We start from the raw sequence: 57,671 nt of genomic DNA on the forward strand, positions 1-57,671 counted from the left end.
CTGTCGTAGTGATAGATATCGAGCCGGTCGAGGCGCAGGCCGGTCGTGACGAGCCACTTGCGGTCCGGCGAGAAGCCGATCTGATACGGATCTTCGATATTTTCGACCCAGCGCTGCACCTGGCCCGTTTTCGGATCGACGAACATCAGGTTGTTCGACACCGAATTGGCGACGATCAGCGACGAGTTGTCCGGCGTGACCATCAGGTGGTGCGGTTCCTTGCCGGTCGGCACCGTGCCGACGACCTGGCGCGTGGCCTCGTCAATCAGGCTCAGCGTAGCTTCGCCGGAATTGAGCACGATCACGTTGTTGGCGTGGGCAGCCGGAGAAAAAAAGCCTGCGACGGCGACCAGCGCAGCAGTTGCGGCAAACGTGGCGGTCAAACCGGGAAGAAAAAATTTACGCATGAAAACTCACTTCGGGAAACAACCATCATTGTAGAACGTTTGCCGGCGGCTGCGGTTGACGCAGGTCCTGCTTGCGCAACATGAATTTGACGGCGCCGGTGCGCGCCGTAAGCACAGTCGAAATCGAGCCGGTCTAAATAAATCCGAATAATGACGGTGAGTGCTTTAGCGTACCTTGCTTAATCTTAAGACACCACAAGATTAATTCTTATTTTTAGCCAACGCCGCTTCGCGTTAATTCGTTATAAATTAGGAACCGATATTAATTATCGCGTTTTAAGAGTTAGCTTATACCGACGTCCACAGGCTTAATCAGAAAATCGCCCTTCATCGCCAACGCGCTCAATCCAACGGGGTCTGGCGTGTGACGCGGGCGCCTCGGACTTACCAGGAAAGACAATCGGGATCGACCTACCGGAGCCATTCGGTTCGGCCTCCCCTGCTTTGCGCGTTCCATTCGGGCGATAACTTCCTGATCCGCCAGGTCCGCCCGCCACACGCTTTCCCGTGCTCTCGACATACCGCGGAGTAACACAATAAATGAATAAGGTTTTTCGATCGGTTTGGTCTGACGCAACGAAAACGTGGGTCGGCACGCCCGAAACGGCACGAACAAAAGGCAAAATCGCGAGCGGACGTAAAAAGGCCATCGCGATGGCTGTGATCGCCACCGCGACCTTTGCCGGTGAGATATCGGTCGCCAAGGCTACGGTCTATTTCGCCGGCAGCCCGACCGGTGCGCCTATTGACATCGACGCGCTCGCAGCAGGCGCCGGAGCGCTCGCATCCGGTGTCGAGGCCTATGCGTCGGGCAACGGCTCGGTGGCAACGGGCTATCAGGCGAACGCGCTGGGTGGCGACTCGCTCGCCGCCGGCGCGGGCGCCACCGCGATCAGCGCGGGCAGCAGCGCTTTGGGCACCGTATCGAGCGCCAACGGCAGAGGCGCTACAGCAGTGGGCTTTAGCGCCAGCGCCAACGGCGCGGCCGCATTCGCGGGCGGCATGGGTGCTTCGGCGCAGGCCGACTATGCGGCGGCGATCGGCTATCTGGCGGCCGCCAGTGCGGACGGATCGGCCGCGGTCGGTGCATACGCGCGCACGTTCGGCGTCAATTCGGTCGCGCTCGGCTATGCAGCGGTGGCCACGGGCGACAACGCATTCGCCGGCGGCGCGTCGGCGCTGGCGCGCGGCGAAAACGCAGTCGCGCTCGGCGCGTCAGCCATGACCGACGAAGCCGGCTCTGTCGCGCTCGGCTATGCGGCGTCGGCAAGCGCGGCGAACAGCGTCGCGCTCGGCGCAGCCTCGACCACGACCGCCAATCTGTCCGCCGGTGCTTACGTGCCCACGGGCGTCGATCCGGCGGTCATCGCCGCGCCCACGGCCAATGGCGAGGTCTCGGTCGGCTCTGCGGACAACGAACGCCGCATTACCAATGTCGCGGCAGGCGCGGCGCCCACTGACGCCGTCAATGTCAGTCAGCTGAGTGCGGTCGACGGCAAGGTGGACGCCATTGCCGCGAATGGCGCCCTGCACTACTTCAAATCAGACGGCACCGCCGACGGCACCGACGACGCCATCGCCAGCGGCACGCATGCGGTCGCGGCAGGCCTGCTTGCCGGTGCGACAGGCGACTACGCCGCCGTGTTGGGCGCGAATGCCGCCGCGGCCGGCACGGGGGCGGCCGCGTTCGGCGCTTATGCTTCTGCCGTGTCGAGCGGCAGCGTTGCCATTGGGTACGCCGCCGTTGCCAGCGGCACCGATTCGCTTGCCATTGGTCACGACGCCAGCGCGGCGGCGGCCGGCTCGGTCGCGATCGGTCAGGGGTCGGTGGCCACGCGCGCCAATACCGTATCGGTTGGCTCGGTGGGCGGCGAGCGGCAGATCACCAATGTCGCGGCCGGCACCGCCGACACCGACGCGGTCAACTACGCGCAGCTAAAAGCGGTCAGCGACCAGACCTCGGCCAACGCCGCGAAGCTCGACGGCGCGGTGATGTACGACCAGAACGCCGACGGCAGCGTGAACCGGAACAGCGTCACGCTCGGCGGCGACGCGGCAAACGGCGGCACGGTCATTCACAACGTCGCGGAAGGCGTCGAAGCTAACGACGCGGTCAACGTCAGCCAGTTGAACGCGGCGATTTCCGGCGTCGTCAACAACATCGTGGTCAACACCGCCAACCCGTTCTTTAGCGCGGAGGGCGACACCGGCAGCGAAAGCGCAGTCTCGTCCGGCACACACTCGGTCGCTTCGGGTGCGGGCGCTCAGGCGACCGGGCAGAACGCGATTGCGATCGGCGCGAATGCCGCCGCAAGCGGCGTGAACACCGCGGCGCTTGGCTCCGCAGCGGTCGCGACCGGCGCCAACGCCACCGCAGTCGGCGCAGCGGCCACCGCAAGCGCCGATAATGCCGTCGCACTCGGTCAGGGGTCGGTCGCGGACCGAGCTAACTCTGTGTCGGTAGGGGTCGCAGGCGGAGAACGGCAGATCACGAATGTCGCAGCCGGCGTGCAGGGCACCGACGCCGTCAACGTCAACCAGCTACAGCAAAGCGTGAGCGGCGCAGTTAGCCAGGCAAACAGCTATACCAACGACCAGATCCGCTCGGCGCGTCGCGACGCGTATGGCGGCACGGCATCGGCTCTTGCCATGGCGGGGCTGCCGCAAGCGGTGTTGCCGGGTCACGGCATGGTTGCGATGGCTGGGGGCACCTATGCAGGTCAGTCGGCACTCGCGATCGGTGTCTCGCAACTGTCGGATACGGGCAAGTGGGTCTACAAACTGCAGGGCACCACCGATTCGCGCGGGCAGTTCGGCGCTTCGATCGGCGCCGGTATGCATTGGTAAAAGCGCGTCGTGGGCCGGACGATCCTGAAGGCGGTGCAAGCCAGACCACATCGTTCGGTCGCAGCCATGGCAGCGAGCGCGGGTCCTGAACCAGCCCGCGTTTTTGCGCGAAGGCTTTTCCAGAATGGAAGCCGTCGCGCGCTTTTTTTCAGTGCCGCTCGCGCAGCGAGCATGTCCCAGCCTACCGCTGCATCGCCTCCCAAACCTTATACAGGCGCTTCACTGACACCGGCATCGGCGTGCGCAACTCCTGCGCGAACAACGAAATCCGCAGTTCTTCCAGCAGCCAGCGAAACTCCGAGAGACGCGGGTCCAGCACGCCGCCTCGCTGCGCAACCGCGCGCTGATAGTTTTGCGACAGCGGCTGGAACTCGGCGAACTGTCGGGCGTCGCGTGCGGGGTCTGCCCTCAGTTTGTCGATGCGCAGCGCAATGCCCTTCAGGTAGCGCGGAAAATGCGCGAGTTGCTGATACGGTGTATCCACGACAAAGCGCTTGCCGATCAGCGCATCGAGCTGGCCCTGCATGTCGGCATACGCAGCGGCGAACGACTTCGCCTGCACGAGTTTTTTCGTGACGGCCGCGTACTCCGCGAGAATCTGACCCACCAGGCGCGCAATCTCCTGCGCCAGCAACGTCAGCCGGGTGCGCCCCTCGTCGCGGCGCGCGTGAAAACTGGCGTCATCGTCGGGCAACGGTTCCTGCAGACAGGCTCGATCGAGCGCAGTGTCGATCAGTTGGTCACGCAACGCTTCCTGGGTGCCGCGCGGCATGAACTGCATTGCCATTTCGCGCAAACCCGGCAGGTTCTTTTCGAGATATTTGATCGGTTCTTTCAGTTGCAGCGCGAAAAGCCGGCGCAATCCGGCGCGGTGAATGCGCGCGGCTTCGTCGGGCGAATCGAACACCTCGACGTCGCAATGCGTGCCGCGGTCGACCAGCGCGGGATAGCCGAACAGCGTCTGGCCGCCGCGGCGGATTTCAAGCAACTCGGGAAGCTTGCCGAAATTCCAGGTGGTAAGGTTTTCGTACAGCGCGGTGCCATGCCCACCCTTCGGCGGCGCGGTCTGCGGACCACCCGCCGCCACGCCCTTGCCGGCTGCCGCCGAATCACGCGGGCTGCCCGCCGCGCCTCGCGCCTGCGCAGGCGGCGCGATTCCACCGCCGCCTGCGTCGGCCAATGCCGCGCCTGCCGCGCTCGACGCGATCTTCTGGAAATGCTGCTGCGCCTGCCCGCCGAGTTCGGCGCGCAGTTGCGACAGATTGCGCCCCATCGCGAGCTGTCGCCCGTGCTCGTCGACGACCTTGAAGTTCATGAACAGATGCGGCGGCAGCGTTTCGAGCTTGAAGTCCGACTGCTTCAATGCAACCTGCTTCTGCTCGCGCACATCGGCGATCAACGACTCGAGCAAACCACCCGCACCGAAGCGCGGCCCGGCATGCCGGTCGACGAAACCCGCCGCATACTCGGGCAGCGGCACGCAATGCCGCCGCAACTTCTGCGGCAAGGACTTGAGCAACAGTTGCGATTTCTCTTTCAGCATGCCGGGCACGAGCCATTCGCAACGCCGCGCGTCGACCTGGTTCAACGCGTAGAGCGGCACGGCGAGCGTCACGCCGTCGCGCGGCGAGCCCGGCTCGAAGTGGTACGTGAGCGTCATCTCGACGCCCGCCATCGTCATCCGTTTCGGGAACAGGTCGGTTGTTACACCGGCGGCTTCGTGCCGCATCAGATCGTCGCGTGACAGGTACAGCAGGCGCAGCTTGTCTTCCGGCTGGCCGCTCTTCTTCAGTTCGTCGCGATACCACCGCTCGAACGACGCGCCGGTATAAATGCCTTTCGGCAACGCCTCGTCGTAGTACGCATAGATCAGCTCGTCGTCGACCAGCACGTCCTGACGGCGGGACTTGTGTTCGAGTTGCTCGATATCGGCAAGCAGCTTGCGATTGTGCGCGAAGAAAGCGAGCTTCGTCTCGAACTCGCCCTCCACCAGCGCGCCGCGAATGAAGAGCTCGCGCGCCCGCGCCGGATCCTGTTTGCCGAAACTCACGCGCCGCCGGTTGTAGATCGGCAGACCGTACAGCACCGCGCGCTCGTAAGCGGACACCTGCGCGGCGCGTTTTTCCCAATGCGGCTCCGAAAGCGATTTTTTCAGCAGGTGCGCACCGATTTTCTCAATCCACTCTGGCTCGATCCTGGCAATGCAGCGCGCGTACAGGCGGCTCGTCTCGACCAGTTCGGCGGCCATCACCCACTTTCCCGCTTTCTTGACGAGCGCCGAGCCCGGCCACAAATAGAACTTGATGCCGCGCGCGCCGAGGTAGTACGGCTCGTCGTCGGCTTTCAGACCGATGTTGCCGAGCAGGCCCGTGAGCAGCGCGAGATGGATCTGTTCGAAAGTCGCTTGCGCGTCGTTCAGACGCCAGCCGTGCTCGCGCACCACGGTCAGCAGTTGCGAATGCACGTCTCGCCATTCGCGCAGCCGCAATTGCGACAGAAAATTCTTGCGGCATTCCTCGTGCAACTGCTTGTTCGACTTCTTGTGCGCGATCGCCTCTTCGAACCAGTTCCAGATGTTCAGCCACTGCAGGAATTCGGAGCGCTCGTCGGCAAAGCGACGATGCGCCTGGTCCGCCTGTTCCTGCGCTTCGATCGGCCGGTCGCGCGGGTCCTGCACCGACAGCGCGCTCGCGATGATCAGCACTTCCTTTAACGCCTGCTGGTCGCGCGCGGCCAGAATCATGCGGCCGACGCGCGGATCGAGCGGCAGACGCGCGAGTTCGCGGCCAAGCGGCGTGAGCTGGTTGTCATCGTCGACGGCGCCCAGTTCGTTCAGCAATTGATAGCCGTCGGCAATGGCGCGGCCGGGCGGCGGCTCGATGAACGGAAACGTTTCGATCGCCGTCAGATGCAGCGACTTCATGCGCAGAATCACCGAGGCGAGCGACGAACGCAAAATCTCCGGATCGGTGAATCGCACGCGGCTCTGGTAATCGCTTTCTTCGTAAAGGCGGATGCAGATGCCGTCCGCGACGCGGCCGCAGCGCCCTGCCCGCTGGTTCGCGGCAGCCTGCGAAATCGCTTCCAGCTGCAACTGCTCGACCTTGTTGCGGTACGAGTAGCGCTTCACGCGCGCGAGGCCCGTGTCCACCACATAGCGGATGCCCGGCACCGTCAGCGACGTTTCGGCCACGTTGGTCGCGAGCACGATGCGCCGCGCGTTCGACGTGCGGAACACGCGCTCCTGCTCGGCCGCCGAAAGACGCGCGAAGAGCGGCAGGATTTCCGTATGCGGCGGATGGTGTTTGCGCAGCGCCTCGGCAGCGTCGCGAATTTCGCGCTCGCCGGGCAGAAACACGAGCACGTCGCCGGGGCCTTCGCGGCAGAGTTCGTCGACCGCGTCGACGATGGCTTCCATCAGATCGCGGTCGGTCTCGCGCTGGGTCTTCGGCCTGTCGTTGCGAGACGACGCAGCCTGGGTGCCTTCCGCCGCTTTCACCGCGGGGCTGTCTTCCGCGACCGGCCGGTAGCGCACTTCGACCGGGTACAGACGGCCGCTCACCTCGATCACCGGCGCCGGCTTGTCGTCGCTGCCGAAGTGGCGCGCAAAGCGGTCTGCGTCGATCGTCGCCGACGTGACGATCAGCTTCAGATCCGGACGCTTCGCGAGAATTTCCTTCAGATAGCCGAGCAGAAAATCGATGTTGAGGCTGCGTTCGTGCGCCTCGTCGATGATCAGCGTGTCGTACGCCTTCAGCAGCGGATCGGTTTGCGTTTCGGCAAGCAGAATGCCGTCCGTCATCAATTTGACGGACGCACCCGGCGACAGGTTGTCGGTGAAACGCACCTTGTAGCCGACCACTTCGCCGAACGGCGTGCCGAGTTCCTCCGCGATGCGACGGCCCGTCGCCGACGCGGCAATCCGGCGCGGCTGCGTGTGACCGATCAGACCGGAACCGCCCGCACCGAGGCCACGGCCGAGTTCGAGGCAGATTTTCGGAAGCTGGGTGGTCTTGCCCGAGCCGGTCTCGCCCGAGACGATCACCACCTGATGGCCGGCAATCGCCCGCGCGATTTCTTCGCGACGGGCGGAAACCGGTAGGGCTTCGGGAAACGTGATCGGCGGAACCGGATTCGGCTCGACCACACGCGGCATGGGCCGTTCACGTGGAGCGCGCGGCTCACGCGCGGCCGGCGGCGTGTCGCGGTTTGCGCCGCGCGCACGGCGGCGTCGGGCGTTGCCGGCGCCCGGTTGATCGACGGCGGGCGCCGGATTCTCGTTCGCCGGAGCGGGACTTTTGGGTACATTCGACATGGGGGCGCATTATAATCCCCGGCATGAATTCCCAAACCGACCTCGTCCCCGCGCCCGCGAGCGTTCCGGCCCCTGCCGCAGCACCGGAAGATCTCGCCCAGCATGCGCAATTCGTCGACTGGATGCGCTCAGTCGCCCCCTATATCCATGCATTCCGCAACAAGACCTTCGTCGTCGGTTTTGGTGGCGAGGTGGTGCATCAGGGGCTGCTGAATGCACTCGTCTCCGACATCGCGCTGTTGCAGGCCATGGGCATCCAGATCGTGCTGGTGCATGGCTCGCGTCCGCAGGTCGAAGAGCAGATGAGTCTGCACGGTGTCGAGTCCGAGTTTTCGCACGGCATGCGCATTACCGACGCGCGTGCGCTCGAGTCCGCGAAAGAAGCCGCCGGCGAAGTGCGTCTGGATATCGAGGCCGCAATTAGCCAGGGCCTGCCGAACACACCCATGGCACACGCGCACATCAGCGTGGTGTCGGGCAACTTCGTCACTGCGCGGCCGGTCGGCATTCTGGACGGCGTCGACTTCCAGCATACCGGCGTGGTGCGCAAGATCGACGCGGATTCGATCCGCCATTCGCTTGCGAGCCGCAAGCTGGTGCTGCTGTCACCGCTTGGCTTCTCGCCGACCGGTGAAGCATTCAATCTGGCCATGGAAGACGTGGCGTCGGCCGCCGCGATCGCATTGCGCGCCGACAAGATCGTGTTCCTGACCGAAACGCCGGGCCTGATGGAAGCCACTGAAGAAGGTCCCGAGCTGGTCCGCGAACTGTCGCTCGACGACGCGTACAAGTTGCACGAAAGCGGCGAAGTCACCGGCGACGCTGGTTTCTATCTCAAGCATTCAATCCGCGCGTGCCGCGGCGGCGTGGCGCGGGCGCACATCATCCCTTACGCGCTCGACGGCAGCTTGCTGCTCGAACTGTTTCTGCACGATGGCGTGGGCACCATGATCTCGTACGAGAACCTGGAAAGCCTGCGCGAAGCCACGCCGGACGATGTCGGCGGCATTCTCGCGCTGATCGAGCCGCTCGAATCGGATGGCACGCTGGTGCGGCGCGGCCGGCATCAGATCGAGCGCGACATCGACCATTTCTCGGTAATCGAGCACGATGGCGTGCTGTTTGGCTGCGCGGCGCTCTACCCGTACACGCAGGAGCGCATCGGCGAGATGGCGTGCCTGACGGTCGCACCCGAGGCGCAGGGCACCGGCGACGGCGAGCGCCTGCTCAAACGCATCGAGCAGCGCGCCCGCGCGCGCGGCCTGACACGCATTTTCGTCCTCACCACGCGCACCGAGCACTGGTTCCTCAAGCGAGGCTTCGTCAAGGTGACGGTCGACGACCTGCCGGAAGACCGTCGCCGGCTCTACAACTGGCAGCGCAAGTCGCTCGTGCTGATGAAACAGCTCTGAGCGCCCTCATATTAAGCCGACTGGCAAGCCAGTCGGCAATCCGGTATTTTTTATTGGGCCGGAGCAGGCACTCAAGCACCCGCTCCAGTCGACACAGGAGAAGCACAGCATGACTCGTATGGTTCAATGCGCGAAGCTCGGCAAGGAAGCCGAAGGCCTCGATTTTCCGCCGCTGCCCGGCGAACTCGGCAAGCGGATCTACGAAAGCATTTCGAAGGAAGCCTGGCAGGCGTGGCTCAAGCAGCAGACCATGCTCATCAACGAAAACCGGCTGAACATGGCGGATCCGCGAGCCCGCCAGTATCTGATGAAGCAGACGGAAAAGTTTTTCTTCGGCGAAGGCGCCGATACCGCGCAAGGTTACGTGCCGCCCTCGGCCTGAATTGACCTGTCACGCAGTGTGCGCGGAGGTGAACGTCCGCACGAAAAAATCCGCGCCGCGAGCGCGGATTTTTTTCGTCCGTCAGGGTCTGCCCGGCGCAGTCGAAACCGGCCGCAAAAGGCAAACAGAAACTGTGCTGGACCGTCCATCTGCTGCTACTTTTGAGCCCTTGTTTCAGACCGCCGATCGTACGCAATGCCCCGCCCCATAAGGGATTACACAGATTGCCCTGACCGCTGGTCAGACCATGGGTTTGCACGATCCTCAGCTATCGTGCTAACATGTCCACCGTTCCAACAGCAATTCACCTTCATTCTGGTTTCTTTTGAATCGGATTCGCGCAGGTTTTTACAGTGGTTCATGGCGCACCTGATTGAAATAGAACTGTTTTAACAAGAAGGCTCGTCGGTCTATTTTTCGCTTGTTGCTGCGCCGGGAGGCTGCGGCGCGGGCGGCGAATAAAGCACCGGCCTTTTTCGTTTCAAGCCTTCCCGTGGCGCATGCGGGCTGCCCAGCTCCAAGCTGAGCCAACTCCGGCGTCCTCATGCACCTGCCCCCCTTCCACGGCCACGCAGGTGCAACAGTCAGCACAATCTAGACGAGTGTTTTTTCGCGACCTGCATCGCGAGGCACGGGCGTTGTGTTCTGCTTTTCTGCGCCCCACTTTATCGCCGTTGACGGCGAAAGAGACGCCATCGCCCAGCTTGCGAAACTGCACTTCCCAGCAACCGTGGCGGAACGTTCATGCGCACCATGAGTTTCGTCGCAGTCATTGGAGTTTTCACCTTGACCGCTTCCAGCAACGGCTTCTGGCGACACAAAAAAGAACAACAACGCCTTTCTCTCGACGACATCACCGTCGTCGACAAATCACTACTCAAGCGTGCAGTGGGCGCGATGGCGCTCGGCAACGCAATGGAATGGTTCGACTTCGGCGTGTACAGCTATATCGCCGTCACACTCGGCAAAGTCTTTTTCCCATCGGCGAGTCCGGCCGCGCAGCTGATCGCCACCTTCGGCACATTCGCCGCGGCGTTCCTCGTGCGCCCGGTCGGCGGCATGGTGTTCGGGCCGCTCGGCGACCGCATCGGCCGCCAGCGCGTGCTCGCGATGACCATGATCATGATGGCGCTCGGCACTTTCGCGATCGGCCTGATTCCGAGCTACGCGTCGATCGGAATCTTCGCACCGGTGCTGCTGCTCGTCGCCCGGCTCGTGCAGGGGTTCTCGACCGGCGGCGAGTACGGCGGCGCTGCCACCTTCATTGCGGAATTTTCGACGGACAAACGCCGCGGCTTCATGGGCAGCTTCCTCGAATTCGGCACGCTGATCGGCTATGTGCTCGGCGCGGGCACGGTTGCCGTGCTTACCGCTACGCTGTCGCATGACGCGCTGCTCACGTGGGGCTGGCGTGTGCCGTTTCTGATCGCGGGCCCGCTTGGTCTGGTGGGTCTGTATATCCGGATGAAGCTCGAAGAAACACCCGCGTTCAAAAAGCAGGCCGAGGAACGCGAAGCCGAAGACAAGGCGCTGCCGAAGCACTCGTTCCGCGAATTGCTGATGCAACAATGGAAGCCGTTGTTGCTGTGCGTCGGTCTCGTGCTGATCTTCAACGTCACCGACTACATGGCGCTCTCATATCTGCCGAGCTACCTGTCGGCCACGCTGCACTTTAACGAAACGCATGGCCTCTTTCTCGTGCTGGCCGTGATGGTGCTGATGATGCCGATGACGCTCGCCGCCGGCCGCCTGTCCGACACGATCGGCCGCAAGCCGGTGATGCTGTTCGGCTGCGTGGGTCTCTTTGCGCTGTCGATTCCGGCGCTGCTGCTGATCCGTATGGGTACCGTCGTGCCGGTGTTCGCCGGCCTGATGATTCTTGGCGTGCTGCTGTCGTGCTTTACCGGCGTGATGCCGTCGGCGCTGCCGGCGCTGTTTCCGACCCGAATCCGTTACGGCGCGCTGGCCATTGGCTTCAATATTTCGGTATCGCTGTTCGGTGGCACGACCCCGCTGATGACCGCGTGGCTGGTCGATCGCACCGGTAATCTGATGATGCCCGCGTACTACCTGATGGGCGCGTCGCTGATCGGTATCGTGTCGGTGATCGCGTTGCGTGAAACGGCTCGCAAGCCGCTGCTCGGCTCGGGTCCGTGCGTCGCCACGCGCGCCGAAGCGCATGCCGTGCTGCGCGGCGAACGTGAAGCGCAGGAAATGGATGAGCGATATGCGGCCACCGCTACCGCGCGTGCGTGAGAACGGCTGATCGCGGTAAGCGTCCGTCGCAGCCGACGTAACAAAAACATGAGCTCGCTCTAATACGGCTCGAACAACAGGCGTCGATCAGAAGACAAATCGGGCCGGCAAGCAATTGCCGGTCCGATTTTTTATGCAACGAGCGATTCGAAACTCGCACGGGCGTCTGCCCCTTCGACGATCAGCATGCCTGCGGAGATCGGTAATTTGAAGCGCCGGGGGCCGGCGCTGCCGGGATTGACGAACAGCACGCCGTCGCGCTCGCTGATAGCCGGCTTGTGCGAATGGCCGGTGATCACCACGCCAATCCCGTCGCTGCGCAGGTTGGCACCGACATCCGCGATATCGTGCACGACGAGAACCGTCACCTGCTGGACCGTGAGCTTCGCGTGCGTCGGCAGCGCGCGAGCCCAGTCGCCCGTGTCGTTGTTGCCGCGCACCGCGGTGACGGGCGCGATCGCTTTCAGCGCATCGAGCACCGCTTCATGGCAGATGTCGCCCGCGTGGATGATCGCGTCGCAGTCCGCGAGGTAACGAAGCGCTTCTGGACGGACGAGGTTGTGCGTGTCGGAGATCAGGCCGATTTTCGTACGCGTGGGTGTTGAAGTGGATGCGGTCATGCGGGCAGTATCGGGCAAAACGGCGCGACGTGCGCGCCATGAACTGCTACGGCTCAATCGGCCGACCGCTGGCCGGCCAGTTCGCCCGCCACGGCCCGCGCGGCCCGCAACGTGCGCCTGCCGCCGATCATCCGTCTCGTTGCGCCCTGCACGATCACCGACACGGCGCATGCAATCGCGAAACTGATCCACACGCCATAGCGCGGCAGCAGCATCGCAGTCACGGCGAAAAAGGCGGCGAACGAAGCACGGCCGATCACCATGCCGCGCACCAGCAGCGCGACGAAGTCCGCGCCATGCGCGCGCTGCGCCGACACCGCAAGCACGCTGCCGAGCAGCGGAAACACCGACAGTAGCCCGCTCCAGGTTGCGCCCATCGAGGTGGACAAAGTCGTCACGGCAAGCGTCAGCACCGCGCCGGCAAGCATGCGCGCAATCAGATCGCCGAGCCTGAGCCGCGCGGCGGGCAAATGTCCGGACACGCGCGGCAAGCCACCTTGCGACACCGCCACAGCGGCACACGCGACCATCAGCGCCCACCCGAGTCCGTGGGGCAGCCGCGTGAGCAACGCCGCGACACCCGCCCAGCCCGCCATGCCGGCCACGAGCGCCGTCGGCCACGCGACGCGCCGGCAGGTCCACGCATAAACGAAGTTGAACGCTTCCGACGCGGCAATCGCGGCGATCGACGCCGCCGACGCAAGCGCCGCGAACGCCGGACTGCGTTCGAGCGCGAGCAACAGCACGATCGGGCCGGCGACCACCGGCAGCCCGGCGAGCCAACCCGCCACCGACGGCCCCCACACGCGCCCCGCTACGGTCAGCGCGGCGAGAAACGCGGGCACGAGCGCAAGTTTGAACGCGAGCAGCACGCTCATGCTTCCAGCAGGTGTTCGATCCGGCGATCGGGAATCAGCCACCATGCGGCGGCCAGCGCATAGAGCGCGGCCGAGATCCAGGGCGCGGCGAAAGCGAGCACGATACCCGCGAGATAGATCACGACCGACACCTTGCCTTTGAAGTCGTTGCCGACTGCCTTTGCAATCGTCGACTCGCGGCCATGTTCGCGGATCAGCGCACGGGTCAGAATGAAGTACGCGATGGCGGACATGAACAGAATGACGCCATACAGCGCGGTCGGCCACGCCGCCAGATGATTTTCACCGGCCCAATGCGTGACGGCGGGCAGCAGCGACAACCAGAACAGCAGATGCAGGTTCGCCCATAGCACCGCGCCGTTGACCTTCTGCACGGCATGGAACATGTGGTGATGGTTGTTCCAGTAAATACCGACGTAGATAAAGCTCAGCACATACGCGCAAAACACCGGAATCACGGGGCGCAGCGACGCGAGGTCATAGCCTTCCGGCACCTTCAGTTCGAGCACCATGATCGTGATGATAATGGCGATCACGCCATCGCTGAAGGCTTCGACGCGCCCTTTTCCCATCGGTCGGCTTCCTGGTGATGAAATACGGTGAGGCGCACAGCCCGCCCGCGTGCTTGCGGACAACCCGCGCCGCTGCCGATTATCGGCGATGCCCTCACGCTTTGTCGATCACAGGCCCCTGCATTACATCGCGTGAAACGCCGGAGCACCCTTACTTCAAAGGCTTCAGACCATCCAGCAAGGTCGGCACCAGTTCGCTGATGGTCGGATGAATATGCATCGCGTATTGCAGCACCGGATACGGCGCCCCGGCCGTCATCATGTCGATGAACGTGTGGATCGCTTCGTCGCCCTCGATGCCGTGAATCGCCGCGCCGAGAATCTGTTGGGTTTGCGCATCGACGAGCGCCTTCATGAAGCCGTCGGTTTCGCCGCGCTCGCGGGCGCGGCCCACGCGCGTCATCGGCATCGTGGCGATCAGCGCGTCGCGTCCCGACTCGCGCACCTGCGCCTCCGACATGCCGACGCGCGCGAGCGGCGGATCGACGAACACCGCGTACGCCATGATCCGCGTATCGGCGCTGCGCGAGCCGCTGTGCATGCCGCTGTCCTCGTCGCTGCGCGCGCCGCTGTGCATGCCGCTGCGTACGCCGCTGCGCACGCCCCCATCCAGCAGATTCGCCGCGACGATCTGGAAGTCGTCATAGGACGTATGCGTGAAAGCGCCGCGCCCGTTCACGTCGCCGATCGCCCAGACGCCCGGCACGTTGGTGCGCAGCTGACCGTCGACGGGAATGATTCCGTGCCGGTCGGTCTGGATGCCGGCGGCGTCGAGACCGAGGTCGTCGGTATTCGGCTCGCGGCCGGTGGCAAACAGCAGGTGCGACGCTTCGAGCGCCGGAATGTTCTGCTCGAAGCCAATGCACACGTCGTTCTCATGATGCGGATGCGGTTCGACGCGCGAGGGCTGCACGCCGAACATGAACTCGACGCCTTCACGCGCGAGCACGGTGTGCACCGACTCGGCGAAGTCCGCGTCTTCGCGGCTCAGAATGCGCTCGCCGCGCACTAGCACCGTCACACGGCTGCCGAAACGGCGAAAGATCTGCGCGAATTCGAGCGCGATATAACTTGCGCCCACGATCACCAGATGGGCTGGCAACTCGGTCAGCTCAAGCAGACTGGAATTCGTGTAAAAGCGGATGCGCTCGAGACCCGGCAGCGGCGGCACGACCGCGCGCATGCCGGTGTTGATGAAGATTTCGTCTGCGCTCAGCTCGGTGAGCGGCGTGTCGTCCGGCGTGCTGATCGCAAGCGAATGCGGACCGGTAAAGCGCGCGTGGCCCTGAAACACGGTGACGTTATCCGCGCCGCGCAGCCATTTTTCGACGCCGTCGCGCGAACCGCCGATGATTTTGTCCTTGCGCGCCTTGACCGCCGCCAGATCGACGGCAATCGTTCCGCTGATCTGCACGCCGAGGTCCGCCGCGTGACGCGCCACGTGCGCGGCTCGCGCGCTAGCCACATACGATTTTGTCGGTGTGCACCCCACGTTCACACATGTGCCGCCGAAAGCTCCCCGTTCCACCACCGCCGTCTCGCGTCCGCTTTTGCCGAGCCGCACGGCGAGTGGCGCGCCGCCTTGTCCCGTACCGATCACAATGGCGTCGAAATGCTGTGGCATGGCAATTCTCCCGAGGCGTGGACGATGGTCGTAGCATCTTACCCTCGACGCCCTGGATTGCCCCTGGAAGCTGCCGCTTGCGCTTACGCGTGGCAGTACGCGGCGCAGATCAGTTCGCGCGAACGTTGCAATGCGGCCTGCGCGCCGCGCGTGGCCACGACCCAGCCGACCTGGCCGAGGTTGAAGTCCTGCGACACCATCACCTGCATAAGGGCGACCATCGGTAGAACCACCTCCGGCCGGTATAACTGGTTTCTGATCAACGCTGACATGACTGCTCCGTTGCGCAGCACCGCTTCGGCGCCACGCTCAAACTACGTTTCGATGGGAGCATTCTAGGGAGTGAGAGCGCCTGGATAAATACCGCGAACGCGAAGGCAGTTGTCCGTGAAACAGAACAATCGGGCGCACTGGACCGCGCAGACGCAGACGCGTACGCAGATGCGGGACATGCCGGGACCCGCGTGCCACGCGCGGGCGCAGCCCGCCGCGCCGCGCCCGCGATCAGGTCGGCGTGGCTTCCTTCATCCTGGCGTCATGGAGACTGCGCGCATAGGCGCTCGCTCCGACCGGGCGGCTGTAGAAGTAGCCCTGTTGCTTGTCGCAAGCGATCGAGCGCAGAAAATCCGCCTGCGCTGCCGTTTCGACGCCTTCGGCGGTCACGTTCATGCCGAGCGAGTGCGCCATCGCCACCACGGCCTGTGTGATCGCAATCGAATCGCGATGATCCGGCAGTCCGGCGACAAACGAGCGATCGATCTTCAGATTGTGCAGCGGGAAGCGCTTCAGATACGACAGCGACGAGTAGCCGGTGCCGAAGTCGTCGACGGAAATGCGCACGCCCATGTCGGTCAGCGCGCTCAGCATCGGCATCACGGATTCGCTGTCGCTCATCAGCAGCCGTTCGGTGATTTCCAGCTCCAGCGCCGACGGCTCCAGCCCCGTGCGCGCGAGGCAGCGCTGAATGCGCTCCAGCAGGCCGTCATTGAACTGACGCGGCGACAGGTTCACCGCAACGACCAGATCCGGCGCGATCGTGCGGCGCCATTGCGCAATCTGTTCGCACGCGCGCCTGAGCACCCAGTCGCCGATCTCGACGATCAGACCCGCGTCCTCGGCAACCGGCACGAACTCCGCCGGCGACACGTTGCCGAGTTCGCCGTTATGCCAGCGCAGCAGCGCTTCCGCGCCGATCGTGCGGCCGTCCTGACTGTCGACGATCGGCTGGTACACGAGACTCAGCTCGTCGGACGCGAGTGCACGTCGCAGCGACTGCTCGATCGTGAAGCGGCGCTGCAGATGCTGATTCAGCTCCGCGGTGAAGAACTGGAAGTTGTTCCGCCCGCGCTGCTTTGCGTGATACATCGCTGAATCGGCGTTGCGCATCAGCGTGGCGACGTCCTGGCCATCTTCGGGAAAAAGGCTGATGCCAATCGACGCGCCCAGGTAGTAATCGTTGCCCGCTACCGCGAACGGCTCCGCAATCAGATCGAGAATGCGGCGCGCCAGCCCGATCAGATGCCCGGTGTTCCCGTATGCACTCACCACGATCACGAACTCGTCGCCGCCGACCCGCGCGAGCGTATCCATGCGCCCGGTACAGACCGCGAGGCGTTCGGCGACGCTGCACAGCAACGCGTCGCCCGCTTCGTGGCCGGCCGTGTCGTTGACCTTCTTGAAGCCGTCCAGATCGACGAACAGCACCGCCACGCTCGCCATCTGGCTCGTGCCGCCGAGCGTCACCGGCGCAAACAGATCGCGCATGCGTTCGGTGAGATAGGCACGGTTGTAGAGGCCCGTCAGCGAATCGCGGGTGGCGAGGAATTTGAGCTGAAGCTGCGCCTCGCGAACCGGGCCGATGTCGGTGAACGAAATCAGCACCGAACGCGGTTCGGTGTCGCCCGGGCCGATGATCGGCACGACGTTTTCGGTGATCCAGACGACGTTGCCGTCGATCAGTTCGAGGCCCACGGTCACGCCGAGCAGCGGCTTGCCGGTCGCCAGCGCCCGCTGGGTCGGGTGCTCGCTCGTCTCCATGATCGTCCCGTCCTCATGGAGCGCGCGCGTGATCACGGTCCGTATGCTGTGCCCGACGATCTGCGGACCGGCGCGCAGGATGCGCTGCGCGCTCGGATTGCAGGCAAGCACCTGGCCGTCGCATGACTGCACGATAATGCCCTCGATCAGATGATCGACGACCAGCCGGTGATGCTCTTCACTGCGCGCCAGGCGCTGCGCCATGGCGTCCTGATGGACAGCAAGGCCGACGCTGCTGCCGATGTCGCGCAACATCGCCTCTTCGCGCGGGTCCGGGCGGCGCGGCATGCGGTGATAGACCGCGAATGCACCGAGCAGCACGCCGGCATCGTTTTCGAACGGCACCGACCAGCACGCACGCAGGCCGACCGGCAATGCCAGATGCCGGTACTCGGCCCACAGCGGATCGGTCTCGATGTCTTCGACCACGACGAGACGCCGCTCATACAGGGCCGTGCCGCACGAACCCACGCCCGGGCCGATTGCGACGCCGTCGATCGCGGCACTGAAATGCGCGGGCAGCGACGGCGCGCCGCCCACCCGCATGTGCCTGCCGTCGGCATCCAGCAGCAGAATCGAACAGGATGCGCCGCCGCCAATGAGCGCCTCGGCGCGGCGGCAGATTTCGTCGAGCAGTTCGGGCAGCGGCGTGTTGCGCGTGATCAGACGCAGCACGCTGCGCTTTGACGCAAGGACTGCTTCGGCCAGTTCGGGCCGGTCGTGCGCGGCGCCGGGCGCGGCCCCGGCCGAGTCATCTGATGTCGCTTCGAAAGTCATAATGCGCTCCCCCCTCTGAACATCGGCAGGTCAGTGTACGCGGCACACCGGGGTTTACGCCAAGCGAGCGCAGAATGTCAGGCGGCCCAGGCGCATGGCGGTGGCGGTGGCGGCACGGCGCCGAACAACCGCGTATCCGGACGTTCGTGCTAAACACTAACCATATTTCAGACGTTTCGCCCTGGTCCGGCTGCGATGGCCGTGAGCCGGCACTCCTGTCGCGCGGTCTCCGATGCTGTTGCGCTGACGGTTGCTCCATCGGTTCTCCACCTGTTCCATCGCTCGCGGTCAACCTGCGCGACCGGCCTCTCCAGCCAGTCTTCGGCCGCGAGCGTACCACCCTTAGCCGCTGCAACTGTCCGATGCGGCCGCGTCCAGCGTGAATCCGCGGGCCGTACTGTCGGAAGCGATCGAAGCAAGACAAAACTGCCGTAGTTACGTGCATCGCTACACGGAGCGTAACGGCGTAGAGGTTCACGGCTACGAATTTTAGCCGCCCGGCCTGTTGCCGCCGCCCTCACGACCACCGCCTCCGCCTTCGTGGCCGCCGCCCTGTGGTGGACCGCCCTGCGGACGGCCACCCGCATTGCCTTGCGGCGGTCCACCTTGCGGACGGCCACCCGCATTGCCCGGTGGGGATCCACCTTGCGGACGGCCACCCGCATTGCCCGGTGGGGATCCACCTTGCGGACGGCCACCCGCATTACCCGGCGGCGGACCCGGCGGCCTGCTGCCGCCGTTGCCCGGCGGCGGCCCCGGCGGACGTCCGCCTCCATATCCTGGCCCCGATCCCGGCGGCTTGCCGCCCCCATGACCCGGCCCGCCGGGCGGCCGTCCCGCACCGGGACGCGGCGGAGGTGGCGGCGGATGATTCGCCCAGCGCGACTGCTGGTTATACCAGGGGCGGCCGCGATAATAATTGCCCCAATAGGTGCCGATCGAGAACGTCACGATAGGCAGGCCGATCACCGTGCCATAGTTCATCACCGGCACATTGCTACCTTGATACGGATAGATGAGGCTTCCGGCGTACGCCCAGCCGCGCAGATTCGGCGCCGCGATATCGCACCACTGATAGTTGCTCAGACAGCCCATCACAGTCACCGGCACGCCTCGCGGCAACTGGGTCACGACCGGGTAGTCGGAAGCCGGCCCCGCCCGCACATTGACAGGAACGTTCGTATAAGCCTGGGACTGTGCACTGGCGAATGTGGGCAGCGCCAGCAAACCAGCCGCGTAGATGGATCGAAGGAGTTGTTGTTTCATTCTCTCTCCCGTTGCAGTCGGCTTCGCGGTGCGAGCCCGAACGCAGGTGTGTCGATGAAGTGCCCCGGTTTGAAGGTGCGGGTCACGCTGCGCGCGATGCCCGCACCGTCCGCCTTTGCACGGCGCGTGCCTGGCAGCGGGCCGCAGATCGGGTTCTTCTGAACTTCCAGGCCCTTTATGCCGCCTGGATCAAAAGCCCTCGCAAGATTTTGTAATGGCCTGTTGGAAGTCACGTGTTTTCCACCCTCTGCCCCGGCGCGGGCTGGATAATTATCGAGTGCATGAAAAACCACTCACTGCCTGACCACGCCATGACACTCCGCCCACTGCGCACCATCCGCCCCGCGTTGACTCTCATCGCCGCGCTGGCGCTCGTACTGGAACCGGCCCACGCAACCAGCTTCGACTGCAGCAAAGGACGCTCGCTCACCGAGAAGATGATTTGCCATGACCCTGTCCTTTCGAAGCTCGACGACACGCTGGGCCGACTGTACTGGAAGGCGCGCCGCCAGCAGATGCACCCGAGCGAACGGCGAGCTTTTATCGCGGACAGCGACAGCAAGTGGGCGTGGCGCGAAGCACACTGCCTGGACATGTCGTGTGTCGGTGCGTGGTACGCGGCGCGTATCGGCGAGCTGAAACACCAGTTGGACGCTACCGGCACCGAAACGCCCGGAGCGACCCCGAGGACCCCGGGGATGCCGTTGCCCCTCGTGCCCCGCTCACCGCGCGGACCATCCGATCCTCCAACGCGCACCGCGCCGCCGCTGCCCGCATCGACGCAAACGGAGATCGCAACGCTGCAATGCACGGCCGCCGAGCCTGGCATCGTGATGAACCAGCCATGTCCAGCAGTGCTCCGGGAGACCGGCGGCCAGTGGCGGCACGCGACGCGCGACGCCGACTGGTTCTGCGGCGTCGCGACGCTGACGCCGCCGTCGCTATCCGTGGCGGCGCAGCCCGAAGGCGCTCAATAAACGCGAAGACACAGAGGCAAGCTGGACTAGACGTGAACGTACAAGGCACAGCGCCGGACAACGCCCTACCGGCTGCTCCAGAAGCGTCGCTGAACGTCCATGATCTCGCCTTCCACATCGGCCACCGGCCCGATGACTTCGACCGGTTTCTGGCAATGATCGAACACGTAGCGGCAATCCACGCTCATCGTCGGATTTTCGGCGTGATCGCCGGTGGCGGCCAGCAACTGTTTCTCCGTCATGCCGAACACCACACGGCCTATGTTGGCCCAATACATCGTTCCGGCGCACATGCAGCAGGGCTCGACCGACGTGTAGAGCGTGCAACTCCACAGGTAGGCCGGCGTGAAGTTCAGCGCCGCTACGCGCGCCAGCACCGATTCGGCATGATTCACCGTATCGACGTTGCCTTGCTCCATCAACACTGTTTCCTGGTCAGGTCCGACCAGCACCGCGCCGAACGGATGGTGGCCGAGCAGCGTCGCCCGCTCGGCCACGCGGCTCGAATGCCGCAGATGCCGCACGACCTGCTCGTGCGTGGGCGTCAAGCCCTGCGGCGGGTAGTCGGTCAGCGGGGCTGCGTCAGGATGGGTCGGCACGGTCAGGCTCACGGTCGTCTCCATGGATTAGGGATAGGTGACACCTGAGGCGATCTTACTTCGGCAGCGAACCATCCACGCCTTGCACGAACCAGTTCAGGCGCTGCAGTTCCGCATCGCTGAGCGATTTGCCGGCGGCGACCTTCACCGCGCCCGACTGGTCGCTGATCGGTCCCGCAAACGGGTCGAACTTGCCCGAGATGATGTCGTCGCGCTTCTGGCTCAGCGCTTTCTGCGCGGCCGGCGACACAGCGCCCGTGTTGATGTCCGCAAGGTCGATGGCCTTCTCTTTCAGGCCCCACCACACCGGCGTGCTGTTCCACGTATTCGCCATGACCGTGTCGACCAGATGGGTGTAATACACGCCCCAGTAAGTCACGCAGGCTCCGAGCTGCGCGTTCGGGCCAAACTTCTTCATGTCAGAGTCCCAACCGAACGCGTGCACTTTCTTCTGCTCGGCAGTCTGCATGGTTGCGGTCGAATCGGTGTTCTGGATCAGCACGTCGGCGCCCTGGCCAATCAGCGTCTCCGCTGCCTGCTTCTCGCGGCCCGGATCGAACCAGCTGTTGATCCACACCACCTTCACGCGCGCATTCGGGTTGACCGAGCGCGCACCCATCGTGAATGCATTGATGTTGCGAACCACCTCGGGCACCGGCACCGAGCCGACAAAGCCGAGTGTGTTGGATTTGGTCGTATAGCCCGCGACCAGTCCGGCCAGGTACGCGCTCTGATAGCTACGCACGTCATAGGTGCCGAAGTTCGCAGCCTTCTTGTAGCCGGTTGCGTGTTCGAAGACGGTGTCCGGGAAGTCCTTCGCGACCTTCAGTTCGAAGTCCTGGAAGCCGAAGCTCGTTCCCACCACGATCTTGTTGCCTTTGGACGCGAGGTCGCGGAACACCCTTTCCGAGTCCGCCGACTCCGGCACGTTCTCGACGCGAGTCACTTTCACCTTGTCGCCGAATTTTGCTTCGACTTCTTTCACGCCCTGCTCGTGCGCATAGGTCCAGCCGGCATCGCCCGGATTGCCGAGGTAGACGAACGCGATTCCGAGCGGCTGCGTGCCCGCTGCCACGGCGCTGAATGCGAGGGTCGCGCCGAGTGTCGCGGCAAGGACGGTCCGAACGGTTTTGATGCGCAGGCAAGAGCGCAACGCACGCGACAGCTTTGTGTTCATGGGTTCTCCGAATAGGGTTGGAATGGTCTGCCAGGGCGCCGGGCTGACCCTGACCAGGCTCCAGCATAGAGGGCCATATTCGAAAGACAATTTCAGCCGATAAAATTTTTTATTTTTGCGGCGTGGGTCACGACAACCGAATTTTGGCGACGTAAGCAAGCGGCGTGCGCCAAGCGGCGCCACGAGCGCTTCGCGCATGCGCGCGTGGCCCAATCGCCGAAGCCAGGCCGCCTTCTTTGCGGCCTTAGTTGGGTTTCGGCTCAGGGTCCACCGGATCGTCGCCGGCGGAATCGTCGTGCGCCGGATCGTCGCCCGGCAGACCGGCGCCGCCGAACAGTTCCGCGCAAAGCGCTTCGCCGGTTTCGCTCAGGCGCGCGCTGCCCGTGCCCTCCTCGTTAAACGCCGTGTGCACGAGACCGCTGTCCACCAGCGCCGTCAGTTGCCGGCGCAGTCCGCTCATCGGCACGCCAGCCTGCTTCGAGAGTCGGGCGAGCGACCACGCGCGACCTCGCGTGTCCCGATGCGCGCGCCACAGTTGCGTGAGGATCGCGAGCATGACCGGGTCGATTTCATCGTCGTCCATGGCGGGTGTCTCCATCGTGATAAACGGGCGTTGCAGAGAATATGCCGGTTACGCCATCCGCGCGACCAGTTCACCCAGGGTCTTCAGCGCAGCCTCGGTCTGCGCGGTCCACGGATAGCTGTAATTGAGCCGGATGAAGTTCCGGAATGCGTCGCCCGTCGAAAACATCATGCCTGGCCCAACTGTAATGCTGCGTGCGAGTGCGGCCTGATACACGCGCATCGAATCGACGCGTTCGGGCAGTTCCACCCATAGCACATAGCCGCCTTGCGGCGCCGACATGCGCGTGCCGGCCGGAAAGAAGCGCTGGACCATCGCCGTCATGATGCTCGCCTGCTGGTGATAGACCTTGCGCACGTGCCGCAAGTGCCGGTCATAGCCGTCCTGACGCAGATAATCGGCGACCGCCACCTGCGGCACCGAAGGCGTGGTCAGCGTATTCAGGAACTTCAGCTTCTCGACCTGCGCGCGATAACGGCCAGGCATGGCCCAGCCAATCCGGTACGACGCCGTGAGACTCTTTGAAAACGACGCGCAATGCAGCACGAGCCCCTTCGTGTCGAAGTTCTTTAATGTGGACGGCCGCGTATCGCCGTAATACAACTCCTGATATACGTCGTTCTCGATGACCGGAATGTCGTGCGCCGCCAGCAGTTCGACGAGTTGCCGCTTGCGCGCGTCGGGCATCCGGAAACCAAGCGGATTCTGGAAGTTCGGCATGACCATGCACGCGGCGATCTTCTGCCGGCCGATCACTTCGGCAAGCGCGTCGACGTCGATGCCGTCGAGCGGGTGCGTCGCTATCTCGATCGCGCGCATGCCGAGCCGCTCGATCGCATGCAGCATCGCGTAGTACGTGGGCGATTCCACCGCGACCGTGTCGCCGGGTTTCGCGACGGCCTGCAGGCTCAGGTTGATCGCCTCGGTCGCGCCGAGTGTGATGACGATTTCGCCCGGATCGACCGGCACGCCGTTCTCCGCATAGCGACGCGCGATCTGACGGATCAGTTCGGGATTGCCCGGCGGCAGATCATCGATCAGATTCCAGCTCGAATGTCGGCGCGCGATCGCGTTTGCGTACTGGTTGATGCGCCGCCACGGAAATAGCGACGGGTCAGGATAGGGTGAGCCGAACGGCACGGCGTCGTGCGCGCCGATGCTGCGCAGGGTCGATAGCACCAGCCGGCTGACGTCGACCGCAGCCGCCACCGGCGGTATGGGCGGCGCGGCCGGCCGGCTCAGGCGTGGCTCGCCGGCGCCGCCGACGGCCGCTGTTGCGCCGTCGCGCACGAAATAACCCGACTGCGGGCGCGTTTCGACGATGCCGCGGCTCTCGAGCAGTGCATAAGCATGCAGCACCGTCTTGATGCTGACGCCGTGCTGCTGGCTTGCCTGCCGCACCGACGGAATCCGCTCGCCGGCCGCGAACACGCCACGGCGTACGGCCTCGGCAATCTCATCAGCAAGTTTTTCGTACAGTTTCAACGGCTCGACCCGGCAGACGCATCGTTACAGGCTCCCCAGTCTACGACCAAAACGCGGCAACTGTACTCCTCGCCTTTCCGATTTTCTGTATGCTGCACTGCATTTGGAACACAGTAGGCTTGCAGGTGTCGGTTTAATCATCTCCCTCACCGCCGCCCGGCACCATCATGAAAAAACCCGAAGCTCGGATCGAACCGTACACCCACCCCGCCGCGGGCTGGGGCGCGCTCAAATACGTCGCCGTCAACCTGATCAAGGAGAAGGTGACCGGCGGCAACTATCGAACGCTGCTCAAACAGAACCAGCCGGATGGCTTCGACTGTCCGGGCTGCGCGTGGCCGGATCGCGAGCATGCGTCCACGTTCGAGTTCTGCGAGAACGGCGTCAAGGCGGTGGCCGCCGAGGCCACCAGCAAGCGCGTGACGCCCGCATTCTTCGAAGAGCACACCGTTGCACAGTTGATGGCGCAGTCGGACTTCGAGCTCGAACAGCACGGCCGCCTGACCGATCCGCTCGTGTATGACGCGCCGCGCGACCGGTACGTGCCGATCGGCTGGGACGAAGCGTTCGACCTGATCGCCCGCCACCTGAATGCGCTCGACGATCCCGACCGCGCCGCCTTCTACACATCGGGCCGCGCGAGCAACGAAGCGGCCTTTCTGTACCAGTTGTTCGTGCGCATGTACGGCACCAACAACTTTCCCGACTGCTCGAACATGTGCCACGAGGCAACCAGCCGCGGTTTGCCGGACACCGTGGGTATCGGCAAGGGCACAGTGACGCTCGACGATTTCGAACACGCCGACACGCTTCTCATCTTCGGCCAGAATCCGGCGACCAACCATCCGCGCATGCTTGGCGAACTACGCGAATGCGCGAAACGCGGCGCGACCATCGTGTCGATCAATCCGCTCAAAGAGCGCGGGCTCGAACGCTTTGCAAGCCCTCAGCATCCGGTGGAAATGATCACGATGGGCAGCACGAAGATCAGCTCCGTGTTCATCCGTCCAAAGATCGGCGGCGACTTCGCGTTGATCAAGGGCGTCGCCAAGCGCGTGGTCGAACTCGACGACGAAGCGCGCGCGGGCGGCCGCGAGCGCGTGCTCGATACCGCGTTCATCGCCGAGCATACCGTGGGGTTCGACGCGTTCGCGGACGATCTGCGCGCCGAGCGCTGGGACACGATCGTGGCCGAAGCCGGCGTGCCGTTCGAAGAAGTGCTGCAACTCGCCGACATCTACGTGAAGGGCCGTGCGGTCATCTCCACATGGGGCATGGGTCTCACGCAGCACAAGAACTCGGTGCCGACAGTGCAACTGCTGTCGAACCTGATGATGATGCGCGGCAATATCGGCCGGCGCGGCGCGGGACTGTGTCCAGTGCGTGGACACTCGAACGTGCAGGGCGATCGCACGGTCGGCATCGAGGAAAAGCCGACGCAGGCGTTTCTCGACCGCCTCGGCGAGGTCTACCGCTTCGAGCCCCCGCGCGAACATGGACTGGACGTCGTCAACACGATCCAGGCGATGCTCGATGGCAAGGTGAAGGTGTTCATCGGGCTCGGCGGCAATTTTTCGATTGCGACGCCGGACACGCCGCGCACGTGGGATGCCATGCGCTCGTGCGCGCTGACCGTGCATATCACAACCAAACTGAACCGCAGCCATCTGATCCATGGCCGCGACGCGCTGATCCTGCCGACACTCGGCCGCACCGAAATCGATTTGCAGAACGGCGTCGCGCAGGGCGTGAGCGTCGAGGATTCGATGAGCATGGTGCACATCTCGTACGGGATGAACAAGCCGGCGTCGGAGAATCTGCTCTCGGAGATTGCGATCGTCGCGCGGATGGCGCATGCGACGCTTGGCAGCGAAAAGGTGGACTGGCTCGCGCACGCGTTGGACTATTCGCTGATCCGCGACGGCATTGCGAAGGTGATCGACGGCTTCGGCGATTACAACGAGCGCCTGAAATATCCCGGCGGCTTTCATCTTGGCGTGGCCTCGCGCGAGCGGATCTGGAAGACGCCGAGCGGCAACGCGCAATTCCTCGTGCACGCGATTTCGACGGACACGCCGATTCATCGCGCGCGAAAAGAACACGGCGCACGGCTGATGACGCTGATGACGACGCGCTCGCACGATCAGTACAACACGACGATCTACGGGCTCGACGACCGCTATCGCGGTGTGTACGGGCAGCGCCGCGTGCTGTTCGCGAACCGCGACGATCTCGCGATGCTCGGCTTCGCGCCCGGACAGCGGGTGGACGTCACGAGTGTGTGGGACGACGGCGTGAAGCGTCACGCGGACGGCTTCCTGCTCGTGGAATACGACATCCCGCGCGGATGTCTTGGGGCCTATTATCCGGAAACGAACCCGCTCGTGCCGCTGTCTTCCACGGCAGACGGCGCGGGAACACCGACGTCAAAATCGATACCGGTGTTGCTGACCGCGTCCGCACTGCGTGCGCCGCAAAACGCGCAATCGCCGCAAGCCTTGGCGGTCTGACACGTCAGCGCTGTCGTTCAGTGGCCCTGGCTTTCGTCAGGTCCCGATGCGTCAGGTAAAGACGCAGATCGAATTCGATCTGGTGGTAGCCCGGCTGCATGAACTCGCACAGGCGGTAAAAGGCCTTGTTGTGATCGCTCTCCTTCAGGTGGGCGAGTTCATGCACGACGATCATCTTCAGAAATTCCGGCGCGGCCGCTTTGAACAGCGACGCGATGCGGATTTCCTTCTTGGCTTTGAGCTTGCCGCCCTGCACCCGTGAAATGCTGGTGTGCAAACCGAGCGCGTGACGCATGACGTCGAGTTTGGCGTCGTAGGTGACTTTGTCGATCTGCTCCGCGCTGCGCAGGTGCTCGCGTTTCAGTTCTGCACAGTAGGCGTAGAGCGCCTTGTCGGTTTGCACGTCATGGGTGTCCGGATAACGTGCGCCGAGGTACGCGCCAAGCTGATCGCCAGCGATCAGCCTGTTCACCTTCTCTTGCAGCGCAGCCGGGTAGCCGGTCAGGTATTTGAGGTGGGGCATGGGCTGCTTTCTGGTGCCGGGGACGGGACTTGAACCCGTAAGCCGTGAAGCGGCGGATTTTAAGTCCGCTATGTTTACCAATTTCATCACCCCGGCAGGGCGCAACCTTGTCTGGACGCGCATTCTACCATTGCCTCACGGGCGTTCCAAACAGCCGCATGGCCGCCCGTTCGCCCTCACGCTGTCGCGGTTCTGCCGTGCGTCCAGTTCGCGCAAGCTGGCATCAGCGTCATTCCGGGACCGATCCCGCAGTCAACCGGCAGTCATTCGGCAGTCATTCGGCAGTCACAAAGCTTGCCGATAATCCGCTCACGAAAACGTTTTCAGCCGAGCGGAAAACCCATGACCCCAACGATCAAGGATGTCGCCGCCCACGCGGGCTTTTCGATCGCGACAGTGTCGCGTGCGATCAATGCGCCGCACACCGTGAATCCGGTCACGCTCGACAAGGTGCGTCAATCCATTGACGCACTGAACTTCCGGCCGAGCCCGCTCGGCCGTCAATTGCGCGGCGAACGCACCCGCCTGATCGGCGTGATCCTGCCGACGCTCGCCAACCCGGTCTTTGCGGAGTGCCTGCAGGGCATCGACGAACTTGCCGCCGCGCAGGGCTACCGCCTGATGCTGATGACCACCGAATACGACGCCGACCGCGAACGTCATGCGATCGAAACGCTGCGGGAGCAGCGCGTGGAAGGACTGATTCTGACGGTCGCCGATGCGGACACGCATCCGCTGCTAGACGAACTCGACCGCGCCGGTCTGCTCTACGTGCTGATGCATAACGACACGGTGCGCCGGCCGTCCGTCTCGGTCGACAATCGTCTGGCCGCATTCGACGGCGTTCGCATGCTGATCGCTCACGGTCATCGCCGCATCCTGATGCTCGCCGGCTCGCTCGCCGCATCGGATCGCGCGCGCCAGCGGCATCTGGGATATGCGCAGGCGATGCAGCAGGCCGGTCTCACAGCCGCACCGGCGCTCGAAGTCGACTTCAACGCAGAAGAATTGTCGCCCGCCGTGCTCGCTCATCTGACGAGCGGACCGAACCGCCCCACCGCTCTTTTCTGCAGCAACGATCTGCTGGCGATGGTCGTGATGCGCGGCTTGCGGCGTGCGCGCCTGCAGATTCCGCAAGACATGTCGATTCTCGGCTTCGACGGCCTCGCGGTCGGCGAACTGCTGTCGCCCCCGCTTGCAAGCGTCTGCGCACCGAATCGCGAGATCGGGTGCGCGGCGTGGCGGCGTCTGCTCGCGCGGGTGACCGGTTCATACGAATCGCTCGACGACAACCGGCTTACGCTCACGTTGCCTCACAGCCTGCGCGAAGGCGCAACGATCGCGGCGATCGCGAATCGTGCGGACGTGGCGCCCCATTCGCCGGCCGCATAGGTAAGAGTCCTCAAGATATCGACGCATGAGCGCACACCGCCAACGGCGCGCCTTTGCAGCAGACGTACGAACACGTTGTGCGCAACGTTGCTGAAACCGCGCACGACCCACCAGACCCGAACCACCCGCTCGCTTCTTCACGAGGAGACCCGCCGTGATCCGCTTATCCATGCCATTTTCCCCGCAGATCAGACCGCTATGGCGGCGTGTCGTGCGCTCAACGGCGGCGGCGCTGTCCGCCGGCCTGCTTGCGAGCGCAACGTTCGCCGCGTTCGCGACTTTCGTGCCGCACACCGCCCGCGCCGACGAAACCGCGATCTGCTACAACTGCCCGCCCGAATGGGCCGACTGGGCGAGCCAGATCAAGGCAATCCAGCAGAAAACCGGCATTCGCGTTCCGTTCGACAACAAGAACTCGGGCCAGGCCATCGCGCAGCTGATGGCCGAGCAGAAGAGCCCGGTCGCGGACGTCGTGTATCTCGGCGTGTCGTCCGCCTTCCAGGCGAAGGACAAGGGCGTGATCCAGCCATACAAGCCCGCGCATTGGGACGACATCCCCGCCAATATGAAAGACCCGCAGGGCTACTGGTTTTCGATCCACTCGGGCACGCTGGGCTTTTTCGTGAACAAGGACGCGCTCGAGGGCAAGCCGGTGCCGCGCTCATGGGCCGACCTGCTCAAACCCGAGTACAAGGGCATGATCGGCTACCTCGACCCGTCGAGCGCATTCGTCGGATATGCGGGCGCGGTGGCCGTCAATCAGGCGCTGGGCGGCACGCTCGACAACTTCGAACCGGGCCTCGACTGGTTCCGCAAGCTGAAGGCGAACGCACCCATCGTACCGAAACAGACCGCCTATGCCCGCGTGATGTCCGGTGAAATCCCGATCCTGCTCGACTACGACTTCGACGCCTATCGGGCGAAGTACAAGGATCACGCGAACGTCGAATTCGTGATCCCGAAAGAAGGCACGATCTCGGTGCCGTATGTGATGAGTCTCGTGAAAGGCGCGCCGCACGAAGCGAACGGCAAGAAGGTGCTCGATTTCGTCTTGTCCGACGAAGGCCAGAGACTGTGGGCCGAAGCGTACCTGCGCCCGGTGCGCGCGAGCGCGATGAGCCCGGACACCGCCGCCAGATTCCTGCCCGCAAGCGACTACGCACGCGCCAGACCGGTCGATTTCGGCAAGATGGCGGAGAAGCAGTCGAGCTTTGGCGAGCGTTATCTGCAGGTGATGCATTGAACGACATCACGTTTCCGCTGCGCTGGCGCGTCGCGCTGATTGCACCGGCGCTCGCGGTATTCATCGCATTCTGGCTCCTGCCGATGGGCGCGCTCGCGCAATTGAGCGGCGACGGCCACGCGTTCGCCACGTATCGCGCGATGCTGACCAATCCGCGCTACATGTCGAGCCTCGGCGCGACCGTGCTGCTTTCGGCGGCGGTCACGGCGGCCACGCTGGTGCTGTCGGTGATCTCGGGTCTGCTGCTCGCACGCCGCGAGTTTCCATTCAAGCGCACGCTGCTCGCGCTGCTCACGTTTCCGCTTGCATTTCCAGGCGTGGTGGTCGGCTTCATGGTCATCATGCTTGGCGGGCGCCAGGGACTGATCGGCGCGCTGTCGCTCAGGCTCACCGGCGAGCGCTGGGTGTTCGCCTATTCGATGAGCGGCCTCTTTCTCGGCTACCTGTACTTTTCGATTCCGCGGGTGATCGTCACCGTGATGGCTTGCGCGACGAAGCTCGATGCATCGCTCGAAGAAGCCGCGCGATCGCTTGGCGCGTCGCCGTGGCGCATCATGCGCGACATCGTGCTGCCTGCGCTGTCGCCGGGTCTGGTCGCCGCGGGCGCGGTGTGTTTCGCGACCGCAATGGGCGCATTCGGCACCGCATTCACGCTCGCCACCGACATCGACGTTTTGCCGATGACCATCTACACCGAGTTCACATTGAACGCTAACATGGTGACGGCCGCGGGCTTGTCGATCGTGCTCGGCCTCGTCACGTGGGCGGTGTTGGCGCTGGCGCGCAGCGTGAGCGGTTCGGCCGTGGCGGCAAGCGCATGAGCCGCCTGTCGCGCCCCGGCGTTGCGCCGCCGGATCGACCTTCGATGAACGCCGGTCCCGCTTCAGCGGCGACGCCTGCCAACCCCTATCCCGCCTCGCGACTTCCGGACCTGCGCACATGGCTCGCGGCCGGTCAATGGCTCGTCACGCTGATGCTATGCGCGTTCCTCACCGTGCCAGTCGTGATGTCGATCATGGCCGGCGTCACCGTCAACTACTTCAAGGGCGTGTCAAGCGGGCTCACGCTGCGCTGGCTCGGCGAAGTGTGGACGCAGTATCACACGTCGGTGTTCCTCTCGCTCGAAGTGGCGGCGGCAACGCTGCTGATTACGCTGCTCACGGGCGTACCGGCGGGCTATGCGCTCGCGCGCAGCCAGACGCGGCTCTCGCGGTTGATCGAAGAGTTTCTGGTGCTGCCGATTGCGTTGCCCGGTCTGGCGTCCGCGCTGGCGTTGCTGGTCGTGTATGGCGGATTCACGTGGTTCCGGATGAGCGTCGCCTTCATCGTGGTCGGCCACGTAGTGTTCACGCTGCCATTCATGGTGCGTGCGGTGGCCGCCGTATGCGCGGGCAGCGACTTGCGCACCCTCGAGGAAGGCGCGGCGAGTCTTGGCGCGAGTTTCGTGCAGCGCTTCGTGACAATCGTGCTGCCGAACGCGCGGCCCGGTATCGTCGCGGGTGCTCTCGCCGTTCTGACGCTGTCGATCGGCGAATTCAACCTCACGTGGATGCTGCACACGCCCGACACGAAGACGCTGCCCGTCGGTCTGGCCGATACGTATGCGTCGCTGCGCATCGAGATCGGCAGTGCGTACACGATCCTTTTCTTCATCATGACGATGCCCCTGCTCGTCGCGATGCAGTGGCTCGGCGTCGACGCGACCGGTCAGCGCAGTGCGGCGAAAAAGCGCGTTGCCGCCGCAGGCACGAAGCCTCAGGCCTCATCCACGTCCAAGTCCACGTTCACGTCCACGCCATGAAACTCGATTCCGTTCCGATCACGCTCACGCACTGCGCAAAAACGTATCGCGGCACGCGTGTGCTCGAACCGCTCGATCTGCACATCGGCGCAGGCGAGACACTGGTGCTGCTCGGGCCGTCCGGCTGCGGCAAGACCACGACGCTGCGCATGATCGCGGGTCTCGAATCGCCGGACGCGGGTGGCCGCATCGCGTTCGGAAACGAGGACGTGACCGCGTTGCCCATCGAAAAGCGCCAGGTGGGCATGGTGTTCCAGAGCTATGCGCTGTTTCCGAATCTGACGGTGCGCGGCAACATCGGCTACGGGTTGAAGATCAAACGCGTGGCCGCGGCCACCGCGCGCCGGCGCGTCGACGAATTGCTCGCGATGATGCGCCTCACCGCGCACGCGGATAAGTCCATCGACAAGCTTTCCGGCGGCCAGCGTCAACGTGTTGCGCTTGCACGGGCGCTCGCCGTGCAGCCGCGCGTGCTGTTGCTCGACGAACCGTTGACCGCGCTCGACGCACGTTTGCGCGACACGCTGCGCGGAGAGATGAACACCCTGCTGCGCGAGCTCGGGATCACGACCGTGTACGTGACGCACGATCAGGCCGAAGCGATGGAACTGGGCGACCGCATCGTGGTGATGAGCGCGGGGCGTATCGAACAGATCGGCTCACCACGCGAGATCTACTACCGGCCGGCGAACCGCACGGTGGCGCACTTCATCGGCACGATCAACCGGCTCGCGGGCGAAGAGCGCGATGGAATGTTGAAGACGCTTGGCGGCGCCGTGCCGCTGCCGGCCACTGGCGCGCTTCGCCCAGGCGGCGCACCGGATGCAGCGGGCTTTGCCCACGAACTGTTTTTTCGCCCTGAAGACGCGTATCTCGCCGACCCCGCGCACGCGCACCTGCGCGGCCAGATCGAAAGCACGGCATTTCTCGGCGAACGCACGCGGCTGACCGTCGGCGGCGCGGCGCCGGACGTGTTGCTGATCGACGTCGCCGGACGTGTCGAACTGGCGCGCGGCACGCCGGTCGGCATCTCGATCGCGCAGGACGCGCTGATTGCGTTATCGTAATAAGCGCGCGACGTGCTTTTACTGCGTCCGCGCGCCACAATAAGGAATTCCCATGCTGCTGGCTCAAATTAGCGATCTGCATATCAAGCGGCCCGGCGCGCTCGCGTATCGCCGCGTCGACACCGGCGCCTACCTCGCGCGCTGCATCAGCGCGCTCAATGCGCTGGAGCCGCGCCCGGATGCGGTGATCATGACCGGCGATCTCGTCGACCAGGGCGATCCGCAACAGTACGAACACCTGAAGGCGTTGCTCGCGCCGCTCGAGATTCCATACTTTCTGCTGGTCGGCAATCACGACGAACGCGGCGCGCTGCGCGCTGCGTTTCCTGACCGGCCGGAGTTGCGAAGCGGCGGTGAGTTCGTGCAGTACGCAGTGGATATCGGGCCGCTGCGCGTGATCGCGCTCGACTCGATGGTGCCGGGCCAGAGCCCAGGCGATCTGTGCGACGCACGGCTGGCGTGGCTCGCAACGCAACTCGACGCGGCGCAGGGCAAGCCCACCGTGATCGCGCTGCACCATCCGCCGTTCGCGTGCGGCATCGGGCATATGGATGAATTGCGCCTGAACCCGAGTGCGGCGGACAAAATGGCGGCACTGATCGCGCGTTATCCGAATGTCGAGCGTGTGATCTGTGGGCACGTGCACCGGCCAATGTTCGTACGCTTTGGCGGCACGATTGCCTCGGCCGTGCCGGCGCCCGCGCATCAGGTCGCGCTCGATCTGAGCGACGACGCGCCTTCCGCGTTCATGATGGAGCCGCCCGCGTATGCGCTGCATCGCTATGATCCGGCGACGGGCATCGTCACGCATCACGCGTATGTGGACAAGGCGGACGGCCGGTATCCGTTTTATGAGCCCGAGGGCGAATTGATCGATTGAACGGTGCGGTTCATCCCGGCCGTCAGCACGATCCGGCCTGCTCCGGTATGATCGGCACGCTTGAGGACCGCGCATGGGCCGGTCCGTCGATTGCGCCTTCTCATGTCCACTTCCGACGCTTCCACTCCCGCTTCTACCGACCGGTCGTTGCGCGGCCTGTTGCTTCTGCTTGCCACCATCGCCGGCGTGGCCGTCGCCAACATCTATTACAACCAGCCGCTACTCGACAATTTTCGTCTCTCTTTTCCGGCCAGCGAGTCATGGGTCGGCGCGGTACCCGCTGTCACGCAACTGGGCTACGCAGCCGGCATGCTGTTGCTGGCGCCGCTGGGCGACCGCTTCGACCGGCGCCGGCTGATCCTGCTGCAGATCGTCGGCATGTGCGCGGCGCTGATCGTGGCGGCCACCGCGCCGACGCTTGCCGTGCTGATCGTCGCGAGTCTCGCGATCGGCGTGCTGGCCACCATCGCGCAGCAGGCCGTGCCGTTCGCCGCCGAACTCGCGCCCCCTTCCGAGCGCGGGCATGCCGTGGGCACGGTGATGAGCGGCCTGCTGCTCGGCATTCTGCTCGCGCGGACCGCTGCGGGCCTCGTCGCCGAATATCTCGGGTGGCGCGCGGTGTTCGGGGCGTCCGTGGTCGCGCTCGTGGTGCTCGCAATCGTGATCATCCTGCGTCTGCCGAAAAGCCAGCCGACATCCACGCTGCCGTACGGCAAGCTGCTGGTATCGATGTGGCATCTGGTGCTCGAGCACAGGGCATTGCGTGAGGCGTCGCTCACAGGCGCGGCAATGTTCGCCGCGTTCAGCATTTTCTGGTCGGTGCTCGCGCTGCTGCTGGCGGGCGCGCCGTTTCACCTGGGTCCGCAGGCCGCAGGGCTGTTCGGTATTGTCGGCGCGGCGGGCGCAATGGCCGCGCCGTTGGCCGGCAAGTTCGCCGACAGGCGCGGACCCCGCTCGATCATTACGTTGTCGATCGTGCTGGTGGCGATCTCGTTCGTAATGTTCGGCTTCTCGGCGAAGAGCCTCATCGGTCTCGTGATCGGTGTCATCATTCTCGACGTCGGCGTGCAAGCCGCGCAAATCTCCAACCAGTCCCGCATCTATGCGCTCAAGCCGGACGCGCGCAGCCGCGTGAACACGGTGTATATGGTCGCGTATTTCATCGGCGGTGCGGTTGGTTCCGGCGTCGGCGCCGTGGTGTGGCCGATCTTCGGATGGCGCGGGGTAAGCGTGGCCGGCGTACTGTTCGCAGCACTCGCCGCATGGAATCATTTGCGGCTTCCGGCGCGCAGCGAGGCGTAGCGAGCGTGTGCGCATTCGAAGTGATGCGCGTGCCGGGCTGATGCGCAGGCCGGCGTCACCGCTAGTCACGCACCGTGGCGGGAGTCAGCGTATTCGTGAAGTGCGTCGATCACACGATCGAACTCGAACGATTTATCGTAGAAATGCTGCACGCCATATTGCTCGCAACGTTCGCGATAAGCCGGCAGCGCATGATTGGTCAGCACCGCGGCAAACACCGAGTCGATCAGCCCTTCGCGCTGCAAATACGCGAGTACCGGCACACCCGAACCCTGCTTGAGTTGCAGGTCGACGATCACCGCGTCGAAAGCCTCGTCGCTCAACAGCGCGATTGCCTCTTCGGCGGAATCCGCGTAGGCGGCGACCTGCAAGGAACCGGACGCGTCGATGGCCTCGACCAGGCTTCTGCGAATGAGCGGCGAATCCTCGATCAGCAACACACGCAACGGTGCGTGGCGGCCCGATCCGGCAACAGTATTCGGTTCGCTGTTCATCGGTGTGTCTCGACCATTCATTATTCGATCAAACCATTCTTGATCGCGTAATAAGTCAGATCGGCGTTATTCGCCAATCGCATTTTCTCCAGCACGCGAGCCCGATAGGTGCTCACCGTTTTGACCGACAGATGCAATTCCTCAGCGATTTCAGTCGGAATCTGCCCGGCCGCGAGCTTGCAGAAAATCTGGAACTCCCGTTCGGACAGCGCTTCGTGTGGTCGGCCGGCGGCCGGCTTGTCGAGGTTGTCGGCCAGCGTATCGGCCACCGCTTCCGAAAGATAACGATGCCCTCGCGCCACCGCGCGGATGGCGCGCACGATTTCGTCGGGCTCGCAATCCTTGTTCAGATAACCATTTGCGCCCGCGCGCAGCAGGTTGATCGCGTACTGGCTTTCCGGATAGCCCGACAGAATCAGCACGCCCTGCTCCGGGCGCAACTGCTTGATCACACGTAACGTGTCGATCCCATTCTTGTCCGGCATCGCGATATCCAGCAGCACCACGTCGAACGCCTGCGCTCGCACGAGGCTGATGGTTTCGTCGCCCGTCGCCGCTTCCGCGGCCACGCACATGTCGGGCTCGTCGGCGACGAACTGCCTGAAACCGCCTCGGACGATCGCATGGTCGTCAGCAATCAACACTCGAATCATCGGCTTGTTGTCCGTGCAATGAAGTCATTCCAGGCGGCCATTGTAAAGATGCCGGCCTGAAATCGTGCCCGAACAGTAAGCGGGGTGCTGCACACCGGCGTGAAAGCACTGCTTGGTGTCACGCCTGGCGTGCGCCCGCTCCTTACTTGCTGATCTTTCCGGCTTCCGCTTGCGAGCAATTGCGATGATGCGTGACCGCTACCGGCGCACGCCACCGCAACGTGACCGCCGACGCCTCACGATGCTGTGCGCGGAACCCACCTCTTTTTACTCGCGCCCTTCCAGCAGATCCGCCATGTCATCCGCGTGCTCTTCCTCGACCGCAAGAATCTCTTCGAACAGTCGACGCGTGGTGACATCTTTATCGCCGAGGTAACGCACGATTTCACGGTACGTATCGATTGCAATACGTTCGGCAACCAGGTTTTCCTTGATCATGTCCGTCAGGTTCTCGCCTTCCTTGTACTCCGAATGCGAGCGCGTCTGCAGGCCAGCCGGTGCGAAGTCCGGTTCGCCGCCCAACTGCACGATCCGCTCTGCCAGACGGTCGGCGTGCTCCTGCTCTTCCGCCGCGTGCTCGGCGAATTCCGCCGCCACGGCCTCGGAGTTGATACCCTTGGCCATGAAATGATGGCGCTTGTAACGCAATACGCAGACGATTTCCGTCGCGAGCGAGTCGTTCAGCAGCTTCAACACGACTTCGCGATCTGCGCCATAGCTCTCCGTGACGGGTCCTTCAGACATATGCTTGCGCGCATCCTCACGAATCTTCTTGATGTCCATCACGAACGGATCATTGGACTTCACGTCGTTTGCCATTGAAACTCTCCTTTATCCGGTATTGGGGGGAACTGCGCATCTCGCACGAATCGCGCCTGATGCACCGCCTGTTTGGGGATGGCGCTCGCTTCTACGTTCGGAACACGCCCAGCAACAACGTGACCACGAATACAACGAGGAAAATGTAGAACAGGATCTTCGCAATTTCGGCCGCGCCCGCTGCAATGCCGGTAAAACCGAACACCGCTGCGATGATCGCGATCACGAAGAACACGATAGCGTAGTGAAGCATGGCGACTCTCCTATGTTGGTATGGGCTGCAAAACGCGGAGTGAAACCCTTGTACGACGCGCGCGCCACGCATGGGCAACGGTGCAGCACGTCATCACTTGCCAACTTGTGCTAATCGACGATTTTCTTCGTCACCACGAAACCCAGTACGAGAAAAACCACGCACAGGATCAGGAATACGACGAACAGGAATTTGGCAATGGCGGCCGCGCCGGCAGCCACGCCGGTAAAGCCAAGAAGGCCGGCGATCACCGCGATGACGGCGAAAAACAGCGCCCATTTCAGCATGATGGCTTCCTCCGGAAAAATGTGTGAACGGTCAGGCTCATGCTATCCACGGCCGACGTCGCGCGCATTCCGACGCTCTCCGGTTTTCGTGTGAGAATCCGCTTACATTCGATTACGCACGCTTTACAGCGCGTCACGGCATCGGGACGAGTCATTGATTAAGGACGACGCACTCGATGCGCAACCCGCAATAACGACTGTGCGAGCATTCATGAAACGGCGCCGCACCTGGACGTGGCGATGGGCGCGAGCGGTACACTGGTGCCCCATCAGAGGAGCCGAATGTGTCAAATGTGCAGAACATGTCGACCCTGCCGACCGCCGGCGCGGCGCTGCGTTTGAGCCACTGGATGCGCAACCGCAGCTGGGCCATCGCGATGACGGTGGCCATCGTCATCACGGTGGGAGGGCTCGTGATTCTCGAAACCGCGCGCGAACGGATTGCCGCCGAATACGAGACCGCGCTCGAAGCGCGCGATGTCACGGTTCAACTGAGCACGCTGGCGAGCCTGCTGTCGAGCCTCAGCGCGCATCAAAGCAACTTTCTGCTGACGAAGCAGGACGCCGCCGCTCATCAGTTTTGCGCGACCGCCGGGCGCATTCGCGACAGCGAAACTCAATTGAACCGCTTTTACCGCAGCGGCAAGGCGGACAGCGCCGAGTTGACGAGTTTCACGCAGATCCTGACGCTGATCGAAGCGCGCATCGGCGCGGGCGCGACAGCGCTGCAACGCGCCGCGCCACATCCGCTCGATCTGGCGGCCTGCGGCAGCGCAACCCAGGCCAATCCAGCGGACGCATCGCTCGTCGACAGCACCCTGACCTTGCTGCGCGACAACGAAGAGCGCCGCGCGCAGCACGCGCTGGCCGCAAGCCGTGCTGACCAGCGGATTTCGACACTTTGCGCAGCCGGCCTGTCGGCGCTCAATATCGTGTTGTTCATTCTGCTGTTTCGCAATCTCGGCATCCAGATCGACCGGCAGGCGCGCGTGCAGCGTCAACTGATCACGCAGCAGGAAGAGCTCGATCAGCTCGTCAACGAGCGCACCCGGCAGCTGGAGGCGCTCGGCTGGCACTTGCAGGCGGTCAGCGAAAACGAAAAAACCCAGCTTGCGCGCGAATTGCACGACGAACTCGGCGCGATTCTCACGGCAAGCAAGATGGACGTGGCATGGGCGAACCGCAAGCTGAAGGACAGCGCGCCGGATATTTCGGACAAGCTGCGCCGCGCGCTCGACAACCTCGACCAGGGCATCGCGCTCAAACGCCGCATCATCGAGGACATGCGCCCTACCGTACTCGCGAACTTCGGGCTCGTTACCGCGTTGCGCACGCTCGCCGACGAAGCTGCCCAACGCAACAGCTGGGCACTGGAGCTGCGTCTGCCCGCCGACGATATCCAGCTCGACGAGCAAACGGAGATCGCGCTCTTTCGCGTCGCGCAGGAGTCGCTCACGAATGCGGCGAAGTACGCGCGTGCATCGAAGGTGTCGATCGAATTGCAGGTGGGCGACGGCCAGGTGGCGCTGCATATCGCCGACAACGGCGTGGGCATCATGCCGGCCGATCTGACGCGCACGCACACGCATGGGCTGCTCGGCATGCGGCAGCGCGTCGCGGCCCACGGCGGGCGCTTCGACATCCGGCGCGGCGTGCCGAACGGCACGGATATTCACGTGCGGATGCCAAGTGTCAGCACGGCCACGCCGTCCGTCGACGTGTCGCCCGACGGGCCGTGGCGGACTCCGGCCTGACAACGCTGATGGGCTGTGGTGGAAGCGCTTGTAGGATTGCGCCGACGCAAACACAGGACGGCGCCTACAACAAAATCGCGACGCAACTGACAGCGTCGAGCGCGGCCTTTTTTTACGATGGAATCAGACCGGATCGACTGGCGTAAGCCCCGGTCGGACGACAGCTAGCGCAGCTAGCACGTGCCGTACACCATGGGCACGTCAACCGATGCATCTCGACAAGGAGAACTTTCATGAATCGACTGATCGCTTTGCTTCTCATTGCAGGGACGGCCGCGCTTGCAGGCTGCAACACGGTGGCAGGCGCCGGGCAGGACATTTCGAAGGGCGGCAACGCCATTTCGAACACGGCGGAACAGGCCAAGTAAGGTGTCCGTCGTAAGCGTCTCGGAGTACGTGAGCGCAAGGCGCTGACTGAGGCGTTGCAAAGCAGAAGTACGGGAAGCCCGTCGCGGAAGATCGCGACGGGCTTTTTTAGTTGGCCGCCGTGTATTGCCTGAACGGCGCGTACAGGGCCGGGCAGGCACTAGCGCGTGCCGGTGCGGATAAGGGTGCAGCCGTGCATGCGCGCAGCCACCACTACGCGTCAAAACAAAACGGCGACCCACTCGCGTGAATCGCCGCTCCGTCCTCCCCAGGACTTGTCGCTTATTGCGTTTTTTATCGGCTTCTCGCCGGTTGCCTGCCGTCTTTTTTCTGGTCGATGCGCTGGATGCGGCGCGACGGCCGCATCTGCGCCAATGGGTTGCCGCTTTTACTGGCCAGTCAGCGTGTTCGCCAGTTCGACGCTCGGCTGGCTCGTGTTGCCGTTCTGCGCGATCAGCAGGTGAATCTGACCCGGCAGCAGCTGGCTCAGCGCGCCGCCGATCGGCACCGACGTGATCAGCCAGTCAGCATTGTTCGACAGTGTGAACGACTGCGACTGGAAGATCGGCGTCTTGCTGCCGGCTGCCGTCGCGATCAGCACGTACTGGCCGCCCGACACGTAGATCGAGTCCTGACCGCTTGCCGGCACGGCGTTCTTGAACGCAACGCTCGACATGGTCGGATTGACGCTCGAGATGTTGGTGTTGGTGGCCTGGACGAGATACAGGTCGAGGTTGTTGGCGTTCGCCGATGCATTGAAGCCCCGCACGCGCGCGCTATTGGAGAGCAGGCCCTTGTCGAACGGATCGTCGATCAGGCCGATGTCCGGCGCGGTCAGACCCGGCAAGGCGAGCACCGTGTATTCATGACCCTTGGCGACATCCGGGAAATTGCCGCTCGCGAGCGCCGTGGTCGTCCCCGTTGCCGAGTAAGCGACCGTCGTCGAACCCGAATTGATATTGGTGAAATTCGTGACGCCCTTGTAGCCGATGTTCGTCTGCCCCGAAGGCGCCGTGCCGTTCACGAGAAAGTCCACGGCCGGACCGCTCGGAATCGCGTGGACGAAGTGGATCTCCGGATTCGTCAGCCCCAGTTCCTTGCCCACGTCATCCCCGCCGCCGCCGCATGCGCTCAGGACGGAAGCAACGGCAATCACGGCCGCCATGGTTCGGATCATTTTCATTGTGTTCACCTTTATCGATATTCGAGTTTTGCACCCATTGATATGCGGGCATGCCGCTTCGGACATCCGGCCGTCTGGATCCTTCTTCATTGATCGTTAGAACGGTTCCAGCGGGCTCTCCGAAGCAGCTCCCCCTCTTTCCCTGCCGCATCTCGCGCCTGTTGTTCGAGTGTGGCGCGGTCCGTGTCGATGGACGCTCCCTCAGAGCAATGGGCGTGCCGCGGCGACACATTGGCGTGACAGGACAGAAAAATGTCTTACGCAGCAATGGTTTGTAGTGTTTAGAATTTTTCCTCGGCGGCCTGGTACGGCGACCGGTGTATCGTTCGTGCGCATCCAATCCTTACACGGTCCCTCGCATGCCTTACCCACGCTTACTCGCTGAACTCGACCTCGGCTTTACCCGGTTGCGCAACCGTGTGGTGATGGGTTCGATGCACACCGGCATGGAAGACCGTTTCTGGCACTACCCGGCGCTGGCTGCCTACTTCCGCGAGCGCGCGAGAGGCGGTGTCGGACTGATCGTCACCGGCGGGATTTCACCTAACCGCGAAGGCTGGCTGCTGCCGTTCGGGGGCACGCTCAACAGCGTGTTCGACCTGCGCAACCATCGCCTGGTGACGCAGGCGGTGCATGCCGAGGGCGGCAAGATCGCGCTGCAGATCCTGCATGCCGGACGCTATGGCTATCAGCCGCTGGTGGTTTCGGCGTCCGCCATCCGATCGCCGATTTCCAGGTTCAAGCCGCGCGCGCTGAGCATCGGCGGCATCGCGAAAACGGTACGCGACTACGGGCGCTGCGCGCGGCTCGCACAGCGCGCCGGCTATGACGGCATCGAGATCATGGGCAGCGAGGGGTATCTGCTGAACCAGTTCCTGTGTCCGCGCACGAATCATCGAACGGACCAGTACGGCGGCAGTATCGACAACCGGATGCGACTGGCGCGCGAAATCGTCGAGCGGGTGCGCGCCGTGTGCGGCGAACGCTTCATCGTGATTTACCGGCTTTCGCTGATCGACCTCGTGGAAGGCGGCAACACCTGGGACGAAACCGTGCAGGTGGCGCGCGCACTCGAACAGGCCGGTGTCACGATGTTCAACACCGGGATCGGCTGGCATGAAGCCCGCGTGCCCACCATCGTCACCTCGGTGCCGCGTGCGGCGTTCGCGTCATTGAGCGCAAAGCTTAAAGCGGCGGTCAGCGTACCGGTCATCGTGTCAAACCGCATCAACACGCCCGAGGTGGCCGAAGCACTGCTCGCGCAGGGAGCCGGCGATCTGGTGTCGATGGCGCGGCCGCTGCTCGCCGATCCCGAGTTCGTGCAAAAGGCCGCTGAAGACCGCGCGCATGAAATCAACACCTGCATTGCATGCAACCAGGCCTGTCTCGATCACACTTTCAGCAATCAGCGCGCGAGCTGCCTCGTCAATCCTCGCGCGGGACGCGAGACCGAGCTGATCTACCGGCCCGTCGCGGCGCCGCAAACGGCGCGCTCGGTGGCCGTGGTCGGCGCGGGACCGGCGGGTTTGTCGGCGGCGACGGTGGCGGCCGCGCGCGGACATCGCGTGACGCTGTTCGATGCCCATGCTGGCATCGGCGGCCAGTTCAATCTGGCGATGCGCGTGCCGGGCAAGGAGGAATTCAGCGAAACGATCCGCTACTTTCACAGCCAGTTGCAGCGGCACGGCGTGGACGTGCGGCTGAACACACGCGTCGATCCGGCGTTGCTCGCCGGCGGCGCTTACGATGACGTGATCGTCGCGACCGGCATCGTGCCGCGGCGCCCGTCCATTCGCGGCATCGACGGGCCGAACGTGCTGTCTTATGTCGACGTGCTCAACGGCGCGCAGGTCGGCCGTCGCGTCGCCGTCATTGGCGCGGGCGGCATTGGCTTCGACGTGAGCGAGTATCTGCTGCACCGCGCGGGCGAGCCGCTTCCCACGCCACGCGACAAGTGGTTCGACGAATGGGGCGTCGACATCGACGTCAAGGAGCGCGGCGGCCTCAAGCCGCCCGTGGCCACGCAACCGGCCCGCGAGATCTGGCTGTTGCAGCGCAAGCCCGGCAAGCTCGGCATGGGGCTCGGCAAAACTTCCGGCTGGGTGCATCGCGCGACACTCGCGAGGAACGGCGTGAAAATGCTCGGCGGCGTGTCGTATCGGGAAATCAGCGAGCGTGGGCTCAGGATTTCACGCGACGGCGTCGAGCAATGGCTGGATGTGGACACGATCGTGGTGTGCGCAGGGCAGGAATCGCTGCGCGATCTGCTGCCGCCGCAATGTGCCGCAAAGCTGGCGGAAGAAACGCCGGCGGGAAGCAAAGGGGTGAACGGCGGTAACGTGTCGGGCGCGGCGGCCGCGCCGCGCTATCACGTGATTGGCGGCGCGAGGATCGCCACCGAACTGGATGCGAAACGCGCGATCCGCGAAGGCGCGGAGGTCGCCGCCGCGCTTTAGAACCCGCTGCGCAGCGCGCTTACGCAACCATCTTCTTCCGGTAGTCGAACCAGAAAGACAGCCCGACGCTCGACAGAATCACCACGGTGGCGATGACCGTCGAGCGTGTGACCGGCTCGCCTAGCAGCAGCGCACCCAGCGCGACGGCCACGACGGGATTCACGTACATGCAGCTGCTCGCAATGATCGGGCTCGTATGGCGGATCAGGAATCCGTACGCGACGTACGCGGCCATCGTGCCGATCAGCATCAGATAAACGAACGCGAGCACCGGCAGCACATGCAGGTCCAGCATGCGTTCGCCTGACACCCGCGCGACCATCGTCGACATGGCGCCGCCCAGGCCGATCTGCAGCGACGTCGACAAAAACAGGTCCGACGGCAGCCTGAGACGCCCGGCCAGATGCGCGCCGCCGGCCCAGAAGAGCGCGCCGCACAGAATGGCGAGACTGCCGCCCGCCGAACCCGACCCACTGCCGCCGTGACTGAGAATGGCGATGCCGACGAGCCCGAGCCCGACGGCGAACCACTCGCCTCGCCCGATCTTGCGCCCGGCCACCGCCGCGATCACGGTCGCAAAAAGCGGCACGGTGGCGACCATCACGGCCGCCGTGCCCGTGCCGACCGTGCGCATGCCGTAAGCCAGCATGCCGCTCGACAACCCGACCAGCATGGTGCCGACCAGTCCAGCATTGCGGATTTCGCTGGCGCTCGGCCAGGCGGGATTACGGCGCGCCGCGAAAATGAACAGCCCAACGCCGGCAAAGAGGTTGCGCAGCCCGGAAAGCAACAGTGGCGGGAATGAGCCGAGCGCGACATGAACAGCGAGGTAAGTCGAGCCCCATACGAGATACACGACGGCGAGCGAAAGCGCGATCTGACCATTGCGCGACCGGGGCAACCGGATCGGGAATTGACGCGGAATGCGGTCCTGAAGTGGCAGCGACATGCGGTCAGCCCGTCCCTGCCACTCGAGGCCGTGCGCCGCCGCTGATCACCCGTTGGCGGAAGGGCGGACGCCGCAACGGCGATGCGGTCTGACGGGCGAGGCTGGCGGACATGTTGGTGGAGCGGAAAGACAATGGGTAGCCGGAAAGGCCGTGGCCATCGACGGCAAGCGACGGCAAGCGACGACAAGCGACGGCGATGGTCCACGGCTGGCACGCGCCGGACGCCTGGCGCGCATCGCATTATGCAGTAAGCGCCCACCGCGCCGGTTGAAAGATTCGTAACTCTTTGGCGCGCTCTGCAACACGTCTCGAGCAAGGGGCGGATGAAACTCCGCGTGATGAAAATGCGCCCGATGAGCGCGTGCTAACATTGAGCTTTCTGTTTGACCCGTATCGCCGACAGCGCCATTTCCAGTTGCTGCGTTTCGCGCACGTCGCCACCGCCTTCACGTCTCAACCTGTTCCCGCCACTCCTATGCGCTCTCCGACACTTCGTGCCACCACCTGTTTGCGCCCGCGTCGCGCAACCGGTTGCGCGCGTACGAATCATGCGGCGCGCCATGACACCGAGCCGTCTCGAACGCTTCCGCTTCACGCCGCCCGGCGCCCGATCTGACGCAGCTCACTCCATTGCCGGAGCCGCGTTGCCGGGCTCCGGGCCGATCTCATCCGCACGCTGTTCCCCTTTGAAGCAGATCGAACCGGAGTACCTGTCGTGAAGAAGACGAAAACCTGTTATCTCACCGAACTCGATGTCGCCCGTCTGGAGAAGCACGCCGCCTCGCCCGGCGCCGACGCGCGCCTGCAGGACATGCTCGACGAAGTGCTTGAACGCGCGGTGATCGTCGATGCGCGCGAGATTCCTGCGAACGTCGTTACGATGAATTCGCAAGCCATGCTGGTCGACGAAACGAGCGGTGAAGAAATGACGTGGACCGTCGTCTATCCGCCGGACGCGGACTTCACGCACGGTCGTCTGAACGTGTTCTCGCCGGTCGGTCTCGCGTTGCTCGGCGCGAAGCGCGGCGAGCGCATCCGCTTCACGCCGCCGAGCGGCACGCAGAAAGTGCTGAAGCTCGACAAGATCCTTTTCCAGCCCGAAGCCGCCGACGATTTCACGTTGTAAGCACGGCACCTCGGCCACACTTTCGCTCGACACGGCGCTTCCGGTGACGCTCGCGGGACGAGCTTGGGCGAGCAGCCGTTATGTCCGTCATCCGACTTTTAAGACAGGTTGCCAAGCGCAGGGCGCCCGGTGTATCGTGTGCGCTGCTAACGCGGGGGTCCTGCGTCGCACGGAGGCTGGGAGGTCCGTGCCGCGCGGGTGAGAAATACCCTTTGAACCTGATCTGGATAATGCCAGCGCAGGGAAGCGTGCGGAATTCGCACTCCAGCTCCATTGCGTCATCTCTCTCGCGAATTCCGACTCCTTCCGTTTCGTCTCCTGCTTAGCGGCCCCACACAAGCTTTGCATGGAGATAGACACGATGAACGCCAATCCGAAATTCCTTTCTGCCGACGCTCACGTCGACGAAGCCGCTGTCGCGCCGCTGCCGAACTCGCGCAAGGTCTACGTGACCGGTTCGCGTCCCGACATCCGCGTGCCGATGCGCGAGATCACGCAATCCGACACGCCGGACAGCTTCGGCGGTGAAAAAAATCCGCCGGTCTACGTGTACGACACGTCGGGCCCCTACTCCGATCCCGAAGCGAAGATCGACATTCGCGCCGGTTTGCCGGCCCTGCGCCAAGCCTGGATCGAAGAGCGCGACGACACCGAAGCGCTCACCGGCCTCACGAGCGAGTACGGCCGCGAGCGCGCCGCCGACGCAGCTACCGCCGAGCTGCGCTTCCAGGGGCTGCACCGCACGCCGCGTCGCGCGATCGCGGGCAGGAACGTGTCGCAGATGCACTACGCGAAAAAAGGCATCATCACGCCGGAAATGGAATACATCGCGATTCGCGAGAACCAGCGCCGCGCCGAATACCTGGAATCGCTGAAAACAAGCGGTCCGAACGGCGAAAAGCTGGCGGCGATGATGGGCCGCCAGCATCCCGGTCAGGCGTTCGGCGCGAGCGCGTTCGGTCCGAACGGCCTCACGGCGATCACCCCCGAATTCGTGCGCGACGAAGTGGCGCGCGGCCGCGCGATCATCCCGAACAATATCAATCACCCGGAAAGCGAGCCGATGATCATCGGCCGCAACTTCCTCGTGAAGGTGAATGCGAACATCGGCAATTCGGCAGTCACATCGTCGATCGGCGAAGAAGTCGACAAGATGACCTGGGCGATTCGCTGGGGCGGCGACACAGTGATGGATCTTTCCACCGGCAAGCACATTCACGAAACGCGCGAGTGGATCATCCGCAATTCGCCGGTGCCGATCGGCACGGTGCCGATCTATCAGGCGCTCGAAAAGGTCAACGGCAAAGCGGAAGACCTCACGTGGGAAATCTTCCGCGACACGCTGATCGAACAGGCCGAACAGGGCGTCGATTACTTCACGATCCATGCGGGCGTGCGTCTGCAATACGTGCCGCTGACAGCGAAGCGCATGACCGGCATCGTGTCGCGCGGCGGCTCGATCATGGCCAAGTGGTGCCTCGCTCATCACAAGGAAAGCTTCCTGTACGAGCATTTCGAAGACATCTGCGAAATCATGAAGGCGTACGACGTGGCGTTCTCGCTCGGTGACGGTCTGCGCCCTGGTTCGATCTACGACGCCAACGACGAAGCGCAACTCGGCGAGCTGAAGACGCTCGGCGAACTCACGCAGATTGCGTGGAAGCACGACGTGCAGACGATGATCGAAGGTCCGGGCCATGTGCCGATGCAGCTGATCAAGGAGAACATGGATCTGCAACTCGAATGGTGCGACGAAGCGCCGTTCTACACACTCGGTCCGCTGACCACGGACATCGCGCCGGGCTACGATCACATCACGTCGGGCATTGGCGCTGCGATGATCGGCTGGTTCGGCACGGCGATGCTCTGCTACGTCACGCCGAAGGAGCACCTCGGTTTGCCGAACAAGGACGACGTGAAGACCGGCATCATCACGTACAAGCTCGCCGCGCACGCGGCCGATCTGGCGAAGGGGCATCCAGGCGCACAGGTGCGTGACAACGCGCTCTCCAAGGCCCGGTTCGAATTCCGCTGGGAAGATCAGTTCAATCTCGGTCTCGATCCGGACAAGGCGCGCGAATTCCACGACGAAACCCTGCCGAAGGATTCAGCCAAGGTCGCTCACTTCTGCTCGATGTGCGGCCCGCACTTCTGCTCGATGAAAATCACCCAGGACGTGCGCGAATTTGCGGCTCAGCAGGGTGTCACCGATGACGAAGCGCTGAAAAAAGGCATGGAAGTCAAGTCGATCGAGTTCATGAGAAAAGGCGCCGAAATCTACCAGCGCCAGTAAGGGAAGGATCGCAAACGGCAGCGTCGTTTTTACGCCAACCTGTCCGCCATAACCTTGCATCGCAGCACGAGGCCCGCCACTGGCGGGCCTTTGCGTTCGTGCTCACCGGGCACGCGGCGTGCTCCTGCGTGGAAACATTTGATTACGAAACCGTCACTTCGCTGACAGGCGAACACATCCGGATACAGGCGACGGCGCTAACATCAAATGAAACGACGGGGCGATCTGTCCGGTACATCCACTACTTCAAACACACACTACTGGAGTCAGCATCATGAAAACGATTCGTCAAATCGGCGCACTGGCAGCTATCGTGGCAGCGGTCGCGAGCCTCTCCGCGTGCGACGGCATGAGCCGGCAAGGACGCGACACGGCAATCGGCGCGGGCTTGGGCGGTGCTGCCGGCGCAGCGCTTGGCGGCAACGCTTTATCGACAGTGGGCGGTGCGGCGGCGGGCGGCATCATCGGCAACCAGGTCGGCAAGTAAAGCGGCACATCGAACTGGTTTCCGGCGCGGTGACTTCCACTTGGAAATGGCTTTGCAATGACGTGAAATAAGCCGTTACCGTTTTGCAATCCTGTTCGCGCATCGCCGGCGTAAGCTCATGAAACTACGCTGCCAACGTCAGCGTTCGGTGCCCACAGGAGCGCGTCATGAAGTCCCGCGTCATCGATTCACGTCAACCCGTCGTGCATGCATCGGGCCATTTGCCGGGCTCGCCCAGACTGCCCCGCCTTTCCCGGGCGGCACTGATGCTGGCCGGCGCAGCCTGCATGCTGACGCTTTCTGGCTGCTACTACCCTTACGGCTACTACCCGGCCGGCTATTACCCTTACTACGCCACTGTTCCCGCGAGCGGGACGCAGCAGGCCGTGCAGGTCGGCCCCGCTGATGCAACCGGTACGCCGTCCGCACAAGGCGCGGACAGCCAGCAGTCCGCCCAGCAAGCACAGCAAGCACAGCAGGCGCAGACTTATCAGCAAAGTCCGCCGCCTGCTTACGCGGTCGCCGCGCCGCCGGTGTACGTCGCGCCGGTTTATCCCGCGTACTATCCGGCCTATCCGGCTTACTACGGTTACCCCGGCTGGTACGGACCATCCGTGTCGATCGGTTTCGGCTTTGGCGGCTACTGGGGTGGCCACGGTGGCTACTGGGGTGGCCACGGCGGCGGCTGGGGCCACGGCGGCCATTACCACTAGTCGCCGCATGAACGCGCGGGTTCACACGGGCCGCCGGCTCGCGGCGGACCCGCCCTCACCTGGGCCTCGGTCACCCTCCTTTTGCGTTTCTTCGTTCCGGTCTCCTCGTCCTGGTCTCCTCGTCTCCCGTAGTTTCCCTGCTTGACGCGCCCAGCCCGAGCCCTATGCTTGAACCCGGGACACAGTACCCGTTTACATATGCGGCCCGGTTCGTCTGTTTCGCGCCGACGCCGCCCATCCGTCCAGCCAAAGCGACGCGCCCGCCGTGCGTAGTCCCGCGTCGAGTTCGAACAACAACGAAGGAGACGTGATGTTTCACCAACTACTCACTCCGGTCGCTAATTCTCTTTTTCCGTCGTTTCTCGTCGCGGTGCTACCTATCGTCGTCGTGCTCGTGATGCTGGGCCTTGCGCGACGGCCCGCGTGGCAGGCTTCGCTCGCGGGGCTGATCGTCGGACTGGTCGTGGCGATCTTCGTGTGGCAATTTCCGGTCGGCCTCGCGATCAATTCGGTGGTTGCGGGCGCCGTGTTTGCGTGCTGGCCGGTGATGTGGATCGTCTTCACCGCGATCCTGCTGTACAACATCGCGCAACGTTCGGGACGCTTCGCGGCGTTTCGCATGTGGATGATCGACAACCTGCCGAACGACCGGCGAGTCGTGCTGGTCGTGATCGGTTTCTCGTTCGGCGCGCTGCTCGAAGGCATCTCCGGCTTCGGCACACCGATTGCCATTACGAGTTCGCTACTGATCCTGCTCGGCTTTCCGACGCTGGAGGCGCTGACTTTCACGCTGATCTTCAATACCGCGCCGGTGGCGTTCGGCGCGCTCGGCGTGCCGATCACCGTGCTCGGCGCGGTGACTCACTTGCCGGCCGATTCGCTTGCCAAAATGGTGGGTCGCCAGTTGCCCTTCTTCGCGTTGCTGTTGCCGTTTTACGTGATCGCCGTGTATGCGGGCGTGCGCAACATGCTGCGAGTGTGGCCTGTGCTGCTCGTATCAGGGGCGAGCTTCGCGCTGACGCAGTTCGTTGCGTCGAACTACGTGAACTACAGCCTGACCGACGTGTTGTCGTCGATGGTGTCCCTCGTTCTCACGATTGCATTTCTGCGCGTCTGGAAGCCGGTGGCCGATCCAAAGTTCGCGGTGAACATCGACCGTGTGGCCGAGGTGCGCGGCAAGATAGGCGGCGCGCAGGGCTGGTATCCGTGGATCATCGTGTCGGTGGTGGTGATCGTGTGGACCGTCGCGAAGATTTTCCTGATCGGCGATGTGAAGGTGCCGTGGCCCGGGCTCGACAAGGCAGTCTTCATCACGCTTTACCACACGCCTTACGGGGCGATCTGGGACTTCCAGCCGCTTGCGACGGGCACCGCGATTCTCGTGGCCGCCATCATCACGGCGCTCGTCGTGAAACTGAGCGCACGCGACTTCGGCGCGGCCGTTGCCGATACGTGGGTGCAAACGCGCATCGCCATTCTCACGGTGGCGACGATCGTCGGGCTCGCGTATCTGATGAACTACTCGGGACTGACGTACACGTTAGGGCTAGGCGTGGCGTCGGTGGGAGGCTTTTTCCCGCTGGTGTCGGCGTTTCTCGGCTGGGTCGCCGTGTTCCTGTCCGGCAGCGACACGTCAGGCAACGCGCTCTTCGGCAACCTCCAGGTGGTGGCGGCCAATCAGTTGAATCTGAATCCGATACTGATGGCCGCGACCAACTCGTCGGGCGGCGTGATGGGCAAGATGATCTCGCCGCAAAACATCTCGACCGGCGTGGCGACGACCGAGCTCAAGGGTAAGGAAGGCGTGGTGTTCGCGCGCACGTTCAAGCATTCGATTCTGCTGACTGTCTTGCTCGGCTTGCTGGTGTGGCTGCAGCAGAACGTGTTGCAGGGGATGATTCCGCATTGATGCGGCGGGTCCGGTTCTTTGCAAGCCGCCCTGAAGCGCACTGCGCTGCACGGGCGGCGCGCCTGTTTGTGGACGCGGCTTCGTTACCCTGGTCTGGACGGGCAAGCCGCAAGATTTCTCACATCAGCGTGAGAATTGCTCGTTTTGCGCGCCCCGCATTCGCGCTTACGATCCCGGGTATCAGACGCTCTGCCTCTCCCGAATCTTGCTGTTTCACTCCAGACTGAAGCAATTCGGGTGATGGTGCTGCTACGATTCGCGGGCGTCACGACTCAACCGCGCGCGTCGCCTTCCTGATGAACACAAAAAACATCCTCCAGTTGCTGATCCTTGCCGCGCTATGGGGCGCGTCGTTTCTGTTTATCCGGGTCGGCGTCACCGACTTCGGCGTCGCTCCGCTGATGGCGCTGCGCGTAGGCATCGGCGCGGCATTTCTCGCGGTCATGCTGATTACCCGACGGCCGTTGCGTCAGTCGGTGACCACCCTGCGCACACGCGCGTTCCCGCTGCTGATAGTGGGCATGCTGAACTCGGCAGCGCCATTCTGTCTTTTTGCGTACGCTGAACTCACGCTGTCGGCGGGTGTCACGTCCGTCATCAATGCCAGCACGCCGCTTTGGGGCGCGCTTGTCGGATATGTGTGGCTGCGCGACCGGCTGAGCGCGCTGCGCACGCTCGGTCTCGTGATCGGCTTTCTGGGCGTGCTGATGCTGGTGTGGGATCAGATCGCCACACCGAACGGGTCGGCCGCGACGCCGCGCGCCGCCGCGCTCGCAGCCGCTGCTGCGCTTGGCGCGACGCTGCTCTACGGGATCGCAGCCAACTACACGAAGCGCCATCTGACCGGGGTGGATGCGCTCACCGTTGCGGCCGGCACCATGACCGGCGCCACGATCGTGCTGCTGCCGCTCGCGGTGATCTACTGGCCCACGACGCCCGTCTCACTGCATGCGTGGGGCGCGGTGGTTGCGCTAGGCGTCGCGTGCACGGGCGTCGCGTACATGCTGTTCTTCCACCTGATCGCGGTGGCCGGGCCGGCGCGTGCGATCACGGTCACGTTCGTGATTCCGATTTTCGGGATTCTGTGGGGCGCGATGTTTCTCGGAGAAGGTGTGTCGCCCGGGATGCTGGAAGGTTGCGGCGTCATTCTGGTCGGAACGGCGCTTGCCACGGGTGTGGTCAAGCGGCTGCCGAGAATATGGCCGCGTCGGGCCGACAGTTGAATTTGGCGGCTTGCCGGCCGTGTTTTGCCGGCGATGCCGCGCCGCCGCGCAAGCAGATTCTTTAAGTAAAAAATAGCCCGCACTCCGTGGGAGTGCGGGCGAAACCGTCGCCCTACGAGGATAGGCGACGGGGCCACCGAGGCCGCGCATCCACCGCGCGCAGGCCGACATTCGGCGGAGCTAACGCTCGCTCATCGTGAACTGTGACTGCACTGTGGTCGAAGACCGTTGCTTCGACTTTGCTGCGAATATCAGCAGGAGCGGCTATCCGTCGCTATCAGCCTTAAAGCAGCTTGTGTGCCAATCCATAGAGGCGCAGATTCATCGCTGTAGTGCGTTGATTTTTATCGTATTTTTTAACGCAGGCAGGGCATGGGATGTCGCTAAACGGGTCGGAGAACGTTACGTCACCCACATGACGTCACGTTACGGGCGGTCGCACGATGCGGCCGCCGCAGACGGGTTGATTCCTTCGAAGCGCCCGATCAATCTCAGGAGGTCGGCGACTTGGTACGTTCAGCGACCGTTTGACGAAGCCGTAGCCCGGCGGGCCGACGCGTCGTCTCGCGCGGGTTCAACGCGGCGCCACACACTACCGCCAGAACGAGCAAGCTCGCTGCCCACATCCAGTAAGGGATAACGTCGAACATGGCCAACTCCCGAGGTCAATGCCGGACCGTGCCGGCTTACATTGCCTTGAGCAAAACACGTGCTCGCTCTGCGCCATTCGTGGCCATGTGCAGTAGACGATAAAAAAGCCCGCCTAGACGATGTTCGCCGGGCGGGCTTATTTCAGCAGGGTGAAGCGGGAAAACCGGCCAATCAGTGCAGTTGATCGACCATCAGCCCCATGATCTGCTTCGCCTGAGGGCTCTCGTCGATATTGCCTTTGTCGTCGACGACGGCTACCCGGGTCTCGTTCGGTGTCAATGCGCGCACGTTCACGCGATACTGCTTGGCAACTTTTTCCTTCTTGCCGTGGAAAACCTGACTCCAGAAGCCCTGTTCCGCCGATGTCATGTCCTTGGGATCGACATAACGCACGAAATACAGACCGCGCGTGAGATCGCGGTCGTCGACCGTGAAGTTACTGCGGTCGAGCGCAAGGCCCACGCGCAGCCATGCCCGGTCGTACGGTTCGCCGAGGGTCAACTCGGTGGACGAAAACTGCGCTTGCGTGTTGGCCGCCGAGTCGGCATCTGGCATAGGTTGTTGCGCCGACAGCGCGACGTTTTGCGCAGCGGTAGCAGCCGCCGCGGATTTCGCACCCGCTGTGGCCGCGTTCGGCGCAGCTTGTGCGCCAGCCGGCGACAGCTCGGCGCTTTGCGTACCGGCCGGCTTCGCGCGCGAGTCCGCCAACGCAAGTGACGCCATCAGGCGCTTCAGGTATTCCTGTTCGAGGCCCGGGTCGTTCGGCTTGGGTACCCATGTGCTCGAATCGTTGTTCGTGCCCGTCAGCGCTTCGCGCATGCCCTTCTGGCTGATGAACACATAAGTGCCGCCGTTCGGTGCCGCTTCGAGACGCGTGCGGTACTTGTTGCGCTCCGAAGTCACATAGCTGTTGCCCATTGCTTTGGACAGCGTGTTACGGATCAGACCGTCGTTGATCTGCGCATGCGTTTCGTTCCAGTCGGTCTCCATCACGCCCTTGTCGCGCTGATCGACCACGAGCAGGAAGCCCTGTTCCTGCCAGAAACGGCGGATTTGCGCCCAGGCCTGCTCGGGCGTCTTGTTGTCGATCACCAGCCAGCTTTCCGTGCCGTCGCGCTGGATATGCATGCCGGTGACCTGCGGCACCACCGTCAGCGTATTGGCCGCCGGCGCTTGTGCCTGAACCTGCTTGAGCGTGGACAACGAGGTTTCGCCGCCTTGCGGAGGCAACGAACGCTGATCGGCCGTCTCGTCGATCATGTTTGGCGGTACGGCAAGCGAAACCTGCTTTGACTTGGAGTCGCTCTTATAGTCGATTTTGGTAGGCGACGAGGTGCCGCAGCCGGCGACCAGCCCGCCTGCCATCAGCATTACTGCGAACCGCTTGGTAAGACGAAGATCAGTCATGTTCGGGGAATCCTTCCGCTACGCCACGGCAAGTTTCCGTGGATCAACCCAGCATTTTACCGGTCCCGGCTAGCGATGTGCAAAAACCGGGGTTCTCCCGCGAATTAAGTAGCGTCGTGAAAGCCAGGAGCCACCGTGCTCGTCTTCACCGAGGCACGACCGGATCAGCTTGTGGCCACAGCCAGGTATCACGCTCTCGCTCACGTCGCAGCGTAGGAATGAATTCCGCGCCGTCCGCCCGCTGCGCGATTTAACGTTCCAAAACGTTTCTGCAAAGGGTGTCACGCATCCTTCTGCCTCTCGCAGACCCTTGTTTTCAAAAGGTCTTTCCAGCCAGCGTGACTGCCGGTTTCAGGAAGACCAGCACGCGGCCAATCTTGGGTCTCGTCGGTATCGCGACCCCCAGTGCTATCTTGAATTTCACGTCTCAATAATGTTTGAGGCAAACAACCACAGAGCACTGCGATGCCAGACTCCCTCTTCTCACTTAGTGCCGCGTCGCTGACGCTCGTGTGCTTAACCCTTGTGACGGACGCACACGCCGAACTCGGCGGCACGATGCCCACGTCCGCGGTTTCACACGCAGCCGCGCCCACGGCGTCGCTGAACGGCGCGCTGCGCGTGCGCACTTTCACCGACACCGGCAAGACGACGATCAACGAATACGCGACGAGCACCGGGCAGATCGTCGCGTACACGTGGCAGGGGCCGACCATGCCGGACCTGCGTGCGTTGCTGGGCAACTACGCAGATTCGTTTCGCGCTGGAGCGGCCGCGCTGCCGGCGGATGGCAACCTGCATATCGCCCGCGTTGCCCGACCGGACGTGATCGTGGAAACCGGCGGTCCGATGCGAAGCTATGTTGGGCGCGCATGGCTACCCGGTGCGTTGCCGGCAGGCGTGACTGCGGACGACCTTCGCTGACGCGAGCCCGCCGCGCTGGGGTAAAGCGGCGCACGGCCAAGTTTCGGCAGCCTCCTCGGCAGAGGCTTACCGCTACACCGCCAGCCCATTGCTACACAAAAAATGCCGCACATTTCAGACCCAATACGCTACGCCGCGGCGGGAATCGCCCCGCCCGCAGCAATACAAGACATTCCGACCACAAGCCGCCACGTCATGAAACCGCCATTCCCCCGTCTCGGTTCGTTACTCGCCCTGTCCGCGCTCTGCGCCACGCTGGTTGCGTGCGGCGGCGGAGGCAGCAGCGCAAGCAGCGCGTCTGCTGGCTCCGGCCCTGCTCCAGCCGCCAACCCCGGCGGCGCAACCACGCCGGCGGGTGCCACGCCGCCTGCGTCATTGGGCACCTCCAGCACAGATACCTCCGTACCGCAGTCGACCACGCCCAACGTCCAGCCGATCGCCGTCGCCACCGCGCCCGGGCTGACGCGCAACATGCTTACGACAAGCGTCACGGTGTGCCAGCCGGGCACGAGCCATTGCGCGACGATCGACAACGTTCAGGTGGACACCGGCTCGCAAGGGCTGCGCATTCTCGCTTCCGCCATGCCCTCCACGCTGGCCCTGCCCGCGCTGAGCGGCGGCGGCAACGGCGGCAGCGGCGCTTCGGCCGAATGCGCGGTATTCGGCGGCGGCTACACGTGGGGCGCGGTGCGCAGCGCAGATGTTCGAATGGCCGGCCAGCAGGCCAGTGCGATTCCAATTCAGGTGATCGCGGACCCTGCGGTTCCGACGGTTCCCTCCGACTGCGCCGGCTCGGGCCGAGCCATGCAGACGCTTGCCACACTCAGAGCCAACGGCGTTCTCGGTGTTGGCCTTTTTACCTCGGACTGCGGCAGCGGCTGTGCGAGCACCGCACTGCCGCGTTGGTACTACAGTTGCGCGGCTGATGGCACATGCGCGGCAAGCGCGCAACCCGTTGCGCAACAAGTGACGAATCCCGTAAGCCAATTTCCCCTCGATAACAACGGCGTGGTAATCGACCTGCCCGCGATCGCCGATGCCGGCGCCGCCAGCGTATCCGGCTCGATGATCTTCGGCATTGGCACCCAGGCGAACAACGTGCTCGGCAATGCAACCGTGCTGAACACAAATTCACAGACCGGCTTCGTTACCACGACCCGCAATGGACAGACATACAACCAAAGCTATCTGGACAGTGGCTCGAACGGCTACTTCTTCAGCGACACCCAACTGCCGCAATGCGGCTACTGGTACTGCCCGAGCTCGACGCAATCAGCCAGCGCAGTGATTGCCGGCACGAACGGCACTTTGAGCGCAGTGACGTTTGCAATCGGCAACTCCAGCCTGCTGTTCGCCTCCGGCAACAACGCGTTCAACAATCTCGCCGGCATTTCCAGCAATGCATTTTGCTGGGGGCTGCCATTCTTTTTCGGACGACGCGTGTACACCGCAATCGCCTCCCGGACCACGCCTGCCGGCCCGGGTCCCTACTTCGCATTCTGACAGCAGGGACGATTTGCGTGGTCTGAAAATGCCGCTCTTTCGAGCGTGGAAATTTCGCAAAGTCGCGAAGCAGCCAAATTTGATATGCACCGGCTGAGATAATCTGTTCACCCAGCCAACGCATTTCTTTGCTTAGTCATGCAGATCGTTCAATAGCAACACGATGGAAGAAGCCACCTTTTCTCTCGACCACTTCGAGCAGCTCGTCTACACGCGGCAACACGTCAGGGCAGCAATCCAGCTCATTGCCGCGCTCGCGCTTCTGCAGCAAAAGCGCGGCGCGATAGACGGCAGCTTTCGCGCTTCCGGCATCAGCCATCTGCCGGCAGCCGAACAGCGGGAGCGCTTCTGCACAAGGCTCGCGAGCGCGGCGTCCACGTTGTTCGCTGATCCCGATTTCAAGCTGCCCGACGAATGCTTCAGGCTCTTTCTTACGCTGCATGAATGGGTCGGCATTGTGTTTTCGGCCACCGCTTTCGGCAATGCCGATCATGTCGCCCGCTACCTGAATCCGCGTGGCCCGGAAAACGGCGAGTTTCTTCCGGGCGACCGTTTCGTGGAGAAGCTGTGTGTGCTTTATTCCACCGAGTCTGAGCTTGAACTGAGAATTTCCGAGCTTTGGGCTTATGACAAAACTCTCGCGGCCTGTCTCGCGCTGGTTCTACTCGCGCCGGTATTTAAAGGGTCCGCGAACGCGCATCTGAAACGCGAGGCGCTGATCGAATGGCTGCCCGGCAAATTGCAACAGATCGGCGACCTCGACGATTTGCCCACCGCGTTGCTGCACAACGCGTACATGTTCTGTAGCTACGCTGATACGCCCCGGCGCCATGAGATCAAACGCGACATCAACGTGTTGGTGCGCCGCAAGCTGGCTCAATTGGGATTGACCGATTTACCCGTTGAGCCATCCACCGCCGGCAAACAGGAGCACCGGCGCAGCAAAAAACCTTTGATGCTCGTCGTGCTCGAGTGGTTCGGCGGCGCGCATTCCATCTATCGGACGCATTCCCGCACGCTCGAAGCTGCGCGTGAACATTTCGAAGTGGTGGCATTCGGCTTCGGCTACGCGATCGACGACATCGGGCGCAAGGTATTCGATCGTTTCATTGAACTGGAAAGGCCGGAATACATCGGTGAATGCCTGAAGAGCATTCGTGACTTCGCGGAGGCCGAGAAGCCGGACGTGCTGTACATGCCGAGCGTCGGCATGTTCGTGCTAACCGTGTTCATGTCGAACTTGCGGGTCGCACCACTGCAAATCGCCGGTCTCGGGCACCCCGCCACC

Annotated in this window: 47 protein-coding genes, 1 tRNA gene and 1 riboswitch (2 of these 49 only partly in view); of the genes, 25 read left to right on the plus strand and 23 right to left on the minus strand. The window is 63.6% G+C overall.

Annotated elements, in window-relative coordinates:
- Positions 1–407 carry the 5' portion of a beta-propeller fold lactonase family protein gene (locus AAGS40_RS09165; RefSeq protein ID WP_345810965.1) on the minus strand. Its footprint begins 613 nt before the window's first position, so only the first 407 of its 1,020 coding nucleotides appear in the window; its start codon is at positions 405–407; the stop codon falls past the left edge of the window.
- A gap of 540 nt (positions 408–947) precedes the next feature.
- On the opposite strand from AAGS40_RS09165, the gene AAGS40_RS09170 reads away from it, so the two are divergent.
- Positions 948–3,254, plus strand: coding sequence for a YadA-like family protein (locus AAGS40_RS09170; RefSeq protein WP_345810966.1), 2,307 nt, complete (start codon positions 948–950; stop codon positions 3,252–3,254).
- A gap of 181 nt (positions 3,255–3,435) precedes the next feature.
- Here AAGS40_RS09170 and hrpA read toward each other — a convergent pair whose 3' ends face one another.
- Positions 3,436–7,569: an ATP-dependent RNA helicase HrpA gene (gene hrpA / locus AAGS40_RS09175; RefSeq protein WP_345810967.1), complete on the minus strand. Its 4,134-nt coding sequence runs from the start codon at positions 7,567–7,569 to the stop codon at positions 3,436–3,438.
- A 23-nt stretch (positions 7,570–7,592) separates the two neighbouring features.
- Here hrpA and argA point away from each other — a divergent pair, with 23 nt between their 5' ends.
- From argA to proP, 3 genes are all read left to right on the plus strand, one after another.
- Complete coding sequence (gene argA / locus AAGS40_RS09180) at positions 7,593–8,981, plus strand: amino-acid N-acetyltransferase (RefSeq protein ID WP_345810968.1); 1,389 nt, start codon at positions 7,593–7,595, stop codon at positions 8,979–8,981.
- 109 nt (positions 8,982–9,090) lie between these two features.
- Positions 9,091–9,363, plus strand: a complete 273-nt coding sequence (locus AAGS40_RS09185; protein ID WP_007181244.1) for an oxidative damage protection protein — start codon at positions 9,091–9,093, stop codon at positions 9,361–9,363.
- 753 nt (positions 9,364–10,116) lie between these two features.
- Positions 10,117–11,619 (plus strand): glycine betaine/L-proline transporter ProP, encoded by a 1,503-nt coding sequence (proP, locus tag AAGS40_RS09190; protein ID WP_345814338.1) that lies wholly within the window; start codon positions 10,117–10,119, stop codon positions 11,617–11,619.
- 131 nt (positions 11,620–11,750) lie between these two features.
- Here proP and AAGS40_RS09195 read toward each other — a convergent pair whose 3' ends face one another.
- The 7 genes from AAGS40_RS09195 to AAGS40_RS09225 form a co-directional block, all read right to left on the minus strand.
- Entirely contained in the window at positions 11,751–12,239 is a 489-nt protein-coding gene (locus AAGS40_RS09195) for a metallophosphoesterase family protein (RefSeq protein ID WP_345810969.1), read from the minus strand.
- A 53-nt stretch (positions 12,240–12,292) separates the two neighbouring features.
- Positions 12,293–13,117, minus strand: a complete 825-nt coding sequence (locus AAGS40_RS09200) for a hypothetical protein (RefSeq protein ID WP_345810970.1) — start codon at positions 13,115–13,117, stop codon at positions 12,293–12,295.
- Positions 13,114–13,689 (minus strand): TMEM175 family protein, encoded by a 576-nt coding sequence (locus AAGS40_RS09205; RefSeq protein WP_345810971.1) that lies wholly within the window; start codon positions 13,687–13,689, stop codon positions 13,114–13,116. Before AAGS40_RS09205 ends, AAGS40_RS09200 begins: the two co-directional genes overlap by 4 nt.
- Before the next feature lie 151 nt (positions 13,690–13,840).
- Positions 13,841–15,313 carry a mercuric reductase gene (locus AAGS40_RS09210; RefSeq protein WP_345810972.1) on the minus strand — a complete coding sequence of 491 codons (1,473 nt, stop codon included), beginning with the start codon at positions 15,311–15,313 and terminating at the stop codon, positions 13,841–13,843.
- An 83-nt stretch (positions 15,314–15,396) separates the two neighbouring features.
- Positions 15,397–15,585, minus strand: a complete 189-nt coding sequence (locus AAGS40_RS09215; RefSeq protein WP_345810973.1) for a hypothetical protein — start codon at positions 15,583–15,585, stop codon at positions 15,397–15,399.
- Between the two features lie 232 nt (positions 15,586–15,817).
- Positions 15,818–18,127: an EAL domain-containing protein gene (locus tag AAGS40_RS09220; RefSeq protein ID WP_345810974.1), complete on the minus strand. Its 2,310-nt coding sequence runs from the start codon at positions 18,125–18,127 to the stop codon at positions 15,818–15,820.
- Between the two features lie 489 nt (positions 18,128–18,616).
- Positions 18,617–19,393 (minus strand): SH3 domain-containing protein, encoded by a 777-nt coding sequence (locus AAGS40_RS09225; protein ID WP_345810975.1) that lies wholly within the window; start codon positions 19,391–19,393, stop codon positions 18,617–18,619.
- Between the two features lie 233 nt (positions 19,394–19,626).
- Between AAGS40_RS09225 and AAGS40_RS09230 the strand changes: the two genes are divergently transcribed.
- On the plus strand, positions 19,627–20,370 hold the full coding sequence (locus tag AAGS40_RS09230) for a hypothetical protein (RefSeq protein WP_345810976.1): 744 nt from the start codon (positions 19,627–19,629) through the stop codon (positions 20,368–20,370).
- Positions 20,371–20,435: 65 nt separating this feature from the next.
- On the opposite strand, the gene AAGS40_RS09235 is transcribed toward AAGS40_RS09230, so the two are convergent.
- From AAGS40_RS09235 to AAGS40_RS09250, 4 genes are all read right to left on the minus strand, one after another.
- On the minus strand, positions 20,436–20,993 hold the full coding sequence (locus tag AAGS40_RS09235; protein ID WP_345810977.1) for a nucleoside deaminase: 558 nt from the start codon (positions 20,991–20,993) through the stop codon (positions 20,436–20,438).
- A 31-nt stretch (positions 20,994–21,024) separates the two neighbouring features.
- Complete coding sequence (locus AAGS40_RS09240) at positions 21,025–22,146, minus strand: BMP family ABC transporter substrate-binding protein (RefSeq protein WP_345810978.1); 1,122 nt, start codon at positions 22,144–22,146, stop codon at positions 21,025–21,027.
- Positions 22,147–22,390: 244 nt separating this feature from the next.
- On the minus strand, positions 22,391–22,729 hold the full coding sequence (locus AAGS40_RS09245) for a helix-turn-helix domain-containing protein (RefSeq protein ID WP_345810979.1): 339 nt from the start codon (positions 22,727–22,729) through the stop codon (positions 22,391–22,393).
- 48 nt (positions 22,730–22,777) lie between these two features.
- On the minus strand, positions 22,778–24,214 hold the full coding sequence (locus AAGS40_RS09250; protein ID WP_345810980.1) for a PLP-dependent aminotransferase family protein: 1,437 nt from the start codon (positions 24,212–24,214) through the stop codon (positions 22,778–22,780).
- A gap of 167 nt (positions 24,215–24,381) precedes the next feature.
- Here AAGS40_RS09250 and AAGS40_RS09255 point away from each other — a divergent pair, with 167 nt between their 5' ends.
- Complete coding sequence (locus AAGS40_RS09255; protein ID WP_345810981.1) at positions 24,382–26,724, plus strand: FdhF/YdeP family oxidoreductase; 2,343 nt, start codon at positions 24,382–24,384, stop codon at positions 26,722–26,724.
- 4 nt (positions 26,725–26,728) lie between these two features.
- Here AAGS40_RS09255 and AAGS40_RS09260 read toward each other — a convergent pair whose 3' ends face one another.
- Positions 26,729–27,247: a M48 family metallopeptidase gene (locus AAGS40_RS09260; RefSeq protein ID WP_345810982.1), complete on the minus strand. Its 519-nt coding sequence runs from the start codon at positions 27,245–27,247 to the stop codon at positions 26,729–26,731.
- A gap of 11 nt (positions 27,248–27,258) precedes the next feature.
- Positions 27,259–27,343: transfer RNA gene (locus AAGS40_RS09265), tRNA-Leu, on the minus strand.
- Between the two features lie 246 nt (positions 27,344–27,589).
- Between AAGS40_RS09265 and AAGS40_RS09270 the strand changes: the two genes are divergently transcribed.
- The 7 genes from AAGS40_RS09270 (at position 27,590) to AAGS40_RS09300 (ending at position 34,932) form a co-directional block, all read left to right on the plus strand.
- A complete protein-coding gene (locus AAGS40_RS09270) occupies positions 27,590–28,639 on the plus strand; it encodes a LacI family DNA-binding transcriptional regulator (protein ID WP_345810983.1) in 1,050 nt (349 codons plus the stop codon).
- 169 nt (positions 28,640–28,808) lie between these two features.
- Positions 28,809–29,882, plus strand: a complete 1,074-nt coding sequence (locus AAGS40_RS09275) for an ABC transporter substrate-binding protein (protein ID WP_345814340.1) — start codon at positions 28,809–28,811, stop codon at positions 29,880–29,882.
- Positions 29,879–30,703 carry an ABC transporter permease gene (locus AAGS40_RS09280; RefSeq protein WP_345810984.1) on the plus strand — a complete coding sequence of 275 codons (825 nt, stop codon included), beginning with the start codon at positions 29,879–29,881 and terminating at the stop codon, positions 30,701–30,703. The genes AAGS40_RS09275 and AAGS40_RS09280 overlap by 4 nt, the downstream gene beginning before the upstream one ends.
- Before the next feature lie 44 nt (positions 30,704–30,747).
- Positions 30,748–31,683: an ABC transporter permease gene (locus AAGS40_RS09285; protein ID WP_345810985.1), complete on the plus strand. Its 936-nt coding sequence runs from the start codon at positions 30,748–30,750 to the stop codon at positions 31,681–31,683.
- Positions 31,680–32,750 (plus strand): ABC transporter ATP-binding protein, encoded by a 1,071-nt coding sequence (locus tag AAGS40_RS09290; protein ID WP_345810986.1) that lies wholly within the window; start codon positions 31,680–31,682, stop codon positions 32,748–32,750. The genes AAGS40_RS09285 and AAGS40_RS09290 overlap by 4 nt, the downstream gene beginning before the upstream one ends.
- A gap of 52 nt (positions 32,751–32,802) precedes the next feature.
- The gene (locus AAGS40_RS09295) at positions 32,803–33,630 is read left to right on the plus strand and encodes a phosphodiesterase (protein WP_345810987.1); all 828 of its coding nucleotides are present in this window, start codon (positions 32,803–32,805) and stop codon (positions 33,628–33,630) included.
- A gap of 102 nt (positions 33,631–33,732) precedes the next feature.
- Entirely contained in the window at positions 33,733–34,932 is a 1,200-nt protein-coding gene (locus tag AAGS40_RS09300; RefSeq protein ID WP_345810988.1) for an MFS transporter, read from the plus strand.
- Between the two features lie 65 nt (positions 34,933–34,997).
- Here the strand turns inward: AAGS40_RS09300 and AAGS40_RS09305 are convergent, their stop codons facing one another.
- The 5 genes from AAGS40_RS09305 to AAGS40_RS09325 all read right to left on the minus strand — a co-directional run bounded on the left by AAGS40_RS09305 (position 34,998) and on the right by AAGS40_RS09325 (position 37,438).
- Positions 34,998–35,426, minus strand: a complete 429-nt coding sequence (locus tag AAGS40_RS09305; RefSeq protein ID WP_345810989.1) for a response regulator — start codon at positions 35,424–35,426, stop codon at positions 34,998–35,000.
- Between the two features lie 20 nt (positions 35,427–35,446).
- Positions 35,447–36,079 carry a response regulator transcription factor gene (locus AAGS40_RS09310; protein WP_345810990.1) on the minus strand — a complete coding sequence of 211 codons (633 nt, stop codon included), beginning with the start codon at positions 36,077–36,079 and terminating at the stop codon, positions 35,447–35,449.
- A gap of 267 nt (positions 36,080–36,346) precedes the next feature.
- Positions 36,347–36,898: a ferritin-like domain-containing protein gene (locus tag AAGS40_RS09315; protein WP_345810991.1), complete on the minus strand. Its 552-nt coding sequence runs from the start codon at positions 36,896–36,898 to the stop codon at positions 36,347–36,349.
- A 91-nt stretch (positions 36,899–36,989) separates the two neighbouring features.
- The gene (locus tag AAGS40_RS09320) at positions 36,990–37,151 is read right to left on the minus strand and encodes a DUF1328 family protein (protein WP_006052455.1); all 162 of its coding nucleotides are present in this window, start codon (positions 37,149–37,151) and stop codon (positions 36,990–36,992) included.
- A 110-nt stretch (positions 37,152–37,261) separates the two neighbouring features.
- The gene (locus AAGS40_RS09325; RefSeq protein WP_020065435.1) at positions 37,262–37,438 is read right to left on the minus strand and encodes a DUF1328 domain-containing protein; all 177 of its coding nucleotides are present in this window, start codon (positions 37,436–37,438) and stop codon (positions 37,262–37,264) included.
- Between the two features lie 302 nt (positions 37,439–37,740).
- Between AAGS40_RS09325 and AAGS40_RS09330 the strand changes: the two genes are divergently transcribed.
- Both AAGS40_RS09330 and AAGS40_RS09335 read left to right on the plus strand, forming a co-directional pair.
- Positions 37,741–39,192, plus strand: a complete 1,452-nt coding sequence (locus AAGS40_RS09330) for a sensor histidine kinase (protein ID WP_345810992.1) — start codon at positions 37,741–37,743, stop codon at positions 39,190–39,192.
- 233 nt (positions 39,193–39,425) lie between these two features.
- Positions 39,426–39,560 (plus strand): entericidin A/B family lipoprotein, encoded by a 135-nt coding sequence (locus tag AAGS40_RS09335; protein WP_345810993.1) that lies wholly within the window; start codon positions 39,426–39,428, stop codon positions 39,558–39,560.
- A 386-nt stretch (positions 39,561–39,946) separates the two neighbouring features.
- Here the strand turns inward: AAGS40_RS09335 and AAGS40_RS09340 are convergent, their stop codons facing one another.
- On the minus strand, positions 39,947–40,741 hold the full coding sequence (locus AAGS40_RS09340) for a DUF4397 domain-containing protein (RefSeq protein WP_345810994.1): 795 nt from the start codon (positions 40,739–40,741) through the stop codon (positions 39,947–39,949).
- 359 nt (positions 40,742–41,100) lie between these two features.
- Here AAGS40_RS09340 and AAGS40_RS09345 point away from each other — a divergent pair, with 359 nt between their 5' ends.
- On the plus strand, positions 41,101–43,197 hold the full coding sequence (locus AAGS40_RS09345; RefSeq protein WP_345810995.1) for an FAD-dependent oxidoreductase: 2,097 nt from the start codon (positions 41,101–41,103) through the stop codon (positions 43,195–43,197).
- A 19-nt stretch (positions 43,198–43,216) separates the two neighbouring features.
- On the opposite strand, the gene AAGS40_RS09350 is transcribed toward AAGS40_RS09345, so the two are convergent.
- Positions 43,217–44,146, minus strand: a complete 930-nt coding sequence (locus AAGS40_RS09350) for an EamA family transporter (protein ID WP_345810996.1) — start codon at positions 44,144–44,146, stop codon at positions 43,217–43,219.
- A 716-nt stretch (positions 44,147–44,862) separates the two neighbouring features.
- On the opposite strand from AAGS40_RS09350, the gene AAGS40_RS09355 reads away from it, so the two are divergent.
- From AAGS40_RS09355 to AAGS40_RS09380, 6 genes are all read left to right on the plus strand, one after another.
- Positions 44,863–45,273, plus strand: a complete 411-nt coding sequence (locus tag AAGS40_RS09355) for a GreA/GreB family elongation factor (RefSeq protein ID WP_345810997.1) — start codon at positions 44,863–44,865, stop codon at positions 45,271–45,273.
- A gap of 143 nt (positions 45,274–45,416) precedes the next feature.
- Positions 45,417–45,536, plus strand: a riboswitch (TPP riboswitch).
- A gap of 98 nt (positions 45,537–45,634) precedes the next feature.
- Positions 45,635–47,566, plus strand: coding sequence for a phosphomethylpyrimidine synthase ThiC (thiC, locus tag AAGS40_RS09360; RefSeq protein ID WP_345810998.1), 1,932 nt, complete (start codon positions 45,635–45,637; stop codon positions 47,564–47,566).
- Positions 47,567–47,840: 274 nt separating this feature from the next.
- Positions 47,841–48,053, plus strand: a complete 213-nt coding sequence (locus tag AAGS40_RS09365) for a glycine zipper 2TM domain-containing protein (protein ID WP_345810999.1) — start codon at positions 47,841–47,843, stop codon at positions 48,051–48,053.
- Positions 48,054–48,220: 167 nt separating this feature from the next.
- Entirely contained in the window at positions 48,221–48,766 is a 546-nt protein-coding gene (locus AAGS40_RS09370; protein WP_345811000.1) for a hypothetical protein, read from the plus strand.
- 310 nt (positions 48,767–49,076) lie between these two features.
- Positions 49,077–50,675, plus strand: a complete 1,599-nt coding sequence (locus AAGS40_RS09375) for an L-lactate permease (RefSeq protein WP_345811001.1) — start codon at positions 49,077–49,079, stop codon at positions 50,673–50,675.
- 296 nt (positions 50,676–50,971) lie between these two features.
- Positions 50,972–51,898, plus strand: a complete 927-nt coding sequence (locus AAGS40_RS09380; RefSeq protein WP_345811002.1) for a DMT family transporter — start codon at positions 50,972–50,974, stop codon at positions 51,896–51,898.
- 822 nt (positions 51,899–52,720) lie between these two features.
- Here AAGS40_RS09380 and bamC read toward each other — a convergent pair.
- Positions 52,721–53,956, minus strand: a complete 1,236-nt coding sequence (gene bamC / locus AAGS40_RS09385; RefSeq protein ID WP_345811003.1) for an outer membrane protein assembly factor BamC — start codon at positions 53,954–53,956, stop codon at positions 52,721–52,723.
- Between the two features lie 465 nt (positions 53,957–54,421).
- On the opposite strand from bamC, the gene AAGS40_RS09390 reads away from it, so the two are divergent.
- The 3 genes from AAGS40_RS09390 to AAGS40_RS09400 form a co-directional block, all read left to right on the plus strand.
- Positions 54,422–54,880 carry a DUF2844 domain-containing protein gene (locus tag AAGS40_RS09390; protein ID WP_345811004.1) on the plus strand — a complete coding sequence of 153 codons (459 nt, stop codon included), beginning with the start codon at positions 54,422–54,424 and terminating at the stop codon, positions 54,878–54,880.
- Between the two features lie 195 nt (positions 54,881–55,075).
- Complete coding sequence (locus tag AAGS40_RS09395; protein ID WP_345811005.1) at positions 55,076–56,383, plus strand: DUF3443 domain-containing protein; 1,308 nt, start codon at positions 55,076–55,078, stop codon at positions 56,381–56,383.
- A 163-nt stretch (positions 56,384–56,546) separates the two neighbouring features.
- Positions 56,547–57,671: the 5' portion of a glycosyl transferase family 1 gene (locus AAGS40_RS09400; protein ID WP_345811006.1), read on the plus strand. 771 nt of this gene lie beyond the right edge of the window; the window shows 1,125 of its 1,896 coding nt (coding positions 1–1,125); it begins with the start codon at positions 56,547–56,549; its stop codon lies off the right edge, out of view.

The organism is Paraburkholderia sp. PREW-6R (assembly GCF_039621805.1).
In the GTDB taxonomy this organism is placed as follows: domain Bacteria; phylum Pseudomonadota; class Gammaproteobacteria; order Burkholderiales; family Burkholderiaceae; genus Paraburkholderia.

Coding starts and splice junctions, on each gene's coding strand:
- AAGS40_RS09170 (WP_345810966.1), top strand. CDS start 948: ATGAATAAGGTTTTTCGATCGGTTTGGTCTGACGCAACGAAAACGTGG.
- hrpA (WP_345810967.1), bottom strand. CDS start 7,569: ATGTCGAATGTACCCAAAAGTCCCGCTCCGGCGAACGAGAATCCGGCG.
- argA (WP_345810968.1), top strand. CDS start 7,593: ATGAATTCCCAAACCGACCTCGTCCCCGCGCCCGCGAGCGTTCCGGCC.
- AAGS40_RS09185 (WP_007181244.1), top strand. CDS start 9,091: ATGACTCGTATGGTTCAATGCGCGAAGCTCGGCAAGGAAGCCGAAGGC.
- proP (WP_345814338.1), top strand. CDS start 10,117: ATGAGTTTCGTCGCAGTCATTGGAGTTTTCACCTTGACCGCTTCCAGC.
- AAGS40_RS09195 (WP_345810969.1), bottom strand. CDS start 12,239: ATGACCGCATCCACTTCAACACCCACGCGTACGAAAATCGGCCTGATC.
- AAGS40_RS09200 (WP_345810970.1), bottom strand. CDS start 13,117: ATGAGCGTGCTGCTCGCGTTCAAACTTGCGCTCGTGCCCGCGTTTCTC.
- AAGS40_RS09205 (WP_345810971.1), bottom strand. CDS start 13,689: ATGGGAAAAGGGCGCGTCGAAGCCTTCAGCGATGGCGTGATCGCCATT.
- AAGS40_RS09210 (WP_345810972.1), bottom strand. CDS start 15,313: ATGCCACAGCATTTCGACGCCATTGTGATCGGTACGGGACAAGGCGGC.
- AAGS40_RS09215 (WP_345810973.1), bottom strand. CDS start 15,585: ATGTCAGCGTTGATCAGAAACCAGTTATACCGGCCGGAGGTGGTTCTA.
- AAGS40_RS09220 (WP_345810974.1), bottom strand. CDS start 18,127: ATGACTTTCGAAGCGACATCAGATGACTCGGCCGGGGCCGCGCCCGGC.
- AAGS40_RS09225 (WP_345810975.1), bottom strand. CDS start 19,393: ATGAAACAACAACTCCTTCGATCCATCTACGCGGCTGGTTTGCTGGCG.
- AAGS40_RS09235 (WP_345810977.1), bottom strand. CDS start 20,993: ATGGAGACGACCGTGAGCCTGACCGTGCCGACCCATCCTGACGCAGCC.
- AAGS40_RS09240 (WP_345810978.1), bottom strand. CDS start 22,146: ATGAACACAAAGCTGTCGCGTGCGTTGCGCTCTTGCCTGCGCATCAAA.
- AAGS40_RS09245 (WP_345810979.1), bottom strand. CDS start 22,729: ATGGACGACGATGAAATCGACCCGGTCATGCTCGCGATCCTCACGCAA.
- AAGS40_RS09255 (WP_345810981.1), top strand. CDS start 24,382: ATGAAAAAACCCGAAGCTCGGATCGAACCGTACACCCACCCCGCCGCG.
- AAGS40_RS09260 (WP_345810982.1), bottom strand. CDS start 27,247: ATGCCCCACCTCAAATACCTGACCGGCTACCCGGCTGCGCTGCAAGAG.
- AAGS40_RS09270 (WP_345810983.1), top strand. CDS start 27,590: ATGACCCCAACGATCAAGGATGTCGCCGCCCACGCGGGCTTTTCGATC.
- AAGS40_RS09275 (WP_345814340.1), top strand. CDS start 28,809: ATGCCATTTTCCCCGCAGATCAGACCGCTATGGCGGCGTGTCGTGCGC.
- AAGS40_RS09285 (WP_345810985.1), top strand. CDS start 30,748: ATGAACGCCGGTCCCGCTTCAGCGGCGACGCCTGCCAACCCCTATCCC.
- AAGS40_RS09290 (WP_345810986.1), top strand. CDS start 31,680: ATGAAACTCGATTCCGTTCCGATCACGCTCACGCACTGCGCAAAAACG.
- AAGS40_RS09295 (WP_345810987.1), top strand. CDS start 32,803: ATGCTGCTGGCTCAAATTAGCGATCTGCATATCAAGCGGCCCGGCGCG.
- AAGS40_RS09300 (WP_345810988.1), top strand. CDS start 33,733: ATGTCCACTTCCGACGCTTCCACTCCCGCTTCTACCGACCGGTCGTTG.
- AAGS40_RS09305 (WP_345810989.1), bottom strand. CDS start 35,426: ATGAACAGCGAACCGAATACTGTTGCCGGATCGGGCCGCCACGCACCG.
- AAGS40_RS09310 (WP_345810990.1), bottom strand. CDS start 36,079: ATGATTCGAGTGTTGATTGCTGACGACCATGCGATCGTCCGAGGCGGT.
- AAGS40_RS09315 (WP_345810991.1), bottom strand. CDS start 36,898: ATGGCAAACGACGTGAAGTCCAATGATCCGTTCGTGATGGACATCAAG.
- AAGS40_RS09320 (WP_006052455.1), bottom strand. CDS start 37,151: ATGCTTCACTACGCTATCGTGTTCTTCGTGATCGCGATCATCGCAGCG.
- AAGS40_RS09325 (WP_020065435.1), bottom strand. CDS start 37,438: ATGCTGAAATGGGCGCTGTTTTTCGCCGTCATCGCGGTGATCGCCGGC.
- AAGS40_RS09330 (WP_345810992.1), top strand. CDS start 37,741: ATGTCGACCCTGCCGACCGCCGGCGCGGCGCTGCGTTTGAGCCACTGG.
- AAGS40_RS09335 (WP_345810993.1), top strand. CDS start 39,426: ATGAATCGACTGATCGCTTTGCTTCTCATTGCAGGGACGGCCGCGCTT.
- AAGS40_RS09340 (WP_345810994.1), bottom strand. CDS start 40,741: ATGAAAATGATCCGAACCATGGCGGCCGTGATTGCCGTTGCTTCCGTC.
- AAGS40_RS09345 (WP_345810995.1), top strand. CDS start 41,101: ATGCCTTACCCACGCTTACTCGCTGAACTCGACCTCGGCTTTACCCGG.
- AAGS40_RS09350 (WP_345810996.1), bottom strand. CDS start 44,146: ATGTCGCTGCCACTTCAGGACCGCATTCCGCGTCAATTCCCGATCCGG.
- thiC (WP_345810998.1), top strand. CDS start 45,635: ATGAACGCCAATCCGAAATTCCTTTCTGCCGACGCTCACGTCGACGAA.
- AAGS40_RS09365 (WP_345810999.1), top strand. CDS start 47,841: ATGAAAACGATTCGTCAAATCGGCGCACTGGCAGCTATCGTGGCAGCG.
- AAGS40_RS09370 (WP_345811000.1), top strand. CDS start 48,221: ATGAAGTCCCGCGTCATCGATTCACGTCAACCCGTCGTGCATGCATCG.
- AAGS40_RS09375 (WP_345811001.1), top strand. CDS start 49,077: ATGTTTCACCAACTACTCACTCCGGTCGCTAATTCTCTTTTTCCGTCG.
- AAGS40_RS09380 (WP_345811002.1), top strand. CDS start 50,972: ATGAACACAAAAAACATCCTCCAGTTGCTGATCCTTGCCGCGCTATGG.
- bamC (WP_345811003.1), bottom strand. CDS start 53,956: ATGACTGATCTTCGTCTTACCAAGCGGTTCGCAGTAATGCTGATGGCA.
- AAGS40_RS09390 (WP_345811004.1), top strand. CDS start 54,422: ATGCCAGACTCCCTCTTCTCACTTAGTGCCGCGTCGCTGACGCTCGTG.
- AAGS40_RS09395 (WP_345811005.1), top strand. CDS start 55,076: ATGAAACCGCCATTCCCCCGTCTCGGTTCGTTACTCGCCCTGTCCGCG.